Here is a 54,248-nt window from a genome sequence, read left to right as displayed (position 1 = left end):
AGTACGATGTCGGAGATATCTCGCTCGACGCTATCGCGCCGCCGGACGCCTACGAGGCACTCGCGGAGCGCTACGAGGGGATTCTCCAGCGGATGACACAGTCGCCGACAATCTCGCTCTATGAGTCGACTGCCGTTCCCGACTTCGTCGTGCTATTCGCCGGCGAGACGTTGCTTCTCGGTGCTGTCGACGAGCACAGGCGGACGCACTCGATTCTCCGTGCCCCGTCCGCGTCTCCTGTTTTCGACTGGGCAAAGCAGCGATACGAGGACACAAAGGACGAAGCAGTGCCACTTGAATGAGTGCGGGCTCGGCTCCGTTCGAGAGACCTGCTCGGTCTGGCCGAGAGTGAGAAAACGGCCACAGCGTCCGTGAGTGTCGATGCCGTACCTATCTCAGCCACAAAAAAAGCGCCGGGAGACGGTCACTCGTCGCGGCGGCTCTTGAATGCCTCAGTCCCCATCGAATGCACGTCCTGTGAAGTCGTCGCGACCGACTCCTGTAGCCCGTCGTGATACGCTTGGAGTTGGTCGCGCAACTGCTCGTGTTCTCTCGCGAGTATCTGGACTGCCGACAGCGCCGCGTTGAACGACTTGCCGGCATCGACGGCGACGATGGGGGCACCCTGTGGCATCCCGATGACAGACGGCAATGACTTCTCCTGAACGGGGACGCCGATAACCGGCAGCGGGTATGCAATCGAGGCCGTCATGTTCGGCAGGTCTGCGCTTTTCCCGCCCGCGCCAGCGATGATGACATCGAGCCCGCGGTCGGCCGCCGTCTCGGCATAGGTGTACATCAGCTTAGGGGTCCGGTGGGCCGAGACGACGTAGGTCTCGAACGTGAACCGCGCGTCGGGCGACTCGTCGGCGGTCTGTTCGGCGAAGCCGAGGTCGGTCAGCGCGTCGTAGGCACCGGGGCGACCCGTCTCCGAGCCCATCATCACGTCGAGGTCCGAGTCCGACCCCATGATGATGCCGATTTCGGGGGTCTCTGCTGCCGGGCGCTCGGTCGCGGCCTCCTCCCGAAGCCGGTCCTGTACGTCTGTGAGCGTGTCTGCTTCCATATGCTCTCTTGTGCCGGGTGTACACCTAAGCGTTGATGTTCGCCCACCGCGAACGACGGGTATGCTCGAAATCGACGGCAGCGCGGGCGGCGGTCAACTCCTCCGCACTGCACTGTCGCTGTCGGCGGTCACTGAGCAGTCGGTGACCGTCACGAACGTCCGCGGTGCACGCCCCGACCCCGGGCTCAAGCCACAACATCTGACCGCAGTGCAGGCGCTGACGGCGGCCTGTGACGCGACGGTCGACGGTGCGACGCTCGGCTCGGAGGAAGTCGTGTTCCAGCCCGGAACCCCCGAGTCAGGCGACCTCGAATTCGACATCGGGACCGCCGGCGCTCTCACACTCGTCTTCGACGCGGTGTTACCGTTGGCGGTCGCAATCGAGCGCCCGCTGTCGGTCACCGTCTCCGGCGGGACAGCAGTAAAATGGGCACCGCCGCTCGCGACATACCGGCACGTCAAGCTCCCGCTGTGCCGTGAGTTCGGGCTCGCTGTCGCGGTAGAGCGCCACCAAAGCGGGTTCTACCCGGCCGGCGGCGGCGAGGCGACCCTTCACCTCTGGCCCGCGGCGCTCTCGGCGCTCTCGCTCGGAGAGCGTGGGAGCGTGCAGGGTGCCCGCATCCACTCGTGGGCGTCACACGACCTCGGCGAGGACGGGGTGGCCAGACGGCAAGCCGAAACGTCACACCAGGTCCTCGACGGTGCTGGTGTGACAGTTCTCGACCGACAGGTGACGACGACGGCCGCCGCCTCGACGGGTTCTGCCCTCACCGTCGAACTCGTCTTCGAGCGAACGCGGGCTGGTTTCGACGCGCTCGGTGAGCCCAGAAAAGCAGCGAGCACAGTCGGGAGGCAGGCGGCCGAGGCCGCGGTCGACTTCGTAGCGGGACGTGGCGCAGTCGATACACACCTCGCCGACCAGTTGCTGGTCTTTCTCGCGCTGGCTGGCGGAACCGTGGTAATTCCCGAGCGGACAGCCCACGTCGAGACGAGCCTGGATCTGCTCGATAGTTTCGGATTCGACCTGGCGGTCGAAGAGACAAACCGGGGGGTACTGTTGACTGGATAAACGCGCCTACAGGAGGTCGAGGTCCTCGGCGACGAGGTCGGCAAGCTGGTCGGCGATAGCCGGGTCGACCCGCGCGATTTCCTCGCCGCCGTGTCGCTGGTCGTTGTGCCGTTCGAGAGTCTCCCCCACCTCCGAGAGCGGGAGACGCGTCTCGGTCCCGCAGTCCTCACAGCGGATTGGTACTGTTGGTTCGCTGTCTGATTCGGCCATACGAGTACCGTTCCGGGCGGCCCCTCTTGAACGACTCGTTTGTCGACCGGAGGGTCACAACGCTTTTTTGTAAACCGCGAGAGGAGCCGACATGCGCTCGATACTCCGGGACGCGTTTCTCTCGCAGGCCACCGACACCGCAGTCGGTAACACGACCGGTGTCAGACGGCCGGGAATCGTCCCGGACAGGGTTCCCATCTGGGTACTCGAGGTGGTGTCAGCGGTCGTCGTCCTGGCCCTGGCATCGCTCGCCGCCCGGTTGCTGGTACACCTGTTCAGCCGCCGGATTGCACAACACTTCGAGCGGCCGAGCCTCACGCGCGTCGCGCTGGCGGGCATCCGCATCGGTGTCTACGTGTTCGCGCTGCTCACGATTCTCCGTATCTTCGGGCTCGACCTCGGGAACATCGCGCTCTCCGTGACGGTCTTTTCGGCCGTGGTCGGTGTCGTCCTCGCGCCAATCGTCGGGAGTATCATAAGCGGGCTCTTCCTGCTTGCCGACCAACCCTACGAAATCGGCGATATGATAGAGATTACCGACCGTGACACCCGAGGCTACGTCGAGGACATCACCCTCCGATATACGAAGGTATTCACGCTCGATAATACGTTTCTGGTGGTCCCAAACGGCGAGATGCGGTCCCGAGACGTGGTCAACTACTCCGCCGAGGACACCCGCGTCCGACTCACGCTCGATATTCTGCTGACCTACGAGAGCGACCTCGCAGTGGCCAGAGACCGGGTCCAACAGAGTGCCAGGGCAGTCGACGGCGTCATCTCCGGCGGCCCGGGCATCCGCATCGGGTCGGCGCGGTATCCGGCCTCACCGCAGTGTCTGGTCGCCGATTTCGCCGACAACGGAATCCTGTTGCGCCTCCGGTACTGGGTACAGGAGCCGTACCGTATTCCGTCGATACGGTCTGAGGTGGCCGCGACCATCTGGGACGCCTTCGAGGGCGAGGCAGTCGAAATCGCCTACCCCCACTCGCATCTGGTCTTCGACGAGACCAGCGGCGAACTGCAACTGTCGACCGAAGGCACGCCGGGAGCCGAGGAGAGTCCAGCCGCCTCCACTCGGTACGACACCGGGGCACAGAGTGCAGACGGCGAGAGTCGAGGAGGGGACACCGGACCTGAGTGACTGCGGGCTACGCGTCTGCGCTGACGGTGATAACCTGGCAGTCGAGACGGCGGCGGAGGAACTGTTCGATATCGGGGTCGTCGGCGAGCCGGCGAATCATCTCGCGCCATCGACTGGCCTGTTTCTTGCCGATGACCACCACGTCGGCCTCCTCTGCCGCAATTTCTTCGAGAATCGACTCCTCGACTAACAGCCCGCTGCGAATCGTATAGCGGGCGTTGTCGAGGCGTCCGAACGCTGACTCGACGGCATCTTTCAGCTCTCTCCGTGTGACCTGTCGGTTGTTCTGATAGAGGTTGACATGGAGGACCGACAGGGCGGCCCCCTCGCGCTCGGCAATCTCGATGCCGCGGGCAAGTGTAGCCCTGGAGTGGTCGCTCAGCGGGTACCTGACTGGAACGACGACCTGTTTCATGAGTTATCGGTTCGCTACCCGGCCACCTGAGCGTTTCCACTCGCTGGTGCGTAACCGCCGAGGTTTTTCCGACCCCGCCACAACGGCGACTATGGAGTTCGCCGAGTTCGCCGACCACGTCGCTGCTATCGAATCACTGGACGGTGATATCGAACGCTGTGAGCGCGTCGCCGACCTGCTAGATGTCGCCAGCGGCGACCTCGGAACAGTCGTGCGGCTCCTGTTGGGGCGCGTGTTTCCCGCCCATCAGTCGACGACGCTCGATATCGGCCCGCGGCGCTGTTACGAGGCGCTTGCGCGGGCTGCTGGCCACAACGTCGACGGCGACGATGTCGAAGCGCGGGTCGCATCCGAGGGCGACGTGGGCCGCGTGGCCGAGCAGCTCGACCTCGGCGGTCAGCAGGGACTGGGCGCCTTCGGCGCAGGCGACCGGGAGGCACTCAGTGTCGCGACAGTCGCCGACCGGCTCGAAACGCTCGCCAAAACCGAGGGTGAAGGCAGCGAACAGACCAAAGGCGATATCCTGTTCGACCTGTTCAACCGGACCGACCCTCTCGAAGCCCGCTACCTCGCGAGACTCGTCCTCGAAGAGATGCGCATCGGCGTCGGTGAGGGGACAATCCGCGATGCGACCGCCAGCGCGTTCGACGTGCCCGTCGAGGCCATCGAGTCGGCCCTGCAGGTCTCGAACGACTACGGTCTGGTGGCAGAGACTGCCCGCGACGACGGCGTGGACGCGCTCACAGAGGTTAGTCTGGCAGTCGGCCGCCCCGTACAGGCGATGCTCGCACAGACCGGGGCGGTCGGGGACGCAATCGAGTCATGGGGCGAGGTAGTCGTCGAGCGCAAATACGACGGAGCACGCGTTCAGGCCCACTACGACGGCGACTCGGTCCGGCTATACTCCCGAAACATGGAGGACGTGACCGCCCCACTGCCGGAGGTCGTCGCCGGCGTCGAAGCCAGTCTGGACGTGCCCGCTATCCTCGACGGGGAAGTGGTGGCTGTCGACGACGGGGGACCACTCCCGTTTCAGGAGGTCCTCCGGCGGTTCCGCCGAAAACACGACATTGCCAGGGCGCGCGAGAACGTCGAGGTACGGTTTCACGCCTTCGACTGCCTCCACGCCGACGGAACGGACCTCCTCAGCCAGTCGCTGGTCGACCGCCACGGCCGGCTGACCGAACTCGTCGATGCCGGCGACCACGTCGACACAGCCGACCCCGTCGTGAGCGATGACCCCGACGAGGTCGCCGAGCTCGAGGCCGAGGCGCTTGAAGCTGGCCACGAGGGCATCATGCTGAAGAACCCCGAGTCGGCCTACACACCGGGCAAGCGCGGTCAGAACTGGCTGAAGCGAAAGCCAGACGTAGAGACACTCGACTGCGTTGTCACCGGCGCAGAGTGGGGCGAAGGACGGCGGGCCTCGCTGCTCGGGAGTTTCGAGTTGTCGGTGCGCGACGGCGACGGGTACGCGACTGTCGGCAAGGTGGCCACTGGCATCACCGACGAGGAACTCGACCGTCTAACGGCGCTGCTAGAAGAGAAAATCCGCGCCGAGGACGGAGCCGAGGTAACCATCGAGCCAGGAGTCGTCTTCGAGGTTGGCTACGAGGAAATACAGGAGTCGACGACTTACTCGTCTGGGTACGCGCTCCGGTTCCCCCGGTTTCTCGGTGTCCGTGAGGACAAGGACCCGGGGGATGCGGACCCACTGGACCGGCTCGAATCGCTCGCCGACACGCAGTAGACGGCTTGTTACTCGACGACGACAGCGCCTTTATGTTCGAGTGCGGCATGAGGTTGACAGCGATACAGGTAGGTGCCGCTCGCCTCGAAGGTGTGGCTGAATGTAGCCCCGTTCTCGTCGTGTAACTCGCTCTCGAACGCGCCTCCCTCGTGGACGACGTTGTGTGCGGACCTGTCGACCAACTCCCAGACGACCTCGGTCCCCTGGTCGACGCGGATGGCGGCGGGTTCGAACACGTACATCTGGTCGTCGGCTCCGAGTTCGCCGACCTCGACGGTGACCTGGTCCTCTCCGGTGAAATCCTCGACTGTCCCGTCGTAGTTGTCGGTCTCTGAGAGGTACTCCTCGAGCGACGGCTCTGCGGTCGATTCTGTGTTGCTTGCGCCGGCTGCGGAGTGAAGTGTTACCGAATATTCGCCGTCGTCCCAGACGAGAGAGATGGAGTATTCGTCTCCGACGCCGACAGAGACCGTGTCGCCGGCCGCAATAGACTGGTCGGCCTCGATGTCCGTCGAGAGTTCGTGCCACACACCAGTGTCCGTGATGCCGTCGCCGCGGATGAACAACTCGTCTGCCGGAACGCTATCGCCGCTTGCGTGAGTAATGCTGAGCGTGTCGTTTTCCCACCTGATATCGAACTCGACTTCGGGTGCGTGTTCGCGTCCGACCGGGAGGACATCAGATATCCGCCACTCGCCATCGACTGTCGTCAGTTCGAATCTGCGCGCCACAGCTTCGTCCGCCTCGGGGAACAGCAGCGACATATCAACAGACACGCCATCCTCGTCCCGTCCAGAGCCATTGATTTCCTTGATTTCCGGGGCGTTCTCTGTCAACTGGTCGGCCTGGTCTTCCGTGACCGGGTCCAGCTTGCCCGACTCGGCAATGAGCGTGTTGAACGTCTCGATATTTCCGTTCTGCCAGGCCGCGACGAACGTCTCGACGACTGCGACCGGGTCGGAATCTGCCCCCTCCGTGCTCGTCTCAGTTTCCTGGCTCTCGGTCGGCGTGTCACTTTCAGTCGGCTCCTCGGTCGGGTTCGGTGACGGGGACGCCTCCGGCGTAGAGCCGTCGCCCTGTCCTTCGGTCGAGTCAGCACTATCGTCCGAATCGCCACCAATGCAGCCTGCGACCGCCAGCGTACCGGCCGTGCCGGTCCAGCGAAGCAGCGTTCGTCGTTTCATGTCCTCGTGTTGGCCCGACCCACCTCTAATACCGCCGGTGGCGTAAAGAGGGATTTTACTGTCAGACGTTCACACAAGACGAATCGAAGGTCGCTGGTCGTGATTATCGTGAATCGCTACCGATTTGACAGACACAACCGCCAGTGATACGGTGGGACACAGCGATATCCACGACTCCGGACCGAAGATACCCGCAAGTATCAGTATGACAGATTTATGCTCGTGGCAGTCAAGAGTCGGGTATGAGCCTCGATGTCGAGACGCCCGACCCACCGGAACTCGAGCAGATGGACCCGAACGAGTACGACGACGCCGAGGTCGTCGGCGACACCGACTACAAGCGCGACGAGTTAGAGGCGTTCCTGCGGGAAGGGGCCTGGGAGGAGGCCTTCTCACAGTGGGCCGAGCAGGCCGACCTCGACGAGAGTGCCTTCGAGATTATGCAGGATTTAGAGATGCTGGGGCGGTTCGATTTCTTCTGGGACTCTTTCGCCGAGCGGGTCGGTTATCACGCGCCGGGGATTCCAGAAGACTGGAAAGAGCGAGAGTACCACGCCGATATCGACTCCTGGGAGACAGTCTCGGGCATCAACGCCGAGATAACAGAACTGGGTCAACTCGTCTGTGACGTACTCAAAGACGAGTACATCGACTGGGAGGGAGACTACGAGGCCCCCGACGACCTGCCAGACTTCTGAACGGAGAATCCAGCAATTTAACTTCGCGGGCGGGCATACTCGCGGATATGGAATTCTGTGACGACTGTGGCTCGATGATGAAGACAGAAGACGGTACGTGGGTCTGTGGTAGCTGTGGCTACGAGAAATCCCGAAACGAGGAGACAGAGGAGGGTATGGTGACGACGACCGGTCAGCAGGAGAGCGAAATCGTCGACATCAGCGACGCCGAAGACCAGGGCCGTCCGACGACAACCCAGGAGTGTCCGAAATGTGACAACGACAAGGCCTACTGGTACATGCAACAGATTCGTGCCGCCGACGAGAGCGAGACCCGGTTTTTCGTCTGCACCGAGTGTGAACACAAGTGGCGTGAAGACGACCACTGAGCCGTGACATCCGACCCAGCCCCGCCAACGATGCCGACCTCGCGCCTTGCGGAGGGTGGCTGGGAGCGCACTGACGTGTCTACAGAGACTATTTTCTCGCTGCCGACGGTCCAGGTACAGACCGCGACCGCCCAGTACGCCGACGCTGTGACCGCCGACGCCCTGGCCGAGGCGCGCGGCGAACCGTTCGACGGCATGCTTCGTTTTTTTGCCGGCTCGCGGCTCGACTTCGACCCGCCGCTCCCACCGGGCGTGACGCCGGCCGCGGTGGGCTCGATGCTCCGGAACGAAGCACGGCGGACATTCAAGAAACGACTACGCGAGCGTGGCCTGGTCGACATCGAACGGGACGGTTCACAGCGCCTTCGTGTCGGCGACCGACGCCGGGCACGGGTGACGAAGTTCGCAGCCAGAATCCCGCTATCAGGCGACAGAGACCTCCCGCTTGCCTGCTGGGTCGCCCCCTGGACGACCAGCGACGACGCTGTCGTCGTCACCGGCGGCCACCCTCAGGCCACGCTCGCCGACTGTTTCGGTCTCGACACCGACGACAGCCGTCTCACACGGTCGCCATCGGCATACAGAGAGGAGTTCTTTTCACTGCTTCGCACTGTCGAGTAGAATCGGTACGTTGATTCCCCGCTGTCGACTGGTGACAGGTATGACAGTTCGTCTTCTCCATTATTCTGACCTGGAAACTGCTCTCGACGAACCCGAACAGTGTGGTGCGCTCGCCGGGACCATCGCTGCCCTCCGCGACGAGGAAACCGTTCTCGTCGGTAGCGGCGACAACACGGCCCCCGGTGCGCTCTCGCTCGAAACGACCGGTCGCATCGCGGTCTCGTTTTTCGAGCTGGTGGAACCAGACGCCGACACGTTCGGCAACCACGACTTCGATTTCGGCAGCGACACCGCTCGCGAGCTCGCCGACGCGGCCCCACAGGAGTGGCTCTGTGCCAACGCCACGGTCGACGGTGAGCGGTTTGCCGACGCCGAGACAGAGCCCAGTACGCTCGTCGAGGCCGGCGCCGAACAGGTGGGTATCGTCGGCGTCGCACACCCGAAAACGGACGTTATGAACCCGGCCGCCGAAGACGTGACCTTCGAGGACCCCGTGCAAGCAGTCCGGCAAGAAGCCAACCGGCTCCGCGAGGCCGGGGCCGACTACGTGGTCGTCATCTCACACTGTGGCCGAACAGACGAACGCATCGCCGCCGAAACCGATGTCGACGCGGTCGTCGGTGGCCACGTCCACGATGTCCACGAGGCAGTCGTCGAGGGGACCGCTGTCGTCCGCCCCGGCCGTGCCGGCCGCTACGTCTCCGAGGTCGTCCTCGGCGATGACGCCCGGACAGCGGTCCATCAGGTCGACGACGGACACGTCGACGACGACGTGGTCGCGTTGCTCCGGGAGAAACACAGCGAATACGGCCTCGATGAAGTAGTCACGACCGTCGAGACCCCGATTCCCCGAACCGAGGAGGCAGCGACGACGGCCGGTAGCACTATCGGGAGTCTGGTCACCGACGCGCTCAGGTGGAAGACGGGCGCGGACGTCGCGCTCAGCCCGCCGGGGGGTATCCGCTCTGGAGACCCGCTGGTCGGCGACGTGACTGTCTCTGACATCATCAGCCTCTCGCCGTACGAAGACGAACTCGCGCTCGTCGAACTGTCCGGTGAGCGACTCCGTGAGGCTTTCGTCGCGGTGCCGTTTGGCTACCACGACGACGGCTTTCCGGACCGCCACTGCAGCCACGTCAGCGGCGCGCGACTCCGCTGGGACGACGAGGTCGGGGAACTCGTCGAGGCGACGGTCGACGGCGAGCCGCTCGACCCAGACGAGACCTACACGCTCGCTGCCGACGACTACGTCATCGAGACAAACCACGTCAACGACGCCTTCGGCGAAGACGACGTTATCGAGCGGTACGGCCTGGGTCGTGACGCAATCGTCGAGTTCGCCCGCGAAGTCGGGTTCGACGGCGAGACAACGCGACGCGTCGAGCGACCGCGACTCGACGAGCCGCCAGAACAGACCAACTGAGATTATTGCTTTCGCGCGAACGTGAGATAGCCAGTGTGGCCAACGCCCGCAGTCGAGGGGCGCGAGCCGCGGTCGTCGAAGTCCATCCGGCGCTGGATGGTCTCGAACGTGCGGATATCGGAGAGCCCAACCTCGCGTGCGGTCTCGACGACTGCACGCGTGTCTTCGACAAACGGCGAGTAGACCGCGACGAACCCACCAGGGACCAGCAGGTCGGGGGCGCGTTCGACGACGGTGTCGGCGTCGGCAGTATCGAGTGTCACTACGTCGAACTCCGGCCCGTCGAGGTGTTCGGTCACGTCGCCGGCGCGAACGTCGACGCGGTCGGCGACACCGGCCAGTTCCATGTTCTCACGGGCGACTTCGGCGAACTCCGCGTTGACTTCGTAGGTCGTGACCGTCGCGCCTGCCCGCGCCATCGCGCTCGCGAGAACACCCGTGCCAGTGCCAGCGTCGAGCACGCGGTCGCCCTCGGAGATACCGGTGTGGCCGATGATGAGGCCCAGGTCCCGGGGCATCATCGGCGCGCCCGTCCGCTCGAAGTGGTTGAACAGGTCCGGTCCGCGGAGTTTGCGCGCCGTGAACGACTCCCCGAGATGTGTCTCGACGGTGTCACCGGGCGAGACATCTTCCGGGACTTCCAGTACACCCAGGTCGGATTCCAGCGTCTCACCGGGGGCGAGTAGATACTCTCGGTCCTCGTAGACGAACAGCAATGGGTCGCTCATTCGAGCCGCGAGACAGCGGCCGCCAGGTCGCCGTCGGTTGCTTCGAGCGCCTCGCGAGCCGCGTCCTCGCTCGTGCCGGTGCGCTGGGCGACGAGTTCGATGTCGTCTTGTGGGATACCTTCGTTCTCTTGGGCCTCCTCGGCCGAGTCACTCGTTTCCCCTGCCGCGCGTCGCTCGGGGTCGCCGACGATGTTGTAGGTTTGTTGACCCTGGGCGTCCATGCGCTGAACATCGGCGTCGGTAAAGACGAGCTCTTCCTCAGAGGTCCGAATAATGACCTCTTCGGCGTCGAGCTCGTCGATATCGATACCCATCTGTTTCATCATCTGTTGCATCTTGCTCGGGTCGAGACCGCCTCCGCCTCCAAACATACACCGGATTTCTCGCCAGGGAGACAAAAGCGCTACGTATCTCAGAAGGGGAACCAGTCGCGGATTCTGTCGACGGTGTCGGGGTCGGTGTCGTCGCCGGTACCGTTTGTCAGCACGTGCTCTTGGGGGACGACGACGGTCTGCCCCCGGTCTTGGTCGACGCGTATCAGGTCGTCGCGCTTGAGCCGGGACAGCGACGTTTCGATGGAGTCGATGTCCTCCTCGACGGCGGCCCGGAGCTCGAAGATAGTCATCCCATCTTCGGGGCGCTCTGCGAGCGTGCCCAGCACCACGACATCGGTTTCGTCTCGGTCGCGGTACTCCGGCTTGAGCATCATCACATGGTAATACGGAAGGACAGCCCTTATAGGTTCGACTCGGACAAACAGTACGCTTATGTGGGACACGCGGGGAACTCTTGGCAATGGGTTACAAGTGCGCGATACTCGGCCACAAGTTCGGTGACGCCGAGGTCGAACGCGACCGACAAGAGGACGGGAACGAGGTCATTATCACCGTCCGGGAGGTAGAGACGTGCGCTCGGTGTGGCGAGTCCCGTACTGTGTCCGAGAACAAGGAAGTGACGACTCTGGAAACCGCGGCCGATATTATCGCCGACGACCTCGACGAGTCCGGGGTCGATGCCGCCGAACAGGACACAGACCAGTCGCCGTCCCCGGAGCCAGCACCGGCGGGGACAGCCACAGAGACCGAGACGGCGGTGCCGGACGCGGAGCCGTCGACTGCGAGCGATGTCGTCGACGCGGCCGAAGACGACGCCGTCATTCTCGACGAAGACGAAGACGAAGAAGAGACAGAAGACGAGCGCGAACCCGGCGAGTGGCCCGAGGAGTCGACCGGCGACGAGGAGGAGACGGGAGACGTATCCTGGCCCGAGGCCGACGACGAGGACGACGAGCAGGAGTGGGAGATGTCGACAGATATCGACCCCCAGCCAGGGGAAACCGCGGTCAGAGGAATCGAGAGTGATACGCTCACCGTCCCCGAGGGAACGTTCGTCTGTCCGGAGTGTGAGTTTGCGACGCCCGTCGAGTCCTCGTCGCTGCGTGAGGGCGATTTCTGCCCCGAATGTCACATGGCGACACTCGACCATCGCACCGACTGACCCGCTCCGATAGAGGTAAAAACATCGCCCAGTAATGCTTCGTTCATGCGCGAATACAAGATGCGACGGGGAGAGTATCTGGAAGAGCGAGTCGAGGATATGGCGGAATTTGTCGAGGAGTACTTCGGCCCAGTGACCACTACCGACGATTACAAGGACAGCGACCTGCTGGTGGTCGAAGACCCGAAGAACCCGGTCTTCAAGCGCGTCACGGCCGGTACTGTGGCGTATTCCGGCAAGAAAGACAAGCTCGCGCTCGATATCGAGGAGCGCCCAGCCGAGGAGGTCATCGAAGAAGGGCACTTCGACGCCGCCGAGGACGCTGTTGCGGTCAAAAACGACTTCCTGGAGGCCGCTACCGGGCGGGATGCCAAAGCGCGTCGCGACTCGATGAAACGCGACGTGGAAGACGACGAGACGCCGGACAACGTCGCCTGATTCGCGTTAGTGCCCGATTCGCTCGCGGCTGATGCGAACGCCCGAGGGGGTTATGATGAGCTGGTCGTCGTCTTTCTGCACGATATCGCCGCCAACCTCGTTGACGACCTGCTTGAGTTCGTCGGTGATGTGTTCCATCGTCCGGTCTTTCGTGCTGTGACGGGTGATATCCGCGAGAACGATGTTCCCGTCGTAGACCTCGTCTTTGATGTCGATGACATCGGTCTTCTCGCCGATGTTCGCGATACGAATCTCGGTGTCAGGGTTGGCATCCTCGACTGCCAGACCGTCCGCCGAAAGCTCGACGTAGTCTTCGGTCTGCCTGGAGGTGCCTTCCCCGAATATCTTGCTCATGAGCCCCATACAATGTGGCCGTACCCGCGAGTGCTTAGGCTTTACGTCAGACGCGACCAGTCACGGGGAGAATTCGTAGAGGTCGTCGCCGACGTGATGGATAGAGTCGACAACTCTGCCCTCCTGGCCGCTCATCTCGTCGCCGTCGACCAGTGCCTCGCCGACTGCGAGGAACTTGCCGTGAGCCTCCTCGTTGATGACAACGAAATCGCCCTCGGCGATAGCTGTGTCGGCCTCGACGATGCCGGGGCGCATCACGTCGGCCCCGTCGGAGACGAACTGGATTGCGCCGGTGTCGACGGTGACGATGTGGCTGGTCGGCTCGTGGGCGTTCGCGCCGTCGACGGTCAGGAACGGCTGGCCGTCCAGATAGAGGACGTGTGGTTCGCCGTCGACGAGGACAACGTCCCACTCGTCGCTAGTTAACTCGACTTTTTCGACGGTATCAGCCGAGAGGTCGACGCCGAGGTTCTCGGCCAGGGCCTCCTCTATCTCGCTGATAGCGTCCGAGCGAAGGTGGTGTCGGGATTTAATCTCCATACCGGTGGGTCGACGGCCCGAAAAATAAACACCTCGCTCCGGCAACGCGAGCGGGTTCCAGAATCTGCGGTGTCACTCAGTTTGTCGCAGTCTGCTCGACAGCGGCTTCGACTTCGTCGTAGTCGGGCTCGACGCCCGCGTTCTCGCCGACCCAGGAGTACGTTATCGTGCCGTCGCTATCCACGACGAAGACAGCACGCTCGGCAATATCTTCGACGCCGATGTCCGCGAAGTCGGTCGCGACATCGTAGGCAGTGACGAGGTCGCGGTTCGTGTCACTAATCAGCCCGAACGAGAGCCCCAGTTCGTCGCGGAACTCGTTGAGCGAGAACGGCGTGTCGATGCTGACGCCGAACAGCGTCGCGCCGTGTTCGGTCAGCGCGTCGAGGCGGTCCTCGAAGGTACTCATCTCGTGGCTGCAGACGCTCGTGAACGCACCCGGGAAGAAGGCGAGCACGATTGGCGCGTCGTCGAGTCGGTCAGAGAGCGTCACCGTCTCGGTGTCGCCGTTTGCAAGCGGTGCGGTGAACTCGGGTGCATCGTCGCCTTCCGAAACCATACGCTCGGTTACACCCCGCTGCTCAAATCCGTTGTGTCTCCGGCTCGCCCGATTGCGGCAGAAACACCGGAATAAAGAGGCAAAACAGACTTTTTAGCGCCCCTAGATGCCGGAAAATGGCGAATTTCGACGATAAGACGACAGTCGTCACCACGCTCAACAGAGCAAAAAGACTATAATCGGCAGTTGGCAACGTGAAGGTAGAAATGGCAAGCACACTTGTACCGCTGTTTGGCCCAGTGCCCGGCGGCATGGAAATGGTCGTCATCCTACTGATTGCAGTGCTCCTGTTCGGGGCAAACAAAATCCCGAAACTCGCCCGCTCGACCGGTCAGGCGATGGGTGAATTCCAGAAGGGTCGCCAGCAGGTCGAGCAGGAACTCCAGGAGATGGAAGAGGCAGTCGACCCCGACGCCGACCTGGATGTCGACGAGGAAGACGACGAGTACATGGACCTCGACGAAGAGCCGACCACCGGGACGGAGACGGCGACCGACACGGACGCAGACGGGCAGTCGAACTGATTACCGCGTTTCTCGTTTTCCGCAGACAGCGGTGTCCTGCCGGCGTTATTCCCGAATTCGGACCACGCCTTCTCGGAGAATCTGCTGATTGGGGAAAATATACTCCTTGCCGTCGGTTTCGACGTGTGTGACGAACATGTCCATCTCCTGGACGATGCCCCGAGTACCCTCGATACGAACCTCGTCACCGATGCTGTACGGTTCGTTCAAGAGGAGATAGATGCCAGCGGCCGCGGCCGCCAGCAGGTCTTTGAACGCGAGTCCACCCAGGAAGACGAGGCCGAAGGCGTAGGCCCCGAGCAAGACCAGCAACGCCGCGGTGGCCACACCGAGCTGTGCGAGCGCGATGAGGCCTGCGATGTAGTAGATGCTGTATTTTACCAGCGTCGGGATGATAGCGACTTCGGGCAGTTTGATAGACTGCAGGCGTTCCTGGACGAGCAGTTGGCCTTTCTCGCCGGCCAGCAGGCCGACGATAATCGCAACCAGCGCGATAAACAGCCGGGGTAGATAGTTCGTCACTCGCGTCCAGAACAGCGCCGTGTCGAAAATCTGGGCCACGTTGAACGCGAAGATAGCCGTCAACACGTAGACAAAGACTGCCAGAATCTGGCCGATAATACCCGCTGTCGACGTTCCCATCCCCTGTGCGGTTCGCTCGAAGGATGTCCCTTCGACCGCGTCGTTGATACCGGTCTGCTCGAACAATCGGTGTGTCCATCGCCAGACGAGATAGGAGATGACAAGCCCGATAATCAGGATACCGACAGCCAGGGTAAAAGCAGTCTCCGCCGAGAACACCTGTCGGATGAAGTCGGCGATGTTCGTCGTCATCTAGTACTCCTCCGGGTCGAGTTCGAGGACGATTTCGCCGGCCTTGAACGCCCGGACCATCCCGTCACTTTCGGAGAGAACGACCGCGATAGCGTTCGTGTCACGCGTGGTGCCGGCTGCTGCCATGTGCCTCGTTCCGAGTCCCTTCGGGATGTCGATGCCCTCAGCGTCGGGTTCGAGATAGCGGTACGCGGAGACGATTTTTCCGCCGTCAGATATGACAAACGCGCCGTCGAGACGCGAGAACTCTTTGAGCATCACGTTGACGATGGGGTCGCCGACGTGGACGTGGGACTTCTCGAAGGGATTGTACGAGAGCGGCCGCGACTTGTTCATCACTTTGCCGGCATCGCCGACGACAAAGAGTGCGCCGACCGGTTTCCCTTTCTGTCCTTTTTTGCCCAGCTCGATTGCCACCTCCAGCACGTCCTGCACCACGTCCGCGTCCGGTCGCGAATTCGTGAACAGGTCGTAGAGTCCAGTTCTGGTAAACTCGTCTGCGCGGATGCGGACGATTGTATCCAAGTCGTTCTCGTCGAACGACTGCGTGAGACAGAGTACGTCGTCGCCCTCTTCGACAAACTCCTGGTCGAGTGCCCCCTCCAGCCCGAACCGGATGCGCCCCTCCACGTCGGTAAACTCGAGCGGGAGTGAGACGAATTCGTCGGCGTCGACAGCGTTGTCACTTGCCACAACAACCGTCGAGACATCGGCCTCCGCGAAATGCCCGTAAGTCGAATTGTCCTGTGTAAACAACAGGACGGCAGCGATATCCTCGACGAGGTCGTCGAAAAAGTCACCCAGTCCGGTCATTGGTGATACTCTCGCTGGCATCCTCAAAGGTGTTGTGCCCTGTCAGTCGCCCGTCAGTCAGGGGTCTGTCGCCCGTCACACACCGTCGAGGGCGATAGAGTCACCTCGGTATGTTTAATTGCGCGCCACCAGTTGCTAGCGTTGTGAGCGACATTCTACTCGGGCTTGGCATTCTGGTCGTCATGTTTGTTGGATACAACATTGGGGGGTCGACCACCGGCCCAGCGTTCGGTCCAGCCGTCGGTTCGGACGCGCTCTCGAAGGCATCTGCGGCCGGTCTGTTCGCCGCGTTTTTTTTCGTCGGTGCGTTCAGTATCGGGCGTCGTGTCGTCGACACGCTCGGCGAGGAACTGGTGTACACGACGACAATATTCACCCTGCAGACGAACGTGACGGTATTGTTCTTTATTGGCGGTGCGCTCTTTATCGGGAATACGGCGGGCGTCCCGGCCTCGACATCGATGACCGCAGTCGGCGCAATTTCCGGACTCGCGCTTGCGGCCGGTGAGTTGAACTGGACGGTGATGGGGCAGATTGTGACCTGGTGGGTCGTCGCCCCTATCATCGCGTTCTGGGTGTCGGGCGTCATCGGGCGGTACTTCTATGCCCGACTCAACCGGCGTGTCGCACTCGTCCAGAGTGACGGACCGCTGGTCGAACTCGACAGGTCAGGCGCAATTCCGTGGGTCGTCCCAGGGCCGAACACGACACGACGGGAGTTCATCGGGACCGTGATAGTGATTCTCATCGGTTGTCTGATGGCATTTTCCTCGGGAACGTCGAACATCGCGAACGCTATCGCGCCGCTCGTGGGGAGTAACGACCTGGAGATGAACCGGGGCATCATCATCGGCTCGGTAGCTGTCGGCATCGGTGCGTTCACTATCGGTCGCCGGACACTCGACACGCTGGGGAACGACCTCACGTCGCTCCCGCTGACGGCATCTATCGTCGTGGCGTCGGTCAGTGCGACGATTGTCACGCTGCTTTCTGCAATCGGTATTCCTGCAAGTTTTGTCATCATCGCGACGATGAGCATCATCGGCCTCGGCTGGGGCCGTGCTACGCGGACGACGAGAGTCAGCGACATCCCAAGTGAGGACGTGCCGGCGGCCTCTGTCGGTGCCCTCGCCGGTGACGAGGGGGGCGAAGACCTCCCCTCTATCGGCGAGGAGGAGACAGAGGACATCCCCGCCGCGAGCGAGTTGTTCGACCCGTCGACGACCGCCAGGGTCGTTATCATGCAAAACGTCGTCCCACTCCTCGCGACGACAGGCTCGTTTCTCACGTTCAGTTTCGTCCCGATATTCGGGCTGTAGGCGGTCGTAGCTCCGTGTGGCCGGGAAGTGACAGAGGTTCCCACGTCTATTAGTATCTCGATGCCAATTATGTGGTAATGGCTTCGTCCAACTCGTCGGGTGAGCGTGGTCTTTCGACTGGCGACCTCGACGCACCAATCCAGAACACCGAGTTCTTTCGGTCACTAGTCGAAAACGGGTCTGACGCGATTATCTCTATCGACGAGAACAGCACGATTCTGTACGCGAACCGGTCGGTAAAGCGGGTCTTTGGTTACGAGCCCGAGGAGTTAGTCGGCGAGAAACTCACCGTATTAATGCCCGACCGGTTCCAGAACGAGCACTTCAGCGCGGTCGAGGCCTACCTCGAAACCGGCGAGCGAAGCCTCGACTGGAACAACATCGAACTGCCGGCACAACACAGCGACGGCCACGAGGTGCCGCTCTCGATTACGTTCGAAGAACACAGCTACGAAGGTGAACGGATATTTTCGGGTATCATGCGCGACATTACAGAGCGCGTCGAGTACGAACAGAGCCTTCAGCGCCAAAACGAGCGCCTCGAAGAGTTCGCAAGCATCGTCTCACACGACCTGCGGAACCCGCTCCAGACGGCGCGTGCGACGCTCGCGGTCGCAAAGGCCGGCGACGAGGCGGCGCTGGAGGAACTCGACACCATCTTCGACCGAATGGACGAACTCATCGAGGACGTGCTCTCGCTTGCAAAGCAGGGACAGACTGTCGGCGAGACAGAGCCGGTCGAACTCGAATCGGCGGTGCAGGAGGCGTGGTCGATTGCGGGAACTGACGAAGCGTCGTTGCAGACCGAGGACCGGCTTCCGACGGTATCGACCGACCCGGAGCGGCTGAAGACGCTGTTTGAGAACCTGATACGGAACGCAATCGAACATGCCGGCCCGGCAGTGACGATTCGTGTCGGAGGACTCGGGGAGACGGGGTTCTACCTCGAAGACGACGGCCCCGGGTTCGAGGATGCTGACCCCGAACGGCTGTTCGAGCACGGTTACAGCACGGATACGACGAACACCGGCCTGGGCCTGAGCATCGTCGACGACATCGTTCACGCTCACAGTTGGACGATAGAGGCGACGACGGGCGCTGCGGGCGGAGCACGGTTCGAGGTCGAAACACAATGACAGCAGACGACGACCGACCGGTGATACTCGCGATTGACGACGAGAAGCGCGTGGTTCAGGCTTTCGACCTGTGGCTCGACGACTACGAAGTGCTGACCGAGACGAGCGGCCAGGACGGCCTCGACCGAATCGACAACAGCGTCGACGTTGTCTTGCTCGACCGCCACATGCCGGGACTCTCGGGAGAGGCGGTACTCGACCGAATCAGGGCCGAGGAGTACCACTGCAAGGTCGCGCTGGTCACTGCCGTCGACCCCGACTTCGACATCGCCGACATGCCCTTCGATGACTACGTTTCGAAGCCGGTCGACGAGGTGGCGCTTCGAGAAGTCGTCGAGAAACTGGTCGGCCTCGAACAGTTCGACAGGCGCCTGACGGAGTTCTACAGAGTCAGCCGGAAGATAGCAACGCTGGAAGAGCAAAAGCCACGTCAGCAACTCGACAAAAGCGAGGAGTATGCGGCGCTGCTAGAGCGGCGCGACGCGTTGCAGTCGGCGACAGGGGAGTTGGTGTCGGACCTAGACTCAGACGAACTGAAGCGGTTCTTCGAGCCGTCCGAGCCCACGCCGAGATAACCTTACTACGCCGAGACAGCCGGCAGTTCGACGGTAAACACACTCCCGCCACCGGGAGCTGGCTCGTACGCGAGATTTCCACCGTACTCGTCGAGGACTGACCGAACCAGCCAGAGTCCGAACCCGGAGCCGTGTGTCAGTTGGGTCTGTTGCTCCTCGTTGACGATACCGGTCAGTTCTGTCTCCGGGACACCGGGACCGTCGTCGATGACACTGACAGCGACAAACTCCGGCCGCGAGTCGACTGTAATCTCGACGGTCGTTTCCGGCCCGGTGTGTTCGAGTGCGTTCTCGACGAGTTGCTCGAAGACGTTGTCGAGTCGCCAGTCGGCGACGACAGTCTGCTCGGTGTCCGGGACGTCGATTGTCGCGTCCGGGTACGACGAGACGACCCGGTGGAGTACGTCGCCGAGGTCGACTGGGCCGGGGTCGGTCTCGGCGTCGATAACAGTCCGAGAGAGTTCGTTTGCCGTCTCGCTCAACTCGAGGAGTTCGTCTGCCGCACCCTCTATCTGTGTCACGTGCTCGTCGAGGTCAGTGTCGGCGAGTTCGTCACCGAGCAGGCTCGCAGTCCCGTTGATAACGGTCATCTTGTTTCGGAGGTTGTGCCGCAAGAACCGATGGAGGACGCCCAGGTGACGCTCGCGCCGTTTGAGTGCCGTTATCTGTCGCCCTTCCGGGATGAGCAGTGATACTTCGCCGTCGTCGTCGAAGACGGGGCGGACAGAGAAGTCGATGACTTCGGTTCCGGCTTCGCCCTGAACGGTGACTTCCTTGCGGTAGAAATTGCCGGACTGGGCCGTCTCGACCGCCTCCTTGGCTACCTCCCGGGCCTGCTCGGTACTCTGGAACCAGTAGACATCCCACAGCTTGGTGCCGATGACATCTGTTCGGTCGAGACCGCCGAACTCGAGGGCGGTCCTGTTGGCTTCGAGTAACGTCCCATCCGGGTCCATCAGTCCGGTGAACTGGTAGGTGTTGTTGAACACCGCCTCGAACCGCCGCTGGCGCTCCTTTCGCTCCGAGATATCCCGCCCGATACCGACCAGCCCGAGCGCCTCACCGCTCTCGTCGCTCATCTGCGCACCGGTGAACTCGTAGGGGATGCGCTCGCCGTCGCTGGTGACGAAATCGGCTTCGACAGTAATTGGCTCCTCGTTGACGAACACCGTCGAAATCGCCTCGACAACGGCATCCTGGTCGTCCTCGGCGATGAAATCTGTCGGGTGCATCGACGCTATCTCCTCGTCGTCGTAGCCGGTGACCGTCGAAAGCTGGCCGTTCCAGCGGAGGAACGTACCGTCCTCGTCGAAGGCATACAGCACGTCCGGCAGTGCTTCGAAGATGCTCTCTGTGAACGCCTGTTCCTCTTTGAGTTGCTGCTCGCGTTGCTTGCGGTCGGTAATGTCTCTGGCGTTGACGACGACACCCTCGATAGCCGGGTCCTGAAGCTTGTTTGTCCCTCGTGCTTCGACCCATCGAAACTCGTCGTCGGCCGTTCTGATGCGGTACTCGAAGGTGTAGGTCTCATCCGGATTGTCGAGGAGTTCTTCGAGCGTCGCCTCGACGGCCCCGCGGTCGTCGGGGTGGACGTATTCGAGCCCGGAGGAGCCGAGCAACTCGTCAGTCGCGTGTCCGGTCAGCACTTCGGCAGCCGAGCTGACGAACGTGTAGTTCCAGTCTTCGTCGAGGACACTCAGCCTGTCCGAGGAGTATTCGAGCAACGACTGGAGCTGTCGGTCGCGCCGTTGCTCCATCAGCTCTTCGCGTTCGAGTTGGTTGCTCACCCAACTACTGAGCAACTCGACGAAGGTTACTTCCCACTCCGAGAACCCGTCTGTCCGTCCCTCTCTATCGTAGAAACAGAACGTCCCGTACGTGTCGTCGTCGACGACTACTGGCGCGCCGACGTAAGCGGTGATGCCGATGTCCGCGTTGACCGGCCGGTCAGCTAACTCAGGTGCGTCACGCTCGACGTGTCCAAACGAGAGGGTCTGCTCCGAGGCGACGACCTGCTCGCAGTTCGTCGTTTCGACGGGGAGCGTATCGCCTTCGCCGATAGTCTCGCCGTTCGGGAGCTGGACCGTCGACGCGCCGTCAGGCCCGACGAGCCCTTCGATATGGTACTCTCCGTCCGTGATGCGCGACAGCGTTGCGAACTCGGTCCCGAGCGTCTCCCGGACGACCTGCAGGAGGGCGTCGATAGTCGAGTCGGAGGGTGCTTCGGCGGTTGTGATAATCTCGTAAGCCCGGCGGAGCGCCCGCTCGCGCTTTTCGAGTTCGGGTGCCCGGCTGGACCGCTCTCGGCCGACGCCGACGACACACCCGCCCTGTTCGGGCAGCGAGGAAAGCGACAGTTCGAGGTGACACGCCGTGCCCTCACCTCCGCGGAGTGTCACGCTGACAGTCCGTTCTGGCGTCTGGTCTATTGCATTACACAGGGCTTCGCTTCCGCTGTCGAACAGGTCTGGGGCGGAACGGCCCACGGCCTCTTTGGGACCGCAAAGCGACTGTGCGGCCGCGTTCGCGTCGAGCAAAGTGCCAGTTCGGTCGAACAGAAACACGGGGTCGGACAGCGCCGCCAGCCCGGATGGAAGCGACTCGACGGCGTCGTCCACGTCACTCATCACGTACCACACTGGACGCCAAATTCAAGATAGTTGTGGTCACCCGGAGCTACTGGACGGCCCGCTGCTCGTCGGTGACAGTCTCGACGAACTGCTCGGGATGTTCGGTGTGTGGCAAGAGTTTCGCGCGGTCGAAAACGGCCAGTCCGGCATCAGCCGCTTCGGCGAGGCTCCGGCCGCGAGAGAGAGGGAGAAGGTCGCTGTTGCGCCCCCAGACGAGTGTTACCGGCACGTCGACTGCCGACAGGGTGTCGGCGAGGTCGATATCCGGGTCGAGAAAGCCACTGACGAACGACGCCGGCGCGAACCTCGCTCCGGGCTGGTGAGCGGCCTGCCACTCGTGCTCGCGAACCTCGTCGGTGTATTTCTCCATGTCGTAGTAGCCGTGGTCCGACTGGAAATACGACAGCCCGCGCTTGCTGACCATGAGATTGAACAGACCCTGTCCGAAAACCGGCGAGCGCACCAGGGCACGCAGCCATACCTGGCGTGAACCCATCGAACTGTCGGTGGGACAGACCAACACCAGTTCGTCGATGTCGGCTGACTCGGCCGCGCTGGCGGTGTAGCTGCCGGTCAGTCCCGAGGCGACGACGAGCGGGTCCTCGCCGAACTCCTCGATTGCGTCGGCGACAAACGTGGTGTACAGTGATGCGGAGTACAGCAGCGGTGGGCGGTCGGAGTGGCCGAATCCGGGCAGGTCCGGGGCGATGACGTGATACTGGTCGGCAAGTGCCTCGGCGACGCCGGCGAACTCGTGTTTCGAGGACGCCGCGCTGATGCCATGAAAGAGGATGATGTCATCGTCTTCGGGGTCACCGAGTTCGGCGTAGGCGACATCGAACCCGCGCCAGCGGTAGGTTCCCTGGTCGCCGCCGAGCAGCGTGTCGAACTCGTCTGCACGGGAGGCGAGTAGCCTGTTGGCCAGTGCCGTCCCGCCGACCGTGCCAGCGGCCGCAGCGAGTGCGTTACGGAGCTTCATACCTGTATCAAGAACGGCCGCGCGCTTATCTGCTGTGGTCTCTACTCTTTGCGTCGGTCACGAACACAGTCGGCCAGCGGGCCGACCAACTCGTCGGCGACGGTGTAAGGGTCTGTCTCGCGTGTAACCACGTCGTCGAGGTACGCGTCCATCCCGCCGCGGTGGTCGAGCTCTTCTGCCATCAAGTCGTTGACATCTTCGCGGACGAGCGTCCGAATCTCTTCAGCGTACCGGGTCCGTGCCTGGCGCTCGCGCTCGCCCGAGTCGTCGAGATACGTGGCGTGGCTGTCGAGGGTGTCGAGTACCTCGTCGACGCCCTCACCGCGCTGGGCAATCGTCTCGATGATTTCGGGGTCCCAGCCCTCTGACTCGGCTTCTATCTGGAGGCCGTCGGTGCCTTCCATCGACCCCGCGCCGTGATGGCCACTCGACTGAAGAATCGCGCCGTCGCTGTAATCGAGCATCTCGCGCAGTTCCTGGACGGTCCGGTTCGCCCCGTCGAGGTCGGCCTTGTTGACGACGAAGATATCCCCAATTTCGAGGATGCCGGCTTTGAGCATTTGCACGTCGTCACCGCTGCCGGGCGGAACCAACACCATCACCGTATCTGCGGTCTTGACGATATCTATCTCGTTTTGGCCCGCACCGACGGTCTCGATGATGATTTTGTCCTTGCCGAAGGCGTCCAGTGCCTTGACAGCGTCTGTCGTCGCCGTCGAGAGCCCGCCGAGTGAGCCACGGGCAGACATCGACCGGAAGAACACGTCCATGTCACCGATGTTCGACCCCATCCGGATGCGGTCGCCGAGCACCGCCCCGCCGGTAAACGGTGAGGAGGGGTCGATTGCGATGACGCCGACGGTCAGTCCGCGGTCGCGGTAGGTTGCGGCCATCTTGTCGACCAGCGTCGATTTTCCCGAGCCGGGCGAGCCGGTGACGCCGATAACGTCGGCGTTGCCGGTGTGCTGATGGAGCTGTGATACGAGGTCACGGTGGCCGCTGCGACGGTCCTCGATTTTCGTGATGACGCGGGCGAGCGCACGGTGTTTGCCCGCCAGCAACTCGTCGATGAGGTCGCTCATTCTTTCTCGGGCACGTTCTCTCGCACGTACTCGACCATCTGCTCCATCGATGCCCCGGGTCCGAACACCTCGGAGACCCCGAGCTCTTTGAGTTCGGCCTCGTCGTCGTCGGGGATGATACCGCCCACGAGGATGAGCGTGTCCTCGAAGGCGTCGTACTCTTCGAGTCCATCGATAATTTCGGGAACGAGTGTGTCGTGGGCACCCGACAGAATGGAGATGCCGAGAACGTCAACGTCCTCCTGGACCGTTGCCTGTACGATTTCCTCGGGGGCACGGTGCAGCCCCGAGTAGATGACCTCGAACCCTGCGTCCCTGAACGCCCGCGAGATGACGTGTGCGCCACGGTCGTGGCCGTCCAGGCCAACTTTGGCTACCAGACACCGTATCGTCCGCTGTTCTTGGTCTGCGCTCATAGCTGCACATTCGGCAGGTTCCCGTTTGGCTTTTTCGAATACATCCCCACAGAGCCCCGGGAAGCTGTATGTTCTGGCAGCTGTCAGCGTTTCGGTGGGCCAGACGGTGAGTCACGGCTCCATCGCCGTGGTGATTCGCTTGACCTGTGACTCGTCGAATGCCGTGTAATAGAGGCGGAGTTCACAGAGTTCGCCATCCAGATACTGGCTCGCACTCTCGAAGTCACGGCCGAGGCGCATATCGCCCATCCCGACGGCCTCGGCATGCGTACCACCACCGACCCGATTACCGTCGACATAGAGGTCGTAGCTGTTCCCGTCGTATGTACCGACGACCACGTGTGTGGTGTTGATCGACACGCCATCAGAGGCGACGACCTGGTTCGGGTATTCGACGGCGTAGTCGATCGAGTAGCTATCGGTATAGCTCTCACCGATTGCGCCGCCGCTGGTCTCGAAAAACCACTCCTCACCGCTCCCGAACTGGTGTTCGACCAACTGATTGACAGCGCCGTCGCCGGTATTGCCGGTCTGTGTGTACGTGATGGCGACAGTAAACTCCGTCACGTCCTCGGGCGCGCTGATGTCGCTGATGTCGACGTAGTCGTTTTCGCCGTCGAACTGGAGGCCACAGCCGCCCCACTGCGGGCCGTCTCCGCCGCCGTCGTCTTCGAGTGTACCTGTGTTACCGTTCCCGGAGCGGTCGGCGAGGACATCCGGGTTTTCGCCCGGCTCGAAGGTGTAGTAGGCGGTGAAATCACCAAGCTCGTCGCGGCTGTCGATTTCCTCTTGCAGTAACACGGAGCTGTCCTCGTCCTGTGAGACGACGACAATCTCACTGCCGGGAGCAGTCGGGAGCAGGATTGTCTCTCCGGCGTCGTCCGAGGCGATGCGCTCGATTTCTCGCCCGTCGAGTTTGACGACGACATCTGTCCCGAGTGCCCTGGGCTGGAGAACGAGACCAGCCGGAGACTGCTCGATTTCGAAGGAGGCGTCGGCGGTCGGTGTCCCGTACCCCTCGAGCAGGCCGAGCCCCACTACAGCGACGATACTGCCAACGACCAACACCACTGCGACCAGCAGAATGTTACCGATAATCGGAGAGGCAGCGCGCCCGTCGTGGCCGTCGGGGAGCATAGTTGGCTTCCACACGCGATAGAAATAAAACCGTCTATACGCCAGATAACAGGTCTGGACGGTATCGTCGACAGTGATAGAAACCGGCGATAGAGTAAAACCGGTGTCGGGAGAACAGTGACCTATGGTCTCAGGCGACGGCGATGACGGGTCGGAGGCAGTCGAGTACGAGCCCGTCGGGGTCAAACGGCTACTGGTCTCGATGAAAGACGTGTCTGAGTTGATGGTCGACCTGGCGTACTCGGCGCTGTTACACAACAGCGACGCGCTGGCGACGGAGGTCCTCGAACTGGAGTCGCGCATGGACGTCCTCCAGATGCAAGCTCGGATGAACACGCTGATGGCCGCGCGCACGACGACAGATTCCAAACAGCTCGCGCCTGTCCTTGGCATCATCGGTGCCGCCGAGAAAATCAGTGAGGCGGCCGGCGATATCGCGACGGTCGTCCTCGGCGACGAGGAACTGCCCGGGTCGATACGCGCGGCGCTGCCCGACGCGATGGAAGTACTCGCTCGGGCAACGGTCGGCGAGGACTCACCGTACGTAGGGAACACGCTCGGCGAAATCGACCTCGAAACCGAGACCGGCGTGCGAGTTATCGGGCTCCACGACGACCAAGAGTGGGTGCTCACGCCGGACCAGGAGACTCGGCTCGAGGTGGGCGACGTACTGTTGCTTCGGGGTGGTGAACGTAACCTCTCGACGGTGTACGAGACGGTGACCGGAACGCCCTACGAACAGCCCGAGGAACGCGACGCCGACATCACCGACCTGACACGGGCAGTCGACACTATCGTGTTGATGAAAAACGTCAGCGAGCTCTCCGTCGACCTCGCGTACGCGAGTGTCCTGCTCGACGACAGCGACCTGGCGGAGGAGGTCCACGCCTTAGAGGTCGAAGTCGACAGCCTTCAGTCGCGTCTGGAGGCGTGGATTCTCCAGGCCGCAAGCGAGGTCGAACAGCCAGTCCGGCTTCGCGGACTCCTCGCTTTGGCAAACAGCACCGAACTGATAAGCGACGCCGCGCTCGAAATCACCGAAGGCATCCTCAGGGATATCGAGACGCATCCGGTCATCACCGAGTCGGTCCGCGAGAGCGAAGTAGCCGTCCGACGGGTGGCAGTCGAACCGAAGAGTGTTCTCGCTGGCGGGAGCGTCGAGGACGTTCTCGAGGCCAACCCGGGTATATCGGTTATCGCTATCCGTCGCTCGAACGACGAGTGGGTGTTTTACCCCGATGGCGGAGACAGGGTCGACGCCGGAGACAGACTCATCGCTCGCGGAACGTGGAACGCAACAGAGCAGCTGGTGTCGACCGCCCGACAGTGACAGACAGCGAGCCGACCAGATGTCGGGACATTGATTTCGTCGCGCCAGATACCAGTGTGTATGGTTAGTGAGCTACAGCAATCTATCGCCGTCTGGGCCGTTCTCCTCGTGCCCTTTGTCCTCCTGGCTACGCACCAGCAGGTGACTGACGAACTACCGCTCACCTTCGTCGCTGCCTACTGGTTCCCGGCCGCGGTGCTGACGTTCATCGGCGTGCTTCCGGCACCCTGGAGTATTCTCGAAGTCCTCCCTGGCTAAGTCAGGACGAGCCTTGATATTCCCAAAAAGATAACCATCCCGAACACGTCGACGACGTTCGTCACGATGGGGATGGTCGTGTCGTCTGGGTCGATGCCCAGCCGGTAAGAGGCGTAGGTGGTTGCGAAACTGAAGCCGATAGCAATGAGCGCGAGCGGGAGGCCACTGAGGAGCGAAATCAGAAATAGCTGTGGAATAGCGGCCTGAGAGTCGATAAACAGCCCGAGAACGGCGGCTCCCGCGGCGAGTGCGGTAAACAGCGTCGCCGCGAGCGCGAGGATTGCCAACACGTTCGCCCACAACACACGGTCTCGGGGGTCGAGCGTCGTCGTTCCGAGGTGAAACCGGGTGGTGAGCCGCGCACTCAGGATAGCTCCGAGGTTGCCGCCCATCGCGACCATCGTCGGAATCATCACCGAGAGAATCGGGTATGCATCGAGCAGTGCCTCGGCCTCTTCGAGTCGGATGCCTGCAAAGAGAACGATGACGACGAGCACCAACAACATCGGAAACATGTTCCTGACGATTGTCTGCCAGTGCCAGCTTCCCCCGGATGCGCTCATCGGGCCCACACCTCTGTGGCGAGGGTCACGGTATCACCACACCCGCGAGCCAGACCGAGAAAAACAGAAAGAACATACCGAAGACATCGCCGAGAGTCGTAACGATTGGCCCGACGAGATTATCGGGGTCGTACCCGCGTTTGAAGCCCGCAAACAACAGCGCGAGGAGGCCGAAAACCATCACTCCGGAACTCAGCAGTGCGGCCATAAACATGATGAAGACGAACTCTATCAGGTGCGCGTGTTCCCACCCGAGCAACAGGAGTGCGGTCCAAGTGGCGATACCGATGACGATAGAGAGGCCGATTCCGTTGACGAATGCGGCGATGACGGCGTTTGTAAGCCGGTCATCGCGCTCGAAGGCAGGGGTGACAAGCCCCTGGTGGAGGCCACTGGCGACGCGACCACCGAGTGCCCCGTAGACGTTGCCGCGAGTAGCAAGAAAGACCGGAACCATCACGAGGAGCCCAGGGAACCGGTCGGCGGCCCCGACCAGCCCATCGAAGACGAGCCCCGAGAACAGCCCACCAAGAAGTGCAATCGACAGCACAGGAAGGGACTCCCGATAGATTCGCCAGAACTCCGCCCGCGTCTCCATATCTGGGTGTCGGTGAGTTCGCTGTTAAAGCTACCGGGCCAGAGGTTATCCGTCAGTGGGCCGTCGGTTCGGTATGGCAGACCAGGAGTTCGTCTACACGACACACGCGACAGAGACCCGGAGCAACAAGATGAACAACATCGAGTCAGTCATCAACGAGCACGCGAGCGAAGGCTGGCGGCTCAGCGAAACGCTCGAACGCGACGGCACGACAGTCGGTCTGGTCTTCGAGCGCCGTCTTGAGTGACTACATTCCCATGTCGTCGGCTTCCTCGGGAACAGGCAGGTCGTGTGCGGAGACGCCGAGTAACTCGGCGGCGTGGTCGAGTGCCATATCGAACCCGTAGTACCGCTCTCGTTCGTCGCCGGCGTCGTCGCGAACTTTGAGCATGGCGTATCCTTCGATATTCTGTGCAACAGTCGCCTCGCGGCCGTCGCTGCTGAACGTCAGCAGCCGTTCGCCGTCGACTTCGCGGTAGGTCACGGTGGGGCCGTTGTCAGCACTCATATCCGGGGGTGAGGACTGCGGACACCCAAATCTACCGGTTCGTTTCACCCAGGTCAGTCATCGTCCGAGCCGCCGATGTAAGTCACATCGACCTCAACGCCGGGTGTGCTACGGTCTGAAAGGCCCTGATACGGACCATCAGCTTGGCTCTGTCCCGACTTGTACGGCAGTGCGAAGTCGAAGCGCTCGTTACCGTTGGTGTCTCGGTGGGCAACAACCAGTACGGACTGGTCGCTCGTGATGGACCCCTCCTGTAAGGGTACGAATACGTCGCTGTGGCTCCCTGGCGGGAGATACTCCGTGTAGCCGAGTAACTCGACCTCGTCGCCGTTGAGGCTGTCACCCCCATAGATGGCGATATAGCCACCCTCAGAGAGCGATGCGGAGTCGAGAAACACCGACTCGCCGTCGCTGGTCGTATCGAGCGCCGAGATGGAGGCGACCGGTGACGTGAGGAGGATGACCGCCACGTAGGCGATACCCAGCATGATAGCCGCGTGTTTCACGCCGTCACGAAGTGACCCCTCGCCGAGCTGGCCGGCGATGAACCCTGCGGCGACGGCCTGAACGATTGCGGCGTGGAAGAACACGAGCGTATAGGCCGCCTTGTCCACCTCGCCAAAGCGTGCGAATGCGTCGGGGCTGGCACCGAGTCGGTTAAGCTGGTCGCCCTCGGGGAGTGCGACGTTGTCGGGCAGGCTCGGGACGAGCACCTCGTTGACAGCCAGGATGATAACCAGGAAGACGGCAAACGAGACGTAGATGACGACCAGATAGGTGAACATCTGCTGGCGGCGCTGACGGCGCAGTTTCACCTCGGCGCGGGCCTGTTCAGAGGCGATACGGAGCACCGGTCCCATCTCGCCGCTCGCCCGCATCGCGTTGGTTAGCAGGGTGACAACCCGGGTGATTGCCGTCGTCCGAATCCGTCGTCCGAACCGGATGAGCGCATCGTCGATATTCGCGCCGTACTCGACATCTCGCCAGATTCGTTCGATTTCGGGCGTCAGAACGCCGAGGTCGCTCCCTCTAACGCGATCGAATCCTTCGACAACAGACATCCCGGCCTCGTTGAGGCTGGCAAGCCGTTCGAGCATCTCCGGCGTCGCGGCCTCGATGCGGTCGATACGGCGTTTGTACACCTCTCTGACGACCGCGTACGTCGCCAGAACGAACAGCACAGACTGGACGACGAGGTCGTCGAGCACGCGGATAGCGACGCCATCGCCCTGAAGTGCCGTCGGCAGCCGGAGGAAAAACGCGAGCAGGGCAATCGGGACCGTCAGCCAGAGCAGTTTGGCCGGGCTCCGCAAGAAGACCCGGAGCGGGCTACCGAGCGTCGATTTCAGGCCACGAACGCGGTCGTACAGGTCGAGCATCCGACGGTTGTCGAAGTCGCGCGCCTCGGTGACGCCGCCGTCTGGCTGTCGGACGGCCCGGGCCGGTTCGGGCGCAATCGGTGTCGAGGTCGACAGTCGGTCTAGCACGGAGCCGCCGCTGCGTCTCGCCACGCCCAGCTGGTCGAGTTTCTGCTGGAGGAACACCGCGAAGCCTGCGTTGGCAAGCGGGACAAGCAGGTAGACCATCATCTGCAGAATCCACAGCGTGTCGGTCGTCGTCAGCCCGAAGACGAGCAAAATCGTGATGAGGAACAATACCCCTGCGACGAGCACGGTGACGTACCCCTCGGCAATTGTGGCGAGTACGTCGAGAATCTCTTCTTGACGCTCCTCGGCGTCCTCGCGGAAGCGCTCGTACTGTTCTTCGAGAAAGCCCGGCAGTTCTCGGCCGCTCTGGAGGACGCTGCTCAGGTTCTCAGAGAAGGTCTTGAACTGCTCGCTTGGCGTCCGCTCGGACATCCGCCGCATCGCCGAAATCATGTCCGTCCCGAAAAGGTTCATCTCACGGACTGTAACCGAAAACTCGGAAGCCGTTTCACCGTATACCTCGCGGTTGTCCGTGAGTATCTGGAGAATCTGTGCAAACTCCATCCCGCCACGAGAGAGCGCGAACATGAACGCCGTGGTCCGGGGGAGGCCCTCGTCGATTGCGCGGCGTCGAACCTCGGCGTCGCTGGCGGGGAGTTGCCATCTGAAGAGGTAAGCGAGCGTCGCTGTGAGTAGGCCGGTGACGGCGCCGCCACCGAGCAGGATGAGCCAGCGCGTCTGGCTCGCGAACTCGTGTTCCCAATCCGGCGTTATCCCCAGCGGGGTGGTAATTGTCCGCGGCAATCCAGCAAGCATCTGGACGATGGCATCGAGTACCGCCAAGAGTCCAGCCAGCGCGTACGCACCGGCGATACTGCCGGCGACGAGGCCAATGGCAACGTAGAGGTAGGTCTTTGCCGCGTAGGTCCGGTAGCTCGTCTCGATAAACGCCGACTGGATGCGGTTCTCTCGCTGTTCGTCAGCCGACACGAATCGCCCGAACAGGACCCGCGAAATCCGGTTGAGTCCACGCTCGATGCGTGGGCTGAGTTTCTCGCCGACGTAGGCACCCAGCGCCCCAGCTACGAGAAGCGGCGGAAACAGCCAGACCGGATTCATCGGATACCCTCCGGTGATTGAACAGTCCGGTCAGCGTCGAACAGCCCGGGGTCGCGCTGGGGGTGTCTCATCGGTCAGACCTCCAGTCCGGTCGTCTCCTCGTCGATACGCTCCATGACCTCGTCGGCGTCCGCGTAGTACTTGTTGACCATTGCGGTAAAGCGCCGGTAGTCGGTTACGTCGTTGTCCTGTAGATAGCGAAGGAACTTTCGGCGGTTCCGGAGTTCGTTCAGCAGGTCTGACTCGCTCCAGCCCCGCTCCTCTCGAATCTCCTCTAACAACTCCGACCCCTGGTCTCTGAACTCGTCTGTCTGTGAGTTCCAGGCGTAGGTGTTCGAGTAGTCGAGTTCGCCGGTTCGCTGGTCGATGCCCTCGATTTCGGCGACGGTTTTTGCACGGCGGACGCGCTCGCCCCCCGAGCGCCCGAGCACCTGCACCCACAGGATATCGAGTGAGGTGACCATCGGGCGCGGGACGTTGATGGGCTCGTTTTCCAGGCGGTTGATAACTGTCTGCACCGAGTCGGCGTGCATCGTCGAAAACGTGGTGTGGCCAGTGTTCATCGCCTGAAACAGCGTAATGGCCTCCTCACCACGGACCTCGCCGACGATGATGTACTCTGGCCGGTGGCGCAACGCCGAGCGCAACAGGTCGTACATCGTGATATCAGCGTCGCCCATGCGTTCGCGCGTGACCGACGACAACCAGTTGTCGTGATACAGCGAGAGTTCGCGGGTGTCCTCGATAGTGATGACCTTCGAACGAGGCGGCAGGAACATCGAGATAGCGTTCATCGAGGTAGTCTTGCCGGCCGCCGTCCCGCCGGCGAAAATCAGTGACTTGTTGCTCTCGATGGCCAGCCACATGAAGGCGAGAATCTCGTCGTCGACGGTGCCGTAGTTCAGCAGGTCGATTGGCGTGAACGGCTCGTCGGCGTATTTCCGGATTGTAAAGGCCGACCCTTTCGGAGTCACCTCCTCGCCCAGCGCAAGTTCGATACGGGAGCCGTCGGGCAGTGTCGTCGAGACCACCGGGTCCGACACCGAGACGTGTCGCCCCGACCGCTGGGCGAGCTGGATGACGAAATTCGCCAGTTCCTGTGGCTCGTAGCTTACGCTCGTCTCGATATCGGTGTACTCGTCGTGGTAGACGAACACGGGCAAGTCCGGGCCGTCACAGGAGATGTCTTCGATATGTGGGTCGTGCATCAGCGGGTCCAGCTTGCCGTACCCCTGAAACGACCGGTGAAGATAGTAGAATAGCCGGTAGAACATCTCGTCGGTGACCTGGACGCCGTACTCCTCCAGTCGCGCCTCTAGCTCGTCTTGGAGTGCCTGCTCCGGGTCGTCAGCGACGGCATCCCGGTACAACAGCGGTCCGCGAATATCCTCGAACAGCCGGTCGAGGAGGTCAGCTTCCATGTCAGAGAGCGTCGGTTCGACGACGTGGTAGTAGTGTTTCGTCTCCTCGGGGTCGTAGTTAATCGAGATGAACGTAAACGGGACGTTAACCCAGTAGCGGTCGACCTCTTCGTACCCCGGGAGACCGTCGAACTGGACCAGCGGGTCGTGACGGGCTGGGTCGTACTCCGTGAGTGTCACAGTCGACCCGGTCAGCATTCTCGCGGCTCGGGAGAGCCAGCCCCGTACCCCCGAGAGCGCCTCGATTCCGTCACTCCCCGTCTTGGCACCATCGTCGCTCTGTTCAGACATCGTTAGTGCGGTCGGTCGCTGGTTGCTACCTTGCGGAGCCATCTACTTAAATGGCACTCGAATTCCCAGCCGATACCCGCCGGGCAGACGAACGGTTCCGGCCGCGCGACACCAGAACGTTTATATACACAGACAACGAAAATGTAAGTAGGAAGTAAACTAAACTTTTTTCACAATTTTTATTACGGAGTATCTGCTACCGATTACTCCCGAGAGGTGCCAGTTACCCCGACAAGACAGGAAGCGTAACCGGAGGTACCGACAGATAGGGCGTGCGGTCTAAAAATATACGATAAATGGTAAATAGGACACACCACGACTCCGAAGAAGCAGCCACAGCAGACGAGTTTCGACTAGCGGACCCGACGAGCGCCGAGGACAGAGACGATGTGACGGTGACGGCAACGACCGAGGAACACGAGACGGCAGATCACTGCGGCGTCGACAGTGAAGGCGATGTCGTCGTCGCAGTCAGAAACAGCGACGGCGAGTTGCTTTTGATGCGCAACGACGAGTTCGGCATCGCAGTGCTCCCACACGGTACCGTCGACCCGGGACAGGACTGGGCGGCGGCCGCACGAGCGGATATCGAAGCGGTGACTGGCGTCTCCATTGCCCTCGATAGCGTCGACGTCATCAGACACGTCGACCACGTCATTGAGGGAGACGACGAACCACACACGTCGACGTACCGCGTCATCTTTACCGGACATCCCGTTGGGGGTGCAATTCAGGACTGCAAACAGGACCCAGACGCTGGCAGCGACAGGTGGTGGACCTGCTGGTCGGACGGGGTGCCCGGGGACGTTTCGATTCCGCCGGGCGGTCCCGGAGACGACCTCAGACACGTCCTCGACTGACCGCTGCCCAAGCGTATCAACACCGCATCACTGCGAGCAACACACAGCCAGAGACAATCCACAATGACACACGGAACTACGATTCACGACGCCGATATCGAGCCGGAGACACTTGCGAGCCTGCCGTCGTTTTACGCGCCAACAGTCTCGCCGGACGGGCACGAACTCGCCTTCTTTCACGACACGAGCGGCCGGATGGAACTGTATACGCTCTCGCTTTTTGACGGCGAGTGGACCCGGTGGAGCGACGGAAACGTACCGACGAACCTCAGCGGCGGCATCGAGTGGGCCGCCGATGGCGAGGGAATCTATTTCCACCGCGACGAGGACGGCGACGAACAGAACGACATCCACGTTATCGAGCGTGACGGCACAACCGAGCCGGTCGTCGAGACAGACGGCCAGACACATCTGATGGCTGTCGACCCCAACGGTGAGTTTCTGGTCTGTGCGTCCACGCACGCGGGCCAGATGAACCTCCACCGATACGACCTCGATGGCACTGCGACGCAGTTGACCGAACACGAAGACCGCGTCAACCACTTTGCGGGTGCGCTCTCGCCGGACGGAGACCGGGTCGCCTACGCGACAAACGAGTCCGACAATCCCGAAAACCTCGACGTATTTGTCGTCGATGCCGACGGCGACGAGCCGACGAATCTCCACATCGGCGAGACCGGAGCCACCGCTGGTGTCGGCGACTGGTTCCCAGACGGCGAGCGGTTGCTCGTCGGTGACGACACTCCTGACCTTGGCCGTGCCGGCGTCTACGACCGTCGTGAGGACAGTGTTCGCTGGCTCAGCGAGGGAGATGGCGTCGAGCGGCCGGCGGCGGTGTCGCCTGACGGACAGCGTGCCCTCGTGATGCGGACCCGGGAGGCTGCTACGGTGCCGGTTATCTACGACGTAGCCACCGCCGAAAGTCAAGAACTCGACGTACCGACGGGCGTCGCCAGCGGCATCAGCGGCTCCGAAGGCGGCTTCGTCGACGAGACGACCGTCTTTCTGACCAACCAGACCGGGGCCGAGCGGCAATCTCTGTTGCGCTATGACCTCGATGATGACAGCGTCGAGGCCGTTCTGGAGCCGGAGTACGACGGCGTCGACCCGTCGCTGTTCGTCGAGCCGGAGTACGTCACCTACGACTCCGAGGACGGGCTGGAAATCGGCGCCTTGCTGTACGAGGCGCGGGACGACCCTGGACCAGCAATCGTCTACCCACACGGCGGCCCGACCGCACAGACACAGCGCGGGTTCAACCTCTACCTGCAGTTTCTCGTCAGCGAGGGGTACACCGTGTTGGCTCCGAACTACCGTGGCTCGACCGGGCGCGGGCGAGAGTTCCGTAACCGTATCCGCGAGGACTGGGGTGGCATGGAGCAGGTGGACATCAAGCGGGGCGCGGAGTGGCTAGCCGAGCGAGACTCCGTCGACCCGGACCGCATCGCCATCTTCGGTATCTCCTACGGCGGCTACTCTGCGTACTGCCAGCTGACGATGTACCCCGAGCCGTGGGCCGCCGGCGTCGCACACGTCGGGATGAGCGACCTCCACGCGCTCTACGAGGAGTCGATGCCACATTTCAAGTCGATTCTCGAAGACATGCTGGGCGACCCGGCCGAAAACGCCGACCGCTACAGCGAACGGTCGGCTATCAACCACGTCGACAATCTGGAAGACCCCATCCACATCATCCACGGCGTCAACGACCCGCGCTGTCCCATCTCACAGGCGCGGCTGTTCCGTGACGCCCTCGAAGAGCGGGGGCTGACTGCGGGAGAAGACGGTGACTTCGAGTACACCGAACTCGGCGCAGAAGGCCACGGCTCGACGGATATCGAGCAGAAGACCCGGGCGTTCGAGTTGCTCGCAGACTTCCTGGACCGTCGGGTGTAACGCCTCACGACTACCCCCCGCGAATCAGACCGATGCTGAACAGTTGCCCAACGATAGCGACAGCCACAGAATCTATGACAGACGAAACCCACGATGAGACCATCGACTGGAACGAATTCTGGACAAACGCCGACGAAGCCGACCGCGACGGTGCGACGCCGAGTACCCACCACGCGCTCGACTTGCTACCGGAACTGTTCGACGAGCGGGGCGTCCCCTCGTCGTTCGCGGACGTCGGCTGTGGTCCCGGCGATATCGCGTTCACCGTCGCGTCAGAGTACCCCGACGCGACCGTCGTCGGCTACGACGCCGCCGCGTCGGTGCTAGCAGAGAACCGCGCCCGTGCCAACGGGGTCGAGAACATCCGGTTCGAGCAGGCGACACTGCCGGCGTTCGAGCCCGGCAGGCAGTTCGAGACGGTGTTCTGTTTCGGGACGATGGTCTACGTCGAGGAGTCCGAACGCGCCCTGAAACACCTCTACGATGCGGTCGAACCGGGTGGACAGCTTGTGATGAGCTACGTCAACAGTTCCGGGAAGCGACATTACCGCCAGACCGCCGAGAACCCACAAGAGCGGATGGAAGCTGACGACGACTTCGACCCGGACCGGTTCGAGGAGCGGTTCAAACTGGTCATCGAGGACAGGAGTACGCTCTCATACCGGGCGATACACGACTCACTCGGCACCTGGCCACGAAGCTTCTGGGAGTTCACCGACAAGCCCGACCAACCGTGGGCGTGGGACCACGTTCCACTCGTCTGGATTCCCAAGTAGCGCCGACTCCAGTGGTGCCGGGGACGCTCCGGATTTTTTATATGGATTCCGTGAGCGATAGGAGATATGCGGGAGATTATCCACACAGACGACGCACCGGAAGCAGTAGGCGCGTACAGCCAGGGAGTCGAGACGGGTGACCTCGTCTTCACCGCCGGTCAGATTCCACTGACGCCAGAGGGGGACCTGCTCGATGGCGCCTCGATAGACATCCAGACTGAGCAGGCGCTCGAAAACGTCGAGGCCGTTCTCGCCGAGTCCGGCCTGGAGATGGACGACGTCGTGAAGGTGTCGGTGTACCTCGACGACATCGACGACTTCGACGAGATGAACGAGATTTACGAGACGTTCTTCGACGAGGAAGCGCCGCCCGCCCGCAGCGCAATCGCGGTCGACGAACTCCCCAAAGGCGTCGGCGTCGAAATCGAAGCAATCGCCACGAAATAACGCCGCCCGACAGATGGACCCCCGGAGGAAGTCCAGCCTGTTGTGGGGGGCCGTCGGTGGCCTCTCGTTTCTGGTGTTGCTCCAGTCGTATCACCTGTTCGCGGGGGAGTTCATCGGCGTTGGACCGATGGCGGTCGGAGCGGTGCTGGTGTCGGTCGCCAGTTCGCTGGTCACCCACCACCTGCGCCCCCGACTTGCACCACGGAACGAAAGGCCTTAATCTACGCCCCCTGCTAAGGTCTGATGGGCCAGGATGGCCGAACGGTAAGGCGCACGCCTGGAAAGCGTGTTCCCTTTCGGGATTCTGGGTTCAAATCCCAGTCCTGGCGTCTTCTGGAAGTAACTGCGAACGGAGAGCGACGGCACCGTGGGAGGTAAGTAGTGCCAGAGACTGTAGATATTAACATTGTACGGGTGAAAGCCAGATATATATGGACAATTGTTGTATTCTTTCCCGATAGATGAGCATGGCTACCCATGCAGAGAGGCTATTCAGGTCCGGTGAGTGAATAGTGATGGATATGGAAGAGATAGAGCAGAACTGGCACCGACACGCACACGGTCAAGGGCTGTACGTCCTGAGTTTCTACGAGAGTGCAGGAAAGGTCTCACCGATATTCGAGCGGCGAGCCCGCGAGATATTCGAGGAACACGGCCTTGACGATATTCAGGAAGACGAGTTCTATCACTACGACAGGGTCGCCCCGGCGTTTTACGATGTCGTCGACAACATCGGTCAAAAGACGATGCGAGAGGGCGGTCGACAGATGGGGCGAGACGTTCCCTGGCCCGATGGCGTTGAAACGGTACACGACGGACTCCAGACGATAGACGCAATCCACCAGCAGGCATCGCCAGCGATACACAACGGCAACGAAACCGATGTTGACCGGCCTGCCGGCGGCTACACCTACGACCGCCGCGGGCAGACCGCGGCACACGTCGGCATCACGAAACAGTATCCGAACCCGCCGATCATGGCCGAAGGAGTCTTTCTGGGTATCGTAGACAGTCTGTCGGCAGACGGCACTTCGGTGACTATCGAGTCCACTGAGACAAACCGCGACGAGCGACGTGCCTGGGAACTTTCCTGGCAGTGAACAGGCCGTAATCCGGCTCCTATCCGGACAGACACTTGAATGCCCCCCGATAGTGTGGCTATACACCCATGGTGAGCGAGACGAACACGAAACTGATGGCAGTCTCGCGAAACCAGACCTTTGCCTGCCCGGAGTGTGACGAGCAGTTTCCGGTGACAGAATCGACACGCGACGCCGTCCTCCAGAACGGCTGTCCACGCTGCACGGCACCCGTCTCGGCCGAACACATTTCCGAGCAGTGAGACACGAGTTCGCGACCGTCGCCTTGGTCAGTGTAGACATTTCTGTATGACAACAGGTGACGTTTCGAGCACTCTCTCGTTTGCCGATTTCGGCGATTGAGGCGTCGGACGAATGTCTGACGCCATTTAATGATGGAAGAAGACAAATGGGAGTGTATGCGCATACGCCGAGGCGACTTCGAGCGGATTCGCTCGGTGCTTGAGAAGGCCGACGCGGACCAGCCGATGACGGCGCGCGAGATTCTAGAGTTGCTCGACGAGCACGGTGAGGAGTTCGACAGTGCTCACCGCGTAGCGACAGTACTGGGTCGACAGGCACAGACAGGGGCTGTCGAAGTCATCCGCGACCAGCCCTATCGGTACCGATTTCTCGACGGGCACAACTGACCTGTCTCCGTCGCGATAGCCCTCTCACCTCGCGTAGCCGCCGCTATGTCTGTTGCCCGTCCGGCGATAAACTCACAACACCGGCAAAGTTGCGTCAGATACAAATCTTTTTCAGCAGGAGCGAGATACTAGAGATATGGTCGACAAAGACGACCTGCGCGAGCAGTTCACCGAAGCATTCGAAGGAGCAGATTATCCAATTAACAGCCCGATGGACCTCGTACCGGCACTACCACAGGGACCCTCGACGACGTTCGAGTCGGGCGATTTCTCCATGACAGCGATGGAGCTGAACACGAAAATCAGCGGCGGCGACTGGCCCTACGAGAGCGTCGACGCGTTCGTCGACGACGTGATTGACCAGCTCGAAGACCAAGACCTCATCTGAGGCGACGGGGTAGCCCGGAGAGAAAGTAATGTACTTGTACGTGCGATTGATAGACCGGGCTGTAGCCCTGTGGTGTAGTGGCCAATCATAGCGGCCTTTGGACGCGTCTGGGATGTCCCCGCGCGGGAGATAGCCGCTGACGCTGGTTCGAATCCAGCCAGGGCTATACTGCGGTGCCCCGGCCTGTTGGACAACCGGGGTGTTTTTGCTGGCTTGGCTGGAACTGTAACCCATGAGTGACGACGCTACGGCCCTCGACACCGCAGAAGACGGTATCGGTCGCTACTACGAACCCGATGCCGAACACGCGTTTCCCGACGAACGCGTCAACGAGGTACTGACGCTTCTCGACGACGACGAGGAAGTGACAGCCTATCTCGAAGCTCAGAACGCCAACCCGGTCGACAGGCTGGGCTACAACGACCACGGCACGAAACACATCGAAATTGTCCACAACAGAGCGCTCTGTCTCTACGACCTGCTCAAGCGGGGCGGCGTCGAGTTCAACGGCGCAGCAGACCAGGGCCTCGACGAGGCAGACGAGGCGGTCATCATCGCACTCGCGGCCCGACTGCACGACATCGGTCACGTCGTTCACCGCGAGGACCACGCGTACTATTCGATTCCGCTCGCCGCGGACATTCTGGACCGCATTCTACCTGAGTTCTACGACACGGCCGAGGCGGTCAGAGTGAAAGGCGAAGTGCTCCACGCAATTGTCTGTCACCACAGCGAGGAGGACCCACTGACCAGAGAGGCAGGCGTCGTCCGGGTCGCAGACGCCCTCGACATGGAGCGGGGCCGCTCGCGAGTTCCATACGAGAGCGGTGGCCGCGGTATCAACACCGTCTCCAGTCAGGCTATCGAAGACGTGACGCTCAAGACGGACGTCGACAAGCCCGTACTGGTCGAAATAGAGATGACGAACGCGGCCGGCGTCTACCAGGTCGACAGCCTCCTGAAAAAGAAAATCGAGCGGTCCGGTCTCAAAGACTTCCTCCGTATCGTCGCGGTCAACACCCACGACGGCGACGACACCATCGTCGAGCGAATCGAGCTATGAGCCCGAAAGCTAATTGGGTTCCCGGGTGCATCTCCCGACGATGACAGGGCTCTACTACGAGGAGTTCGAGGTCGGCCAGACAATCGTCCACGACAAGCGCAGAACGGTCAGCGAGTCCGACAATCAGCGGTTCTGCGATATGACGATGAACCAGCAGCCGCTGCATCTCGACGGGGAGTTCGCAGGTGAGACGCAGTTCGGCGAGCGTATCGTCAACGGCATCTACACGCTGGCTCTCGCCGTCGGAATGACGATTCCGGATACGACAGACGGAACCGTCGTCGCCAACCTCGGCTACGACGATGTCGAACACCCGGAACCAGTCTTTCACGGAGACACGATTCGGGCGGAAACGACCGTTCTCGACAAGCGAGAGACCAGCGACGGCGAACGCGGCGTCGTCACGATGGAAGTCGAGGCGTTCAACCAAGACGACGACCTGGTGTGTTCGTTCGAGCGAACCGTCCTCGCGCTCAAAGCAGAGTTCACAGAGGAGTGAGGCCGGACCGTTCTCAGCGAGAAGAATCACGAACCCGCATTTATAAGCCTGTGTGTCGTACCTCCGCCAGATGAGTAGTGGCGACCGTACAGCGGCCCTAGCTGGTGTGACAGCGGCGACGCTTCTGGTCGTAGCCGTCGTCGGGCTGTTCGGGCTCGGGATAGTCGCCACAGACGTGACGAGCGCACAGTCGAGTGACGGAGACGCGCCGCCGGAGCTTGGCGGTGGTGAGAAGGTGAACACGACTGCAGTCGAGGTGTCACTCGTCGACGACACCGGGCTGTTGATGAGTACGATAGAGACCGACGACTTCCTCCTCAGCGACGGCGAGCTCTCGCACATCGTGCGTCGACCAGATGGAACGAACGCATCGGTCACGCTCGTGTTGGCAGCGCCAATATCTGCCTCGGAGCTGACAATCGGCATCGCGAGCGACAGCGACATCAGCAACCTAAACGGGACACAGATTCGAACGGGCGGGGACGCTCAGACGGTCACGGTAGCAGAGATGGACGGCGTTCCCCCGCGCGTGCTCGGGACAGACGTGAGTGACGCAATCGGGAGTCCAGCGGAGCTCGAATTCAGATTCGACGAGCGTCTGTCTGATATCGCCGTCACGATTAGCGGCCCCGAAAACACGACACTCGGAATCGACGACTTCGACAACCCGGTTTCGAACCGGTACGTGGCGAGATACACGCCGCCGGAGTCTGGTGAGTACACCGTCTCGCTGACCAGCGTCACAGACAGAGCGGGAAACACCGGCAACGTCTCGCTGAGCCGGCAAATCCAGGCCGACAGGACTGACCCAGAGGCGGTCATCGGCATCGACTTCGGCGCCTCGCGGGGCCTCAACGTCACCTTCGACGCGAGCCAGTCGGCAGGGAGTGAACTCACGTATCTGTGGGACTTCGGCGACGGCACGACGACGACCGGCGAGCAGGTCTCTCACGAGTTCACGCCCGAGGAACACACAATCTCGTTGACCGTCAGAGACGGGTTCGGGAACACGGACCAAGACACAGTAGACCTGAACCTCACCGGCGGGCTCGACTCCAGTGAGGACGTTGACAGAGACAACGGAACAGCAGACCCCGTCGTCATCGTCAACCGAGACACGTCAGGAGAAGCCCGGAGCAGCCTCGTCAGCGTGACGGGCGCGCTCGCGAGCGAGAAGCTCAAAATCGGCACAATTAGCGACAGCGAAGCGTCGCTCGTCAGCCGGAACGCAATCTCGCTCGATAGGCTCTCGGTCACACCGACAGTCGATACGAGTTTCTCGCTCGCACTCTCCGGTCTCGGGGCCGGAGATATTTCAGACGCCGCTACAGATGACAACGTCGAAGTCGGCGGGTTCACTGTACTCACTGACCTCGAGGAAAACGAAGTCTCGACTGCGGAGTTCATCTTCAGTATCGATGCCCGTCGACTCGACGTGCTGGATATCTCACCGAGCGACGTCGCCTTGCGGCGAGAGTCTGACGGCGCGTGGACGACGCACAAGACGACAGTGCTGGTCGAGGACGGCGAGCGGTATCAGTTCGCCGCGGAGACGCCGGGCTTCTCTCGGTTTGCGGTCATCGGAACCAACGGGACAGCACCGACCGACGGCTCGGGCGGCACGGACAACTCGAACGACACCAGCGACGGCGGAGACGACACAAAGACCCCCGCTATCGAGGTGACTGACGCGGCGCTCGACCGAACCGAAATAGCGCCCGGCGACAGCGTCGAGATTACTGCCCGACTGGAGAACACGGGCGATGGTGCCGGCACGTTCCGTGCGGGACTCGAACGCGACGGCGCTGTCGTCGACACGCGCGAGGCCGAGGTCGGCCCAGGCGAGTCAGCGACGGTTCGATTCAGCCAGACAATTACCGAAAACGGTACCGTCTCGTTCGGAGTCAACGGCACAGACGCAGGCACGGTGACAGTCGCGCCAGCCGGCGACGGCGACACCAACGGGACCACCCCGGATGACGAACTGAACGTCACTGAGGGGGCGTTCACCGTCGCTAACGTGACGCTCAATCAGTCGAGCATCGGTACCGGCGATGCCGTCCGCGTCGACGGCGAAGTGATGAACGAAGAAGACGACGAGGCCGACTATATCGCGGAGCTCGAAGTCGACGGCGAGGTCGTCGACACCTTCGAAGTGCCGGCCGTTCCCGGCGGCGCAAGCGTCCCGGTGACGTTCACCCGGACGTTCAACGAGTCAGGGACCTACAACATCAGCATCAGCGGTACAGCGAGCGAGGAGCAACTGGATGTCGGGAGCGGCGGCGGCCTCTTTAGCTTTCTCGGCTTTCTGCCGCTTGGGTTAGTGTGGACGGCACTGGGGTATATCGGTATCCCAATGGTATTCTTCTATCTCGTCTTGAAAGCGGTCGCGTTCTATCTCGGCTACTGAGCGTCTGCCAGCGTCGATTCGAGGTCGTCGATGAGCGCATCGTTGCCGACGAAGACGGGCGAGCGCTCGTGGATGTCCGTGGGTGTCTTCCCAAGAAGTGACTGGACACCATCGGACGAGGCACCGCCAGCCGCTTCGACGATGTAGGCCATCGGGTGTCCCTCGAACTGGAGGCGTAGCTTTCCTTCAGGCCTGTCCGCGAGCATCGGGTAGCCAAAGATACCACCGTAGGTCATCACCTGGTTCACGTCGGCAACCATCGCCCCACCGTACCGGAGCTTCAGGCGGTCGGCCTCGACGGCGTCGACGAACGTGGCGAACGCCTCGGGCCAGTCGGGAGCGCGACCCCCGAAGCCGTAGGTCACTGGCTCCGCTGGCAGGGTGACACTCTCGTTGAGCACCTCTCGCGTGCCATCTTCGACGAGGAACTCTGTCACCGTCTCGCCGACAGCAGTCACCATCGTCGTAATCGGTCCGTAGAGGACGTAGCCAGCGGCAACGAGTGCGTCGCCAGGAGCCGGCGGCTGTTCGTCGTAGATGCCGACGATAGTCCCCATTCCGTTGTTCGATTGAAGATTCGAGGAGCCGTCGAGCGGGTCACAGGCGACGTGATACGCGCCGCTGTCCTCACAGAGACCGTCCCGTTCCTCGCTGGCGTACGAGCCGACAGCCGGCAGGTCGAGTAACTCCTCTTCGAGTCGCTCGTCGGCGTACACGTCGGCAGCGAGCTGTTGTTCGCCGCTCGGGTTCTCTGCGGCCTCGTAGGAGCGACGAGAGCGCAACACCGACCGCACGTCACCGGCGACGGCCGCGACCGTGTCGAAGACTGCCTCGATTGTATCACTCATGCTCGTGTGTGGTTACTCCTCGGCGGCGGCGAGTGCCGTGTCGACGGACGACTCCTCGAAGATGACCTCCTCCAGTGCGTCGAGAATGTACTCGGGATTCTCGCGCTGAAAGATGTTCCGGCCGACAGCCAGCCCCGCACCGCCGGCGTCGATGACGGCCTCGACGCTTTCGAGGAACTCGCGGTCGCTGCGCTTGGAACCGCCGGACATGATGACTTTGGTCGGCCCGGCCATCTCGACGACGTGCTCCATGGCCGCCTTGCTGCCGGGGTATTTGACCTTCGCAATGTCGGCTCCGAGTTCCATCGCCTGACGGGCGGCGTAGGCGATAACGTCGGATTTGGTGTCGTTTTTGACGCCTTGACCGCGCGGGTACGCCCACATTACGACCGGCATGTCGTGGTCGCGGGCGGCCTCCTGTACGTCGCGGAACTCCTCGGCCATCTCGACCTCGTGGTTCGAACCGCCATAGAGGGTGAATCCGACCGAGTCGGCGCCGACTTCGTCAGCGTACTCGACCGACCAGTTCACCGCGGAGTCGTACTCGCCCATCCAGAGGTTCGACGTGCCGTTGACTTTCGCCAGTAGGTTCACGTCCTCCTCGTAGGCGGGGTAGTACGCCTCGGCGACGCCTTTCTGGACCGCGAGGCTCGTCACCGCCGGGTGGGTCGCCACGTCGAAAACGCGCTCCGGGTCCGCACTTTCCGGCACGTCCTCGAAGTCGACGGGGCCGTGTTCGAGTCCGTGGTCGTACGCGAGGATGAGTACCTTGCCGTCCCGCGAGAGGGGTGAGTCGTCGATGGGTCGCATAGCTATCGTGAGATGCACGCAGTACGAATAAAGGTCTTTTGACCCTCTCTGAGCGGACTGTGTTCGACCATCACACACCAGCCAACTGAGCGACGACCGGCGTCGTCGGCACTGCGGTCGTCTACCACCGGTCGGACCGCGGGTACTTCGTCGGAATGGACGCGGCCTTACCACACCCCAACAGGGTTAGGTAACGTACTTTCGTTGTTACAGACAAATCAATAAATAACACAGGTACAGATTCAGGTAGCGTTCCAGCCAGACAATTCGGCGACCGGCAACCACACAATCAGGTCACTGACGGGGCGATATCGGTCCACGGCGTCGAATTGGTCTGGGGAACCCCGATATAGGCGGTGTTCGGGCCAAGACAGAACTAACAGACTGACGGAACCGGGTAGCCGGAAACGTTTACCCCCCTGAGCATAAACGTACGTCAGATGATTGGGAGCGTCGGAACAGTCGAGCAGTTATACACAGCCCTGTTTGCGGTGAGTGGCATCGTCTCGATTGCCGCAATCGCACGGGCGCGGAAGTTCGACGACCCGGACGTCCGTCGCGGACTGGTCTGGCTGCTCGCGACGGCAGGGGGCTGGGCGCTGCTCAAGACCGTCTTTTTCATCTTTCCCGACCCGTTCCGAGAACCGGCGTACATCGTCGGGCTGGCACTCGGGTTCGGGACCGTCTGGGCGTGGCTGTACTTCTGTTCGGCCTACACCGGACGGCGCTATCATCGGAACAAATCGCTCCGGCGACTCAGTGTGGGCGTGTTTCTGGCCGTCGTCTCGGTCAAGGTCACCAACCCACTCCACGGGCTGTACTTCACGACTACCGAGGTAGAGACGCCGTTTGCCTATCTGGCAATCGAGCACAACATCCTCCACTGGACTGCGACCGGGCTCTCGTACGTGCTCGCGGCACTTGGCATGTTTATGCTCTTCCAGCTATACTTCGAGTCAGGGTACGAGACCCGCTCGCTGACAATCCTGACGGGATTAATTGGCGTCCCAGTCGTGTTCGATGTCGCCGCGCTGTTCACGCCGTGGCTGATTGACGTTATCTACGCACCGATTGGTGTCGCGGCGTTTGCAGTCGGTGTGCTGTTCATCTCAGAGCGGCGGTTTCTGGCCGTACAGCGGACTGCCCGGGGGAACGACCTGTCCATTTATCTCGACGAGAACGGTCGTATCAAGGACTATTCGAGCAATGCTGGCGACGTGTTGCCAGAACTCAATGGTGCAACCGGGAGTCGGCTCTCGGCAGCCGCTCCGGCCGTCGTCGAGGCAATCGGCAGCGACGACCACATCCTCGAACGCGAGTATGAGGGCGACCAGCGGTTCTACTTCGTCTCGGCGAGTACGGTTTCCCTGGGCCAATCGAGTACAGAGGTCGTGCAGCTCTCCGATGTCACCAAAACCGAGCGCCAGCGGCGACAGCTCGCCGACCGTGAGCGGGAACTCGACGAGCAAAACGAGCTCTACCGGGCAGTCATCGACGCGAGCTTCGCGTTCGTATTTCGGGTCGACCAGGAGGGGAACTACACGTTCGTCTCGCCGTCTGTCGAAGAGTTTCTCGGCTACTCCGCCACAGAACTCGAAGGCCAGCAGATTGCTGTTACTCTCCCAGACGAGTCGACAACCGAACGAGCCTGGAACCAGATTGAGCCGGTGTTGAGCGGACGGACCAACAGAGTTCGGGACTTTCCGCTCGAAACCAAGGCGGGGCGGACTGTCTACAGCGACATCCGTGGCGTCCCAATCTACGACGGGAGTGTCGCCGAGGACGAACGCGGCCCCGAGGATGTCGTCGGCATCCAGCTGATGGTCCGTGACGCGACCGAGCGCCGCCAGCGCGAAGGACTCATCAGCGTCATCAACCGCGTCCTGCGCCACAACCTGCGCAACAGAATGAGTGTCATCGCGAGCTACGCGGGGCTACTCGAATCCACACTCGACGACGACGACGCCGACAAGGCAGCACACATCCGAGACACCGCAGACCGGGTGCTCGACCTGACCGAGTCGGCCCAGAAAATCGAAGAGAACCGGGAGCTGTCTCCAGACCTCGAACCGATGGATATCGTTCCGATGGTCGAGCGGACCGTCTCCGAGTTGGAGGTGCGTTATCCCGAGGCCTCGGTGTCGGTGAACGCGCCTGAGAGTGCCGAGGCCGACACCCACGAGCGGTTCGAAACGGCGCTTTCAGAGGTCGTCGACAACGCCGCAAAACACGGGGGCGACCCCCCTGCCATCGACATCGAGGTCAGTCTCACCGAGAGCCAGGTCGAGATTGCAGTCAGCGACAACGGGTCGGGGATTCCGGAGATGGAACGAGAGGTGCTGCAGTCGAACACCGAGACACAGCTAGTCCACGGCGATGGACTCGGCCTGTGGCTCGTGTTCTGGATTGTGACGAGTCTCGACGGAGAACTCGAAGCGACCGTCGAAGAGGGCTCGACGGTGACAATCTGGCTTCCCCGTTCGTCCGAGAGCGCGGCGTAGCAGCCGTCGAAAACGGGAGAGAACGGCGTTATGCGAGCGCGATGCCCTGCTCGGCTTCGAGCAGTTCGTGGTAGCGGTTCCGAATCGTGACCTCGGAGATGTCCGCGACCTCGCTGACGGCGGCCTGTGTCGTCTTTTCGTTTGTCAGCAGTGCGGCGGCGTAGACAGCAGCGGCGGCGAGGCCAACCGGCGACTTGCCCGAATGGACGCCCTGCTCTTTGGCGTTCTGGAGGAGTTCGCGGGCGCGGCGCTCGGCTTCTTCGGAGAGGCCAAGCGAGGAGACGAACCGGGGCACGTAGCTCTCGGGGTCTGCGGGCTGGACTTCGAGCCCGAGTTCGCGGACCACGTAGCGGTAGGTGCGGGCGATTTCGCTTTTCTCGACGCGGGATACGTCGGTGATTTCGTCGAGCGACCGCGGGACACCAGCCTGCCGCGCGGCGGCGTATACCGAGGCCGTCGAGACACCCTCGATGGAGCGACCCGGGAGGAGGTTCTCGTCGAGCGCGCGGCGATAGATGACACTCGCAGTCTCGCGGACGTTCTCGGGGAGGCCAAGCGCAGAGGCCATCCGGTCGATTTCGCCAAGCGCCTGCTTGAGGTTGCGCTCCTTGGAGTCACGGGTGCGGAACCGCTCGTTCCACTTGCGCAGGCGCTGCATCTTCTTTCGCTGTTTTGCGCCGAGCGCGTTGCCGTAGGCGTCTTTGTCCCGCCAGTCGATGTTCGTCGACAGCCCCTTGTCGTGCATCATGTTCGTCGTCGGCGCACCGACGCGGGACTTTTGGTCTTTCTCTTGAGAATCGAACGCACGCCACTCCGGGCCGCGGTCGACTGACCCTTCCTCGACGACGAGCCCACAGTCTGTACAGACTGTCTCGCCGTGCTCGTCGTCCTGAACGAGCTTGCCGCTACACTCTGGGCAGGATACGCTACTGTCTGCTCGTTCCTCAGTCGATTCCGTCTGCTGTTGCCGTGTCCGTGTATTCGAGTTGCTCATGGGTAGTAGGGGGTGGAAATTCGGGCAGGATGTCTCCTGAAAATACCCCGTGAATTTCGCTGAGTTTAAATTGCTCTGAAAATTACTTAAACCTTGCGCAATCCAAACCCGAACGGCTGTCTGACGTGCCGAAACCTCGATATTCCCCAGAGTCATTCATAGTCTTAAGTGTGAGACAGCCTGCCATGACTGGCGAGTCGTGGCGATAGAACGTGTCACTCGGACGGTTCGTAGGTCTCGCGATGGACGACCTCCGTGGTATCGCCATGGATAATCGTGACGACCACCTGGTCACCTGCTGGGTCGAAGAACACCCGGAGGAAGTCCGGAGAAAAGTTACCCGAGAGCTCTGTCTCACCGCCACCAACGACCGACTCGACTCTGATGGTGTCGAACTCGACCGCAGGGTCGTCGGTGAAGGTCACCTTTGCGAGTCCTTCTTCGGGGTCGTTGAAGCTCACGTCGGTGACGAGTCGATTCTCCTCGTCGATGCGCTCCGGCTTGAAATCGGAGTCGTCGGGAGGGTCCTCCTCGACGACCTGCATTGTCTTTAGCATATCGTCGCTGTAGGTCGCAGAGACTGTGAGTCGGCCGTCCTCTGTTGTCATCGAGCGGTCTGTTCCATCCTGGCCGAGTATTGTCTCGAGTTGCCGTTCTCGCTCACCCTCGGCCGCGACCGCGAGCGTTGCCGTTGCCGTTCCATCTGTGTCATCGAGCGACAGGGAGGCGAGAACGTCATCAGACGGGTCGAACGTCCCGAGGACTGAACTGTCGCCACCGCCGTAGCTATCGAGACTTTCCTCGCCGTACTGGCCAACGACGACGTTGCCAGCCTCGACACTCTCAGCGAGCCACTCGACGGTGTCGAATCGGTCTGGTGCAGTTTCTCGCTCGCCGGCGCGGGTCTCGACGACACGCTCGACGGCCTCGCGGTCATCCCCGAGTACGATTGCCGCTTCGTTGACTGCAACAGTGGCACCGCCGCCCGTGTCACGCTCGGCGTCGGCCGGACCGTAGAGGGTGTACTCACCCAGGTCTCCAAGCACCTGATGTTGAACCTTGAACTGTGGGAGTGGTCCCTCGCTACGCAATCGCTCGTCGACGTAGTCGGTGTCGAACCCTCCGGTCAACACGATAACGCCGTCGAGAAAGAGCAGTTCGTGTGCCGGTTGGTCGGCCGTGCCGTCAACGAGTTCGTACAGTCCCGAGATGCCGACCCCGAGCGAAGCAAACGCGAGGACGCTGCTGCTCGCTCGAACCGGGAACCCGAGCAGTGGGTCTTCTGTGTCGACGTCGACGGCGAATCTGCCTGCACCGGGGCCACTCTCTCCGCCGTCGAGTATCGCGTCCTGTGAGGGCAAAAGCGTCGGGACCAGCGCCCCGGCGTTGTCATCGCTGTCAGCCTCCTGTAAATCGAGATACGCAACTGTGAACCCCTCACTGGCCGGAATCCAGTCTGTGTACGTTTTGCTCGTCTCGCTGCCGAGACACCCTGCGAGGGCGGCCGGTAGCGTCCCTGCTATGCCCTGAAGGACGCGCCGTCGGTCGAATGTCGGTCTGTCAGTCATCGGTTGTACTCGCGCCAGGTTTCGAGATGCTCGCGGTCGCGCGTGTCCTCGGGCAGGTCCTCGAACCAGCGCGCCGCCGTTATCTCGCCGTCGGGGTCGTTGACTACTGGCTCGGTATCGGTGGCACGTGCCCCAAACAGCGGGAGAACTCCCCAGGTGTCGTGGCCGCCAGCACGGAAGTGGACGCGCCCGAGCATGCCGAGTCCGTCGTAGGCTGCCTCGATACCGGCCTCCTCGGCCAGTTCGCGCACGGCGGCCTCGCGGAACGTCTCGTCGCCGTCGGTCTCACCGCCGGGAAGGACCCAAAGACCCAGTGCCTCGTGGCGTACCAGCAACAACGCACCGTCGGGCCGCTGTACCAGCGTGTGTGCGCCGTAGGGCGCACCGTTGGCTTCGATGCGTGCGGCGACGGTCCGAAACCGACGCCGGGTGACGTGTTTGGTCGTCTCGAACTCCAGGAACTCCTCGTGTTGCTCGGCGAGCCTGTGGTAGGTCTGTTCGGCCTGCTGGCTCGCCTCGTCGGCCAGATACCAGAGGTCGTCGACGCTCGTCATCGCCTCGCGAAAATCCGCAATCCACGTTCCCAGACCGATACCCGCCAAATCACGTGTCGCAGTATCATACCCCGACTTTCGTCTGCGCAACCAATAAGCATTCGACCTACGTTTCGGGGCTGGCAGAATCAGTTGTGATACTCACACACAAGAGCTTATGTCTGCACTTGCCAAGACTCTACAATGACGAGAAATGTTCTCTGTGTCGACACTGCTGAGCGTGTGACAGACGTCGTTTCGACGCTCGAAGACGACGACCAGCTCGCGCCGATTTCAGTTACCTCGGTCGAGTCGGCTATCGAAACAATCGTCCAGGAACCGATTGTCTGTGTCGTCACGGCCTACGACCTCTCGGACGGGACGGGGCTGGATATCATCGACGCGCTCAAATCGGAGTCCCCGCAGACACCCAGTATCCTCTTTACCGACGTTTCGCCGGGCGAGATCGACACCACGGGCTTCGACGAGGTCATCGTGGAGTACCTGAACCGCGACCTGCCAGATGCGGACGACAGGCTCGGTTTCGTCGTCAACGACGTCATCGAGCACAGCGCACAGGTGGGCTTTCTCGCGCCGGAGGATGAAGACGACCGCCTCGAAACACTCGCCGAGTACGACGTCGAGGAGCTTCCAGTCGAGGAGAGTTTCGACCGGCTGACTGACCTCATTGCGGACCACCTCGACGTAGCTGTCTCGTTTATCGGTCTCATCGAGAAAGACGAGGAGAACTTCCTGGCGTGTACCGGCGCAGACTGGGACTCGCTGACCCGGGAGGACACTATCTGTACCCACAGCATGCTCCAGGAAGACGTGATGGTGGTCGAGGACATCGACGCCGACAGCCGGTTCAGCGAGAACCAACAGCTCAAGAATCTGGGTATCGTCTCCTATGCCGGCGCGAACATGACCGCGCCCAACGGGCAGGTCATCGGCCAGGTCTGTGCCCTCGACCACGAGCCACGAGAGTTCTCTGCCCACGAGCGCGATACGCTCCAGCAGTACGCCGAGACCGCGATGGAGATTCTAGAGTTGCGTCAGGCTGTCGATAGCGGCGGCGAGGTGGCACAATGAGCCTCTCTGACGCAGGTGGGTTCACCGTCGACCTGCTCCCGGACGAACACGTCGAGAGCGGCACCTCAATCCTGCTAGCCGGCGACGATACCGAGGCACTCAAGCGGGTGTTCGCCTCCCTCGTTGCCGCAAAAGAAAGCGAGTACTCGGTCGTCCTGGCGACAAACAGTGGCGGCCGAGCGGTCAGGCGGATTCTCGACGACGTACGGGCCGGAGCCGGCCAAGACGCTGCTATCTTGACCTGTGAGGGACCGGCACGGGGCGACGATGTCACCGTTATCGACGACCTGAGCGACCTGACGACGCTCGGTATGGAGTTCTCGAATCTCGTCTCGCAGGTGAACCAGACAAACGACCGCTTCCGGTCGGGCATCTTCCTGTGTTCGACGCTTATCGACGAGGTCGAAGACACCCGGTCTGTCTACCGGTTCCTCAACACCACGTTTCTGACAGACCTCCGGCGCAACGAGGGGCTGGGCGTCTGTGCGGTCGATACGAGCGCGTCGCTGGAGACGGATATCGACAGCATGCTCACTGGGCTGGAGACGTCGATGACCGCACGTATCGATGTCGAGAGCGACGGCGACAAGATAGAGCTGACACTGACTGGGTTCGGGCCGACAGAGGAGACGGTTACGGCACGCCTCTAGCGGCGAGCGAACGGCCGGAACGGAAAGAAGACATACCGCTCGTGTGGGTCGTAGTTGATGAACGCGAGGCTGTTCGACATAACCGACACGCTGGAGGCGGCCATCGCGAGGCCAGCGAGTGCCGGATTCAGCAGGCCAAGGGAGGCAATCGGCACGAGCGTCGTGTTGTAGACAAAGGCCCAAAAGAGGTTCTGGTATACCTTCTCGATGGTGGCATCGGCCACGTTGAGGACTTTGAGCACGTCTGCCGGGTCGTCACGCATCAGCGTCACGTCGGCGCTCTCGATTGCCACGTCAGTCCCGCTCCCGATGGCGAGACCGACGTGTGCCCCGGTCAGGGCAGGGGCGTCGTTGACGCCGTCGCCGACCATCATCGCACGGGTGCCGTCGCGCTGAATTTCCGCGATGGCGTCTGCCTTGTCCTCGGGTAGTACCTCTGCCCGGACGTTGTCGGGGTCGATACCGAGTTCCGCGGCGACCGCGCGGGCGGTCCGCTCGTTGTCTCCGGTGAGCATCATCACGTCGATACCGCGGTCGGTCAGCGTCTCGACGGTGGTCTTTGCGCTCTCGCGGACGCGGTCTGCGGTCGCCAGTACACCTGCAAGCTCGCCGTCGATCGCAACGAGCATCGCCGTCTTCCCCTCGCGTTCGAGTCGTTCCATGGTCGTCGCCGCAGGCGTCGGGTCGATGCCGGCATCGGACAACAGCTTCCGGTTCCCGACCAGCACCTCACTGCCCGTTGCACTCGCGCGGATGCCGTGGCCGGGGACGTTCTCGAACGAATCCGGGCTGGAGAGCTCGACGCCGCGGTCGCGTGCGCCCCCGACAATTGCCTGTGCGATTGGGTGTTCACTCCCCCGCTCTGCGCTTGCGGCCGCGGTGAGTATCGCGTCCTCGTCGGCGGGCGGGTCGATACTCGGACCGCGGTCTGTCGCGTCTGACTCCTCGGGCGTGACGCCGCCGTCAGTCGCGGGGTCGTCGAACGCGGCGACCGGGACCACGTCAGTGAGTTCCATCTCGCCGTGGGTGAGTGTGCCCGTCTTGTCGAAGACGACCGCGTCGATGCCACGTGACTGTTCGAGCACGTCCGACCCCTTGAAGAGGACGCCGTTCCGGGCGCTGATGGTCGACCCCACCATGGTCGCCGCGGGCGTCGCTAACCCGAGCGCACAGGGGCAGGCCACGAGTAGCGCGCTCGCGAGGACGACCATCGAGAACTCTGTCAGCGGCAGGCTGGCCTCTGTGCCGGGGACGGCAAGTTCGGGGCCGCCGCCAACGGGCTCGAGGGCTGGTATCCAGGAGCTGACCGTCGACGAGATGTCGTACATCAGTTCGGGGAACAGGAACCACACCGTCGCCCAGACGACTGCGTTGACGATGACTGCCGGGACGAAATACGCCGACACCCTGTCTGCGAGGCGCTGGATGTCGGGCTGGCTGGCCTGGGCCTCCTTGACGCGCTCGACAATCTGCTGAATTGCGGTGTCCGAGCCGACCTGTGTGGCTTCGACGTGCAAGACGCCGTTCTCGTTGATTGTCGAGCCGATGACCTCGTCTCCTTTATTTTTCTCGACGGGGACGGATTCGCCGGTCACCATCGACTCGTCGACTGCGCTCTGGCCGTCGACGACGACGCCGTCGGTCGGCACCTTCTCGCCGGGTCGGACTTTCATTAGGTCACCGACTTCGACATCGGCTAGCCGAACGGTCTGCTCCTCGCCGTCGACAACTATCGTGGCTTCCTCGGCTTCCATCTCTAGCAGCTCTCGAAGCGCGTCACCGGCGCGTGCCTTCGAGCGCGCTTCGAGCCAGTTCCCGACCGTGATGAACCAGAGGATGAAGGCGACAGCCTCGAAGTAGAGACCGCCGGTGATAACGTCGAACAGGACCGCTGTACTGTAGACGAACCCGGTCGCGGTTCCGACAGCGACCAGTGTGTCCATGTTCGCCTGACGGTTGTTGACAAGCGCGCGGACGGCTCCCTCGAAGAACTCCCTGCCGAGTGTCGCCATCAGCACCGTCGCGAGGGCGAACTCGACCCAGTGAAAAGAGACGCCAAATATCGATTCGGGGACGAGCGTAGGCACGCCCGGAGCCATCTCGACCATCAGGAGGATGAACGGAACGGTGAGAACTGCGCCGCCAGCGACGAGTCGGCGCTGT

Annotated in this window: 60 protein-coding genes and 2 tRNA genes (2 of these 62 running past the window's edge); 34 read left to right on the top strand and 28 right to left on the bottom strand. The window is 62.0% G+C overall.

Features of this window, described 5'->3' with window-relative positions; genetic code table 11:
- A protein-coding gene (locus BLR34_RS03450; RefSeq protein WP_092699447.1) for a helix-turn-helix transcriptional regulator crosses the window boundary here: on the top strand, nt 1-302 show its end. The gene continues 475 nt to the left of window position 1, outside the view; only the last 302 of its 777 coding nucleotides appear in the window; its start codon lies off the left edge, out of view; its stop codon occupies nt 300-302.
- A gap of 122 nt (nt 303-424) precedes the next feature.
- On the opposite strand, the gene purE is transcribed toward BLR34_RS03450, so the two are convergent.
- Entirely contained in the window at nt 425-1,066 is a 642-nt protein-coding gene (gene purE / locus BLR34_RS03445; protein WP_092699445.1) for a 5-(carboxyamino)imidazole ribonucleotide mutase, read from the bottom strand.
- A gap of 61 nt (nt 1,067-1,127) precedes the next feature.
- Between purE and rtcA the strand changes: the two genes are divergently transcribed.
- Nucleotides 1,128-2,135 carry an RNA 3'-terminal phosphate cyclase gene (gene rtcA / locus BLR34_RS03440; RefSeq protein ID WP_092699443.1) on the top strand — a complete coding sequence of 336 codons (1,008 nt, stop codon included), beginning with the start codon at nt 1,128-1,130 and terminating at the stop codon, nt 2,133-2,135.
- Nucleotides 2,136-2,141: 6 nt separating this feature from the next.
- On the opposite strand, the gene BLR34_RS03435 is transcribed toward rtcA, so the two are convergent.
- Complete coding sequence (locus BLR34_RS03435) at nt 2,142-2,345, bottom strand: DUF8149 family protein (RefSeq protein ID WP_092699440.1); 204 nt, start codon at nt 2,343-2,345, stop codon at nt 2,142-2,144.
- A 91-nt stretch (nt 2,346-2,436) separates the two neighbouring features.
- On the opposite strand from BLR34_RS03435, the gene BLR34_RS03430 reads away from it, so the two are divergent.
- The gene (locus BLR34_RS03430) at nt 2,437-3,486 is read left to right on the top strand and encodes a mechanosensitive ion channel family protein (RefSeq protein ID WP_092699438.1); all 1,050 of its coding nucleotides are present in this window, start codon (nt 2,437-2,439) and stop codon (nt 3,484-3,486) included.
- Between the two features lie 7 nt (nt 3,487-3,493).
- Here BLR34_RS03430 and BLR34_RS03425 read toward each other — a convergent pair whose 3' ends face one another.
- On the bottom strand, nt 3,494-3,901 hold the full coding sequence (locus BLR34_RS03425) for a universal stress protein (RefSeq protein WP_092699436.1): 408 nt from the start codon (nt 3,899-3,901) through the stop codon (nt 3,494-3,496).
- A 91-nt stretch (nt 3,902-3,992) separates the two neighbouring features.
- Here BLR34_RS03425 and ligA point away from each other — a divergent pair, with 91 nt between their 5' ends.
- Complete coding sequence (gene ligA, locus BLR34_RS03420) at nt 3,993-5,651, top strand: ATP-dependent DNA ligase LigA (RefSeq protein WP_092699434.1); 1,659 nt, start codon at nt 3,993-3,995, stop codon at nt 5,649-5,651.
- A gap of 8 nt (nt 5,652-5,659) precedes the next feature.
- On the opposite strand, the gene BLR34_RS17345 is transcribed toward ligA, so the two are convergent.
- The gene (locus BLR34_RS17345; RefSeq protein WP_245683170.1) at nt 5,660-6,835 is read right to left on the bottom strand and encodes a halocyanin domain-containing protein; all 1,176 of its coding nucleotides are present in this window, start codon (nt 6,833-6,835) and stop codon (nt 5,660-5,662) included.
- A gap of 242 nt (nt 6,836-7,077) precedes the next feature.
- Here BLR34_RS17345 and BLR34_RS03410 point away from each other — a divergent pair, with 242 nt between their 5' ends.
- Genes BLR34_RS03410 through BLR34_RS03395 form a run of 4 tightly spaced genes read left to right on the top strand, consistent with a single transcriptional unit; the run spans nt 7,078 to nt 9,945 of the window.
- Nucleotides 7,078-7,533, top strand: coding sequence for a DUF7992 family protein (locus BLR34_RS03410; RefSeq protein ID WP_092699431.1), 456 nt, complete (start codon nt 7,078-7,080; stop codon nt 7,531-7,533).
- 47 nt (nt 7,534-7,580) lie between these two features.
- Nucleotides 7,581-7,901 (top strand): transcription factor S, encoded by a 321-nt coding sequence (locus tag BLR34_RS03405; RefSeq protein ID WP_092699429.1) that lies wholly within the window; start codon nt 7,581-7,583, stop codon nt 7,899-7,901.
- Between the two features lie 3 nt (nt 7,902-7,904).
- Nucleotides 7,905-8,522, top strand: a complete 618-nt coding sequence (locus BLR34_RS03400) for a DUF6517 family protein (protein ID WP_143414122.1) — start codon at nt 7,905-7,907, stop codon at nt 8,520-8,522.
- Nucleotides 8,523-8,562: 40 nt separating this feature from the next.
- Complete coding sequence (locus BLR34_RS03395) at nt 8,563-9,945, top strand: bifunctional metallophosphatase/5'-nucleotidase (protein WP_092699426.1); 1,383 nt, start codon at nt 8,563-8,565, stop codon at nt 9,943-9,945.
- A gap of 2 nt (nt 9,946-9,947) precedes the next feature.
- Here the strand turns inward: BLR34_RS03395 and BLR34_RS03390 are convergent, their stop codons facing one another.
- From BLR34_RS03390 to BLR34_RS03380, 3 genes are read right to left on the bottom strand one after another with little or no spacing between them, the layout of a single operon-like run.
- On the bottom strand, nt 9,948-10,673 hold the full coding sequence (locus tag BLR34_RS03390) for a tRNA (adenine-N1)-methyltransferase (protein WP_092699424.1): 726 nt from the start codon (nt 10,671-10,673) through the stop codon (nt 9,948-9,950).
- A complete protein-coding gene (locus BLR34_RS03385; RefSeq protein ID WP_092699422.1) occupies nt 10,670-11,044 on the bottom strand; it encodes a nascent polypeptide-associated complex protein in 375 nt (124 codons plus the stop codon). The genes BLR34_RS03390 and BLR34_RS03385 overlap by 4 nt, the downstream gene beginning before the upstream one ends.
- 41 nt (nt 11,045-11,085) lie before the next feature.
- Complete coding sequence (locus tag BLR34_RS03380) at nt 11,086-11,382, bottom strand: DUF6432 family protein (protein ID WP_092699420.1); 297 nt, start codon at nt 11,380-11,382, stop codon at nt 11,086-11,088.
- An 86-nt stretch (nt 11,383-11,468) separates the two neighbouring features.
- Here BLR34_RS03380 and BLR34_RS03375 point away from each other — a divergent pair, with 86 nt between their 5' ends.
- Nucleotides 11,469-12,170 (top strand): DUF7093 family protein, encoded by a 702-nt coding sequence (locus tag BLR34_RS03375; protein WP_092699418.1) that lies wholly within the window; start codon nt 11,469-11,471, stop codon nt 12,168-12,170.
- Between the two features lie 45 nt (nt 12,171-12,215).
- Complete coding sequence (locus BLR34_RS03370; protein ID WP_092699416.1) at nt 12,216-12,608, top strand: DUF5611 family protein; 393 nt, start codon at nt 12,216-12,218, stop codon at nt 12,606-12,608.
- A 6-nt stretch (nt 12,609-12,614) separates the two neighbouring features.
- Here the strand turns inward: BLR34_RS03370 and BLR34_RS03365 are convergent, their stop codons facing one another.
- The 3 genes from BLR34_RS03365 to BLR34_RS03355 form a co-directional block, all read right to left on the bottom strand.
- The gene (locus tag BLR34_RS03365; RefSeq protein ID WP_092699414.1) at nt 12,615-12,971 is read right to left on the bottom strand and encodes a cell division protein SepF; all 357 of its coding nucleotides are present in this window, start codon (nt 12,969-12,971) and stop codon (nt 12,615-12,617) included.
- Nucleotides 12,972-13,022: 51 nt separating this feature from the next.
- Nucleotides 13,023-13,502: an RNA-binding protein gene (locus tag BLR34_RS03360; RefSeq protein WP_092699412.1), complete on the bottom strand. Its 480-nt coding sequence runs from the start codon at nt 13,500-13,502 to the stop codon at nt 13,023-13,025.
- Between the two features lie 76 nt (nt 13,503-13,578).
- Nucleotides 13,579-14,061: a redoxin domain-containing protein gene (locus BLR34_RS03355; protein WP_092699410.1), complete on the bottom strand. Its 483-nt coding sequence runs from the start codon at nt 14,059-14,061 to the stop codon at nt 13,579-13,581.
- A gap of 206 nt (nt 14,062-14,267) precedes the next feature.
- On the opposite strand from BLR34_RS03355, the gene BLR34_RS03350 reads away from it, so the two are divergent.
- On the top strand, nt 14,268-14,585 hold the full coding sequence (locus BLR34_RS03350; protein WP_092699408.1) for a Sec-independent protein translocase subunit TatA/TatB: 318 nt from the start codon (nt 14,268-14,270) through the stop codon (nt 14,583-14,585).
- Nucleotides 14,586-14,630: 45 nt separating this feature from the next.
- Here BLR34_RS03350 and BLR34_RS03345 read toward each other — a convergent pair whose 3' ends face one another.
- Complete coding sequence (locus tag BLR34_RS03345) at nt 14,631-15,419, bottom strand: mechanosensitive ion channel domain-containing protein (RefSeq protein WP_092699406.1); 789 nt, start codon at nt 15,417-15,419, stop codon at nt 14,631-14,633.
- Nucleotides 15,420-16,232 (bottom strand): diadenylate cyclase DacZ, encoded by an 813-nt coding sequence (gene dacZ / locus BLR34_RS03340; protein WP_092699404.1) that lies wholly within the window; start codon nt 16,230-16,232, stop codon nt 15,420-15,422.
- A gap of 110 nt (nt 16,233-16,342) precedes the next feature.
- Between dacZ and BLR34_RS03335 the strand changes: the two genes are divergently transcribed.
- The 3 genes from BLR34_RS03335 (at nt 16,343) to BLR34_RS03325 (ending at nt 19,262) form a co-directional block, all read left to right on the top strand.
- Nucleotides 16,343-17,551 carry an inorganic phosphate transporter gene (locus BLR34_RS03335; protein ID WP_394327679.1) on the top strand — a complete coding sequence of 403 codons (1,209 nt, stop codon included), beginning with the start codon at nt 16,343-16,345 and terminating at the stop codon, nt 17,549-17,551.
- Between the two features lie 77 nt (nt 17,552-17,628).
- The gene (locus BLR34_RS03330; protein WP_092699400.1) at nt 17,629-18,687 is read left to right on the top strand and encodes a two-component system sensor histidine kinase NtrB; all 1,059 of its coding nucleotides are present in this window, start codon (nt 17,629-17,631) and stop codon (nt 18,685-18,687) included.
- On the top strand, nt 18,684-19,262 hold the full coding sequence (locus BLR34_RS03325; RefSeq protein WP_092699398.1) for a response regulator: 579 nt from the start codon (nt 18,684-18,686) through the stop codon (nt 19,260-19,262). The genes BLR34_RS03330 and BLR34_RS03325 overlap by 4 nt, the downstream gene beginning before the upstream one ends.
- Before the next feature lie 5 nt (nt 19,263-19,267).
- Here BLR34_RS03325 and BLR34_RS03320 read toward each other — a convergent pair whose 3' ends face one another.
- The 5 genes from BLR34_RS03320 to BLR34_RS03300 form a co-directional block, all read right to left on the bottom strand.
- Complete coding sequence (locus tag BLR34_RS03320; protein ID WP_092699396.1) at nt 19,268-21,889, bottom strand: PAS domain S-box protein; 2,622 nt, start codon at nt 21,887-21,889, stop codon at nt 19,268-19,270.
- A gap of 49 nt (nt 21,890-21,938) precedes the next feature.
- A complete protein-coding gene (locus BLR34_RS03315) occupies nt 21,939-22,871 on the bottom strand; it encodes an alpha/beta fold hydrolase (protein ID WP_092699394.1) in 933 nt (310 codons plus the stop codon).
- A gap of 41 nt (nt 22,872-22,912) precedes the next feature.
- A complete protein-coding gene (gene meaB, locus BLR34_RS03310; protein ID WP_092699392.1) occupies nt 22,913-23,953 on the bottom strand; it encodes a methylmalonyl Co-A mutase-associated GTPase MeaB in 1,041 nt (346 codons plus the stop codon).
- Nucleotides 23,950-24,369 carry a cobalamin B12-binding domain-containing protein gene (locus BLR34_RS03305; protein ID WP_092699390.1) on the bottom strand — a complete coding sequence of 140 codons (420 nt, stop codon included), beginning with the start codon at nt 24,367-24,369 and terminating at the stop codon, nt 23,950-23,952. The genes meaB and BLR34_RS03305 overlap by 4 nt, the downstream gene beginning before the upstream one ends.
- 111 nt (nt 24,370-24,480) lie before the next feature.
- Nucleotides 24,481-25,506: a LamG-like jellyroll fold domain-containing protein gene (locus BLR34_RS03300; protein WP_092699388.1), complete on the bottom strand. Its 1,026-nt coding sequence runs from the start codon at nt 25,504-25,506 to the stop codon at nt 24,481-24,483.
- Nucleotides 25,507-25,630: 124 nt separating this feature from the next.
- On the opposite strand from BLR34_RS03300, the gene BLR34_RS03295 reads away from it, so the two are divergent.
- Together BLR34_RS03295 and BLR34_RS03290 are read left to right on the top strand one after the other, a co-directional pair.
- Complete coding sequence (locus BLR34_RS03295) at nt 25,631-26,836, top strand: potassium channel family protein (RefSeq protein ID WP_092699386.1); 1,206 nt, start codon at nt 25,631-25,633, stop codon at nt 26,834-26,836.
- A gap of 60 nt (nt 26,837-26,896) precedes the next feature.
- Entirely contained in the window at nt 26,897-27,094 is a 198-nt protein-coding gene (locus BLR34_RS03290) for a hypothetical protein (RefSeq protein WP_092699384.1), read from the top strand.
- Here the strand turns inward: BLR34_RS03290 and BLR34_RS03285 are convergent.
- Together BLR34_RS03285 and BLR34_RS03280 are read right to left on the bottom strand one after the other, a co-directional pair.
- Nucleotides 27,091-27,657, bottom strand: coding sequence for a magnesium transporter (locus BLR34_RS03285; protein ID WP_092699382.1), 567 nt, complete (start codon nt 27,655-27,657; stop codon nt 27,091-27,093). The genes BLR34_RS03290 and BLR34_RS03285 overlap by 4 nt on opposite strands.
- Before the next feature lie 25 nt (nt 27,658-27,682).
- Nucleotides 27,683-28,255 carry a magnesium transporter gene (locus tag BLR34_RS03280; RefSeq protein ID WP_092699380.1) on the bottom strand — a complete coding sequence of 191 codons (573 nt, stop codon included), beginning with the start codon at nt 28,253-28,255 and terminating at the stop codon, nt 27,683-27,685.
- A 73-nt stretch (nt 28,256-28,328) separates the two neighbouring features.
- Between BLR34_RS03280 and BLR34_RS16600 the strand changes: the two genes are divergently transcribed.
- Nucleotides 28,329-28,502, top strand: a complete 174-nt coding sequence (locus tag BLR34_RS16600) for a DUF4177 domain-containing protein (RefSeq protein ID WP_143414121.1) — start codon at nt 28,329-28,331, stop codon at nt 28,500-28,502.
- Here the strand turns inward: BLR34_RS16600 and BLR34_RS03275 are convergent, their stop codons facing one another.
- The 3 genes from BLR34_RS03275 to BLR34_RS03265 form a co-directional block, all read right to left on the bottom strand.
- Nucleotides 28,503-28,763 (bottom strand): DUF7111 family protein, encoded by a 261-nt coding sequence (locus BLR34_RS03275; RefSeq protein WP_092699378.1) that lies wholly within the window; start codon nt 28,761-28,763, stop codon nt 28,503-28,505. It abuts the gene before it with no gap.
- A gap of 53 nt (nt 28,764-28,816) precedes the next feature.
- Nucleotides 28,817-31,309 carry a type II secretion system F family protein gene (locus BLR34_RS03270; protein WP_092699376.1) on the bottom strand — a complete coding sequence of 831 codons (2,493 nt, stop codon included), beginning with the start codon at nt 31,307-31,309 and terminating at the stop codon, nt 28,817-28,819.
- A gap of 74 nt (nt 31,310-31,383) precedes the next feature.
- Nucleotides 31,384-33,021 carry a type II/IV secretion system ATPase subunit gene (locus BLR34_RS03265; protein ID WP_092699489.1) on the bottom strand — a complete coding sequence of 546 codons (1,638 nt, stop codon included), beginning with the start codon at nt 33,019-33,021 and terminating at the stop codon, nt 31,384-31,386.
- A gap of 296 nt (nt 33,022-33,317) precedes the next feature.
- On the opposite strand from BLR34_RS03265, the gene BLR34_RS03260 reads away from it, so the two are divergent.
- From BLR34_RS03260 to BLR34_RS03200, 14 genes are all read left to right on the top strand, one after another.
- Nucleotides 33,318-33,881 carry an NUDIX domain-containing protein gene (locus BLR34_RS03260; protein WP_092699374.1) on the top strand — a complete coding sequence of 188 codons (564 nt, stop codon included), beginning with the start codon at nt 33,318-33,320 and terminating at the stop codon, nt 33,879-33,881.
- Between the two features lie 63 nt (nt 33,882-33,944).
- Entirely contained in the window at nt 33,945-35,777 is a 1,833-nt protein-coding gene (locus BLR34_RS03255) for a S9 family peptidase (RefSeq protein ID WP_092699372.1), read from the top strand.
- Between the two features lie 74 nt (nt 35,778-35,851).
- Nucleotides 35,852-36,553: a class I SAM-dependent methyltransferase gene (locus BLR34_RS03250; RefSeq protein ID WP_092699370.1), complete on the top strand. Its 702-nt coding sequence runs from the start codon at nt 35,852-35,854 to the stop codon at nt 36,551-36,553.
- 66 nt (nt 36,554-36,619) lie between these two features.
- The gene (locus BLR34_RS03245) at nt 36,620-37,000 is read left to right on the top strand and encodes a Rid family detoxifying hydrolase (protein WP_092699368.1); all 381 of its coding nucleotides are present in this window, start codon (nt 36,620-36,622) and stop codon (nt 36,998-37,000) included.
- Between the two features lie 13 nt (nt 37,001-37,013).
- Nucleotides 37,014-37,220: a DUF7981 family protein gene (locus BLR34_RS03240; protein ID WP_092699366.1), complete on the top strand. Its 207-nt coding sequence runs from the start codon at nt 37,014-37,016 to the stop codon at nt 37,218-37,220.
- 27 nt (nt 37,221-37,247) lie between these two features.
- Nucleotides 37,248-37,329 (top strand) — tRNA-Ser (locus BLR34_RS03235).
- A 192-nt stretch (nt 37,330-37,521) separates the two neighbouring features.
- Nucleotides 37,522-38,100, top strand: coding sequence for a hypothetical protein (locus tag BLR34_RS03230; protein WP_092699364.1), 579 nt, complete (start codon nt 37,522-37,524; stop codon nt 38,098-38,100).
- A gap of 68 nt (nt 38,101-38,168) precedes the next feature.
- Nucleotides 38,169-38,342: a DUF7560 family zinc ribbon protein gene (locus BLR34_RS16595; RefSeq protein ID WP_218120835.1), complete on the top strand. Its 174-nt coding sequence runs from the start codon at nt 38,169-38,171 to the stop codon at nt 38,340-38,342.
- Between the two features lie 156 nt (nt 38,343-38,498).
- Nucleotides 38,499-38,729 (top strand): hypothetical protein, encoded by a 231-nt coding sequence (locus BLR34_RS03225; protein WP_092699487.1) that lies wholly within the window; start codon nt 38,499-38,501, stop codon nt 38,727-38,729.
- Nucleotides 38,730-38,865: 136 nt separating this feature from the next.
- Nucleotides 38,866-39,117, top strand: a complete 252-nt coding sequence (locus tag BLR34_RS03220; protein WP_092699362.1) for an MTH865 family protein — start codon at nt 38,866-38,868, stop codon at nt 39,115-39,117.
- A gap of 63 nt (nt 39,118-39,180) precedes the next feature.
- Nucleotides 39,181-39,283: transfer RNA gene (locus tag BLR34_RS03215), tRNA-Gln, on the top strand.
- 66 nt (nt 39,284-39,349) lie between these two features.
- Entirely contained in the window at nt 39,350-40,180 is an 831-nt protein-coding gene (locus BLR34_RS03210) for an HD domain-containing protein (RefSeq protein WP_092699360.1), read from the top strand.
- Nucleotides 40,181-40,220: 40 nt separating this feature from the next.
- Nucleotides 40,221-40,679: a MaoC family dehydratase gene (locus BLR34_RS03205; protein WP_092699358.1), complete on the top strand. Its 459-nt coding sequence runs from the start codon at nt 40,221-40,223 to the stop codon at nt 40,677-40,679.
- A 70-nt stretch (nt 40,680-40,749) separates the two neighbouring features.
- A complete protein-coding gene (locus BLR34_RS03200; protein ID WP_092699356.1) occupies nt 40,750-43,089 on the top strand; it encodes a PKD domain-containing protein in 2,340 nt (779 codons plus the stop codon).
- On the opposite strand, the gene BLR34_RS03195 is transcribed toward BLR34_RS03200, so the two are convergent.
- Both BLR34_RS03195 and BLR34_RS03190 read right to left on the bottom strand, forming a co-directional pair.
- Nucleotides 43,083-43,937: a class 1 fructose-bisphosphatase gene (locus BLR34_RS03195; protein WP_092699354.1), complete on the bottom strand. Its 855-nt coding sequence runs from the start codon at nt 43,935-43,937 to the stop codon at nt 43,083-43,085. The genes BLR34_RS03200 and BLR34_RS03195 overlap by 7 nt on opposite strands.
- 12 nt (nt 43,938-43,949) lie before the next feature.
- The gene (locus BLR34_RS03190; RefSeq protein WP_092699353.1) at nt 43,950-44,747 is read right to left on the bottom strand and encodes a class I fructose-bisphosphate aldolase; all 798 of its coding nucleotides are present in this window, start codon (nt 44,745-44,747) and stop codon (nt 43,950-43,952) included.
- Nucleotides 44,748-45,187: 440 nt separating this feature from the next.
- On the opposite strand from BLR34_RS03190, the gene BLR34_RS03185 reads away from it, so the two are divergent.
- On the top strand, nt 45,188-47,248 hold the full coding sequence (locus BLR34_RS03185) for an ATP-binding protein (RefSeq protein ID WP_092699351.1): 2,061 nt from the start codon (nt 45,188-45,190) through the stop codon (nt 47,246-47,248).
- Nucleotides 47,249-47,276: 28 nt separating this feature from the next.
- Here BLR34_RS03185 and BLR34_RS03180 read toward each other — a convergent pair whose 3' ends face one another.
- From BLR34_RS03180 to BLR34_RS03170, 3 genes are all read right to left on the bottom strand, one after another.
- A complete protein-coding gene (locus tag BLR34_RS03180; RefSeq protein WP_092699349.1) occupies nt 47,277-48,242 on the bottom strand; it encodes a transcription initiation factor IIB in 966 nt (321 codons plus the stop codon).
- A gap of 215 nt (nt 48,243-48,457) precedes the next feature.
- Nucleotides 48,458-49,810: a hypothetical protein gene (locus BLR34_RS03175; protein WP_092699347.1), complete on the bottom strand. Its 1,353-nt coding sequence runs from the start codon at nt 49,808-49,810 to the stop codon at nt 48,458-48,460.
- Nucleotides 49,807-50,364, bottom strand: a complete 558-nt coding sequence (locus BLR34_RS03170; protein ID WP_092699345.1) for an NUDIX hydrolase — start codon at nt 50,362-50,364, stop codon at nt 49,807-49,809. Before BLR34_RS03170 ends, BLR34_RS03175 begins: the two co-directional genes overlap by 4 nt.
- A 183-nt stretch (nt 50,365-50,547) precedes the next feature.
- Here BLR34_RS03170 and BLR34_RS03165 point away from each other — a divergent pair, with 183 nt between their 5' ends.
- Both BLR34_RS03165 and BLR34_RS03160 read left to right on the top strand, forming a co-directional pair.
- Complete coding sequence (locus tag BLR34_RS03165; protein ID WP_092699343.1) at nt 50,548-51,435, top strand: GAF domain-containing protein; 888 nt, start codon at nt 50,548-50,550, stop codon at nt 51,433-51,435.
- Complete coding sequence (locus BLR34_RS03160; RefSeq protein ID WP_092699341.1) at nt 51,432-52,085, top strand: DUF7504 family protein; 654 nt, start codon at nt 51,432-51,434, stop codon at nt 52,083-52,085. The genes BLR34_RS03165 and BLR34_RS03160 overlap by 4 nt, the downstream gene beginning before the upstream one ends.
- Here the strand turns inward: BLR34_RS03160 and BLR34_RS03155 are convergent.
- Nucleotides 52,082-54,248: the 3' portion of a heavy metal translocating P-type ATPase gene (locus BLR34_RS03155; RefSeq protein ID WP_092699339.1), read on the bottom strand. 476 nt of this gene lie beyond the right edge of the window; only the last 2,167 of its 2,643 coding nucleotides appear in the window; its start codon lies off the right edge, out of view; the stop codon is at nt 52,082-52,084. The genes BLR34_RS03160 and BLR34_RS03155 overlap by 4 nt on opposite strands.

Source organism: Halovenus aranensis, assembly GCF_900100385.1.
In the GTDB taxonomy this organism is placed as follows: Archaea; Halobacteriota; Halobacteria; order Halobacteriales; family Haloarculaceae; genus Halovenus; species Halovenus aranensis.
Note: the sequence above shows the minus strand (reverse complement) of the source record. Positions and strands in the feature narration are given on the sequence as shown.

Excerpts from the sequence above, each read along its gene's own strand:
- BLR34_RS03300 (WP_092699388.1), bottom strand. The coding sequence starts at position 25,506 with ATGCTCCCCGACGGCCACGACGGGCGCGCTGCCTCTCCGATTATCGGT.
- BLR34_RS17345 (WP_245683170.1), bottom strand. The coding sequence starts at position 6,835 with ATGAAACGACGAACGCTGCTTCGCTGGACCGGCACGGCCGGTACGCTG.
- BLR34_RS03405 (WP_092699429.1), top strand. The coding sequence starts at position 7,581 with ATGGAATTCTGTGACGACTGTGGCTCGATGATGAAGACAGAAGACGGT.
- BLR34_RS03245 (WP_092699368.1), top strand. The coding sequence starts at position 36,620 with ATGCGGGAGATTATCCACACAGACGACGCACCGGAAGCAGTAGGCGCG.
- BLR34_RS03290 (WP_092699384.1), top strand. The coding sequence starts at position 26,897 with ATGGTTAGTGAGCTACAGCAATCTATCGCCGTCTGGGCCGTTCTCCTC.
- BLR34_RS03425 (WP_092699436.1), bottom strand. The coding sequence starts at position 3,901 with ATGAAACAGGTCGTCGTTCCAGTCAGGTACCCGCTGAGCGACCACTCC.
- BLR34_RS03350 (WP_092699408.1), top strand. The coding sequence starts at position 14,268 with ATGGCAAGCACACTTGTACCGCTGTTTGGCCCAGTGCCCGGCGGCATG.
- BLR34_RS03385 (WP_092699422.1), bottom strand. The coding sequence starts at position 11,044 with ATGTTTGGAGGCGGAGGCGGTCTCGACCCGAGCAAGATGCAACAGATG.
- BLR34_RS03250 (WP_092699370.1), top strand. The coding sequence starts at position 35,852 with ATGACAGACGAAACCCACGATGAGACCATCGACTGGAACGAATTCTGG.
- BLR34_RS03390 (WP_092699424.1), bottom strand. The coding sequence starts at position 10,673 with ATGAGCGACCCATTGCTGTTCGTCTACGAGGACCGAGAGTATCTACTC.
- BLR34_RS03165 (WP_092699343.1), top strand. The coding sequence starts at position 50,548 with ATGACGAGAAATGTTCTCTGTGTCGACACTGCTGAGCGTGTGACAGAC.
- BLR34_RS03430 (WP_092699438.1), top strand. The coding sequence starts at position 2,437 with ATGCGCTCGATACTCCGGGACGCGTTTCTCTCGCAGGCCACCGACACC.
- BLR34_RS03225 (WP_092699487.1), top strand. The coding sequence starts at position 38,499 with ATGCGCATACGCCGAGGCGACTTCGAGCGGATTCGCTCGGTGCTTGAG.
- BLR34_RS03355 (WP_092699410.1), bottom strand. The coding sequence starts at position 14,061 with ATGGTTTCGGAAGGCGACGATGCACCCGAGTTCACCGCACCGCTTGCA.
- BLR34_RS03345 (WP_092699406.1), bottom strand. The coding sequence starts at position 15,419 with ATGACGACGAACATCGCCGACTTCATCCGACAGGTGTTCTCGGCGGAG.
- rtcA (WP_092699443.1), top strand. The coding sequence starts at position 1,128 with ATGCTCGAAATCGACGGCAGCGCGGGCGGCGGTCAACTCCTCCGCACT.
- BLR34_RS03280 (WP_092699380.1), bottom strand. The coding sequence starts at position 28,255 with ATGGAGACGCGGGCGGAGTTCTGGCGAATCTATCGGGAGTCCCTTCCT.
- BLR34_RS03190 (WP_092699353.1), bottom strand. The coding sequence starts at position 44,747 with ATGCGACCCATCGACGACTCACCCCTCTCGCGGGACGGCAAGGTACTC.
- BLR34_RS03305 (WP_092699390.1), bottom strand. The coding sequence starts at position 24,369 with ATGAGCGCAGACCAAGAACAGCGGACGATACGGTGTCTGGTAGCCAAA.
- BLR34_RS03360 (WP_092699412.1), bottom strand. The coding sequence starts at position 13,502 with ATGGAGATTAAATCCCGACACCACCTTCGCTCGGACGCTATCAGCGAG.
- ligA (WP_092699434.1), top strand. The coding sequence starts at position 3,993 with ATGGAGTTCGCCGAGTTCGCCGACCACGTCGCTGCTATCGAATCACTG.
- BLR34_RS03275 (WP_092699378.1), bottom strand. The coding sequence starts at position 28,763 with ATGAGTGCTGACAACGGCCCCACCGTGACCTACCGCGAAGTCGACGGC.
- BLR34_RS03295 (WP_092699386.1), top strand. The coding sequence starts at position 25,631 with ATGGTCTCAGGCGACGGCGATGACGGGTCGGAGGCAGTCGAGTACGAG.
- BLR34_RS03410 (WP_092699431.1), top strand. The coding sequence starts at position 7,078 with ATGAGCCTCGATGTCGAGACGCCCGACCCACCGGAACTCGAGCAGATG.
- BLR34_RS03315 (WP_092699394.1), bottom strand. The coding sequence starts at position 22,871 with ATGAAGCTCCGTAACGCACTCGCTGCGGCCGCTGGCACGGTCGGCGGG.
- BLR34_RS03365 (WP_092699414.1), bottom strand. The coding sequence starts at position 12,971 with ATGGGGCTCATGAGCAAGATATTCGGGGAAGGCACCTCCAGGCAGACC.
- dacZ (WP_092699404.1), bottom strand. The coding sequence starts at position 16,232 with ATGACCGGACTGGGTGACTTTTTCGACGACCTCGTCGAGGATATCGCT.
- meaB (WP_092699392.1), bottom strand. The coding sequence starts at position 23,953 with ATGAGCGACCTCATCGACGAGTTGCTGGCGGGCAAACACCGTGCGCTC.
- BLR34_RS03370 (WP_092699416.1), top strand. The coding sequence starts at position 12,216 with ATGCGCGAATACAAGATGCGACGGGGAGAGTATCTGGAAGAGCGAGTC.
- BLR34_RS03255 (WP_092699372.1), top strand. The coding sequence starts at position 33,945 with ATGACACACGGAACTACGATTCACGACGCCGATATCGAGCCGGAGACA.
- BLR34_RS03210 (WP_092699360.1), top strand. The coding sequence starts at position 39,350 with ATGAGTGACGACGCTACGGCCCTCGACACCGCAGAAGACGGTATCGGT.
- BLR34_RS03320 (WP_092699396.1), bottom strand. The coding sequence starts at position 21,889 with ATGAGTGACGTGGACGACGCCGTCGAGTCGCTTCCATCCGGGCTGGCG.
- BLR34_RS03375 (WP_092699418.1), top strand. The coding sequence starts at position 11,469 with ATGGGTTACAAGTGCGCGATACTCGGCCACAAGTTCGGTGACGCCGAG.
- BLR34_RS03260 (WP_092699374.1), top strand. The coding sequence starts at position 33,318 with ATGGTAAATAGGACACACCACGACTCCGAAGAAGCAGCCACAGCAGAC.
- BLR34_RS03380 (WP_092699420.1), bottom strand. The coding sequence starts at position 11,382 with ATGATGCTCAAGCCGGAGTACCGCGACCGAGACGAAACCGATGTCGTG.
- BLR34_RS03220 (WP_092699362.1), top strand. The coding sequence starts at position 38,866 with ATGGTCGACAAAGACGACCTGCGCGAGCAGTTCACCGAAGCATTCGAA.
- BLR34_RS03335 (WP_394327679.1), top strand. The coding sequence starts at position 16,343 with ATGTTTAATTGCGCGCCACCAGTTGCTAGCGTTGTGAGCGACATTCTA.
- BLR34_RS03200 (WP_092699356.1), top strand. The coding sequence starts at position 40,750 with ATGAGTAGTGGCGACCGTACAGCGGCCCTAGCTGGTGTGACAGCGGCG.
- BLR34_RS03160 (WP_092699341.1), top strand. The coding sequence starts at position 51,432 with ATGAGCCTCTCTGACGCAGGTGGGTTCACCGTCGACCTGCTCCCGGAC.
- purE (WP_092699445.1), bottom strand. The coding sequence starts at position 1,066 with ATGGAAGCAGACACGCTCACAGACGTACAGGACCGGCTTCGGGAGGAG.
- BLR34_RS03175 (WP_092699347.1), bottom strand. The coding sequence starts at position 49,810 with ATGACTGACAGACCGACATTCGACCGACGGCGCGTCCTTCAGGGCATA.
- BLR34_RS03180 (WP_092699349.1), bottom strand. The coding sequence starts at position 48,242 with ATGAGCAACTCGAATACACGGACACGGCAACAGCAGACGGAATCGACT.
- BLR34_RS03285 (WP_092699382.1), bottom strand. The coding sequence starts at position 27,657 with ATGAGCGCATCCGGGGGAAGCTGGCACTGGCAGACAATCGTCAGGAAC.
- BLR34_RS03330 (WP_092699400.1), top strand. The coding sequence starts at position 17,629 with ATGGCTTCGTCCAACTCGTCGGGTGAGCGTGGTCTTTCGACTGGCGAC.
- BLR34_RS03185 (WP_092699351.1), top strand. The coding sequence starts at position 45,188 with ATGATTGGGAGCGTCGGAACAGTCGAGCAGTTATACACAGCCCTGTTT.
- BLR34_RS03170 (WP_092699345.1), bottom strand. The coding sequence starts at position 50,364 with ATGACGAGCGTCGACGACCTCTGGTATCTGGCCGACGAGGCGAGCCAG.
- BLR34_RS03435 (WP_092699440.1), bottom strand. The coding sequence starts at position 2,345 with ATGGCCGAATCAGACAGCGAACCAACAGTACCAATCCGCTGTGAGGAC.
- BLR34_RS03230 (WP_092699364.1), top strand. The coding sequence starts at position 37,522 with ATGGAAGAGATAGAGCAGAACTGGCACCGACACGCACACGGTCAAGGG.
- BLR34_RS03240 (WP_092699366.1), top strand. The coding sequence starts at position 37,014 with ATGGACCCCCGGAGGAAGTCCAGCCTGTTGTGGGGGGCCGTCGGTGGC.
- BLR34_RS03205 (WP_092699358.1), top strand. The coding sequence starts at position 40,221 with ATGACAGGGCTCTACTACGAGGAGTTCGAGGTCGGCCAGACAATCGTC.
- BLR34_RS03325 (WP_092699398.1), top strand. The coding sequence starts at position 18,684 with ATGACAGCAGACGACGACCGACCGGTGATACTCGCGATTGACGACGAG.
- BLR34_RS03395 (WP_092699426.1), top strand. The coding sequence starts at position 8,563 with ATGACAGTTCGTCTTCTCCATTATTCTGACCTGGAAACTGCTCTCGAC.
- BLR34_RS16600 (WP_143414121.1), top strand. The coding sequence starts at position 28,329 with ATGGCAGACCAGGAGTTCGTCTACACGACACACGCGACAGAGACCCGG.
- BLR34_RS03265 (WP_092699489.1), bottom strand. The coding sequence starts at position 33,021 with ATGTCTGAACAGAGCGACGATGGTGCCAAGACGGGGAGTGACGGAATC.
- BLR34_RS03270 (WP_092699376.1), bottom strand. The coding sequence starts at position 31,309 with ATGAATCCGGTCTGGCTGTTTCCGCCGCTTCTCGTAGCTGGGGCGCTG.
- BLR34_RS16595 (WP_218120835.1), top strand. The coding sequence starts at position 38,169 with ATGGTGAGCGAGACGAACACGAAACTGATGGCAGTCTCGCGAAACCAG.
- BLR34_RS03195 (WP_092699354.1), bottom strand. The coding sequence starts at position 43,937 with ATGAGTGATACAATCGAGGCAGTCTTCGACACGGTCGCGGCCGTCGCC.